51 protein-coding genes, 1 tRNA gene and 3 pseudogenes are annotated in these 55670 nt (G+C 70.7%); 26 read left to right on the forward strand and 29 right to left on the reverse strand.

What is annotated here, in order from left to right; genetic code table 11:
* Positions 1-379: 379 nt before the first annotated feature.
* The 6 genes from ACZ5WG_RS36810 to ACZ5WG_RS36835 all read left to right on the forward strand — a co-directional run bounded on the left by ACZ5WG_RS36810 (position 380) and on the right by ACZ5WG_RS36835 (position 3558).
* The gene (locus ACZ5WG_RS36810) at positions 380-592 is read left to right on the forward strand and encodes a DUF6233 domain-containing protein (protein ID WP_468729114.1); all 213 of its coding nucleotides are present in this window, start codon (positions 380-382) and stop codon (positions 590-592) included.
* 326 nt (positions 593-918) lie between these two features.
* On the forward strand, positions 919-1323 hold the full coding sequence (locus ACZ5WG_RS36815) for a hypothetical protein (RefSeq protein WP_468728959.1): 405 nt from the start codon (positions 919-921) through the stop codon (positions 1321-1323).
* Between the two features lie 132 nt (positions 1324-1455).
* Positions 1456-1529, forward strand: a tRNA-Met gene (locus tag ACZ5WG_RS36820).
* Between the two features lie 268 nt (positions 1530-1797).
* The gene (locus ACZ5WG_RS36825) at positions 1798-2553 is read left to right on the forward strand and encodes an RHS repeat-associated core domain-containing protein (protein ID WP_468729115.1); all 756 of its coding nucleotides are present in this window, start codon (positions 1798-1800) and stop codon (positions 2551-2553) included.
* Positions 2553-2960, forward strand: coding sequence for a DUF5958 family protein (locus tag ACZ5WG_RS36830; RefSeq protein ID WP_468728961.1), 408 nt, complete (start codon positions 2553-2555; stop codon positions 2958-2960). The genes ACZ5WG_RS36825 and ACZ5WG_RS36830 overlap by 1 nt, the downstream gene beginning before the upstream one ends.
* A gap of 142 nt (positions 2961-3102) precedes the next feature.
* Positions 3103-3558 carry a S1 RNA-binding domain-containing protein gene (locus tag ACZ5WG_RS36835; RefSeq protein WP_468728962.1) on the forward strand — a complete coding sequence of 152 codons (456 nt, stop codon included), beginning with the start codon at positions 3103-3105 and terminating at the stop codon, positions 3556-3558.
* 163 nt (positions 3559-3721) lie between these two features.
* On the opposite strand, the gene ACZ5WG_RS36840 is transcribed toward ACZ5WG_RS36835, so the two are convergent.
* The gene (locus tag ACZ5WG_RS36840; protein ID WP_468728963.1) at positions 3722-4177 is read right to left on the reverse strand and encodes a hypothetical protein; all 456 of its coding nucleotides are present in this window, start codon (positions 4175-4177) and stop codon (positions 3722-3724) included.
* Between the two features lie 131 nt (positions 4178-4308).
* Between ACZ5WG_RS36840 and ACZ5WG_RS36845 the strand changes: the two genes are divergently transcribed.
* From ACZ5WG_RS36845 to ACZ5WG_RS36855, 3 genes are all read left to right on the forward strand, one after another.
* Positions 4309-4749, forward strand: coding sequence for a hypothetical protein (locus ACZ5WG_RS36845; RefSeq protein WP_468729123.1), 441 nt, complete (start codon positions 4309-4311; stop codon positions 4747-4749).
* A gap of 101 nt (positions 4750-4850) precedes the next feature.
* Entirely contained in the window at positions 4851-5030 is a 180-nt protein-coding gene (locus ACZ5WG_RS36850; RefSeq protein WP_468729124.1) for a hypothetical protein, read from the forward strand.
* 1062 nt (positions 5031-6092) lie between these two features.
* A complete protein-coding gene (locus ACZ5WG_RS36855) occupies positions 6093-7265 on the forward strand; it encodes a ricin-type beta-trefoil lectin domain protein (protein ID WP_468728964.1) in 1173 nt (390 codons plus the stop codon).
* 287 nt (positions 7266-7552) lie between these two features.
* On the opposite strand, the gene ACZ5WG_RS36860 is transcribed toward ACZ5WG_RS36855, so the two are convergent.
* Positions 7553-8221 carry a hypothetical protein gene (locus tag ACZ5WG_RS36860; RefSeq protein WP_468728965.1) on the reverse strand — a complete coding sequence of 223 codons (669 nt, stop codon included), beginning with the start codon at positions 8219-8221 and terminating at the stop codon, positions 7553-7555.
* Between the two features lie 977 nt (positions 8222-9198).
* Here ACZ5WG_RS36860 and ACZ5WG_RS36865 point away from each other — a divergent pair.
* From ACZ5WG_RS36865 to ACZ5WG_RS36875, 3 genes are all read left to right on the forward strand, one after another.
* Entirely contained in the window at positions 9199-10503 is a 1305-nt protein-coding gene (locus tag ACZ5WG_RS36865) for an RICIN domain-containing protein (protein ID WP_468728967.1), read from the forward strand.
* A 247-nt stretch (positions 10504-10750) separates the two neighbouring features.
* Positions 10751-12253, forward strand: a complete 1503-nt coding sequence (locus ACZ5WG_RS36870) for a class I adenylate-forming enzyme family protein (RefSeq protein ID WP_468728968.1) — start codon at positions 10751-10753, stop codon at positions 12251-12253.
* Positions 12254-12371: 118 nt separating this feature from the next.
* Positions 12372-12644 carry a DUF6233 domain-containing protein gene (locus ACZ5WG_RS36875; RefSeq protein ID WP_468728970.1) on the forward strand — a complete coding sequence of 91 codons (273 nt, stop codon included), beginning with the start codon at positions 12372-12374 and terminating at the stop codon, positions 12642-12644.
* Positions 12645-12650: 6 nt separating this feature from the next.
* On the opposite strand, the gene ACZ5WG_RS36880 is transcribed toward ACZ5WG_RS36875, so the two are convergent.
* From ACZ5WG_RS36880 to ACZ5WG_RS36890, 3 genes and pseudogenes are all read right to left on the reverse strand, one after another.
* Positions 12651-12788: a hypothetical protein gene (locus ACZ5WG_RS36880; protein WP_468728971.1), complete on the reverse strand. Its 138-nt coding sequence runs from the start codon at positions 12786-12788 to the stop codon at positions 12651-12653.
* Between the two features lie 231 nt (positions 12789-13019).
* Positions 13020-13202, reverse strand: a complete 183-nt coding sequence (locus ACZ5WG_RS36885) for a hypothetical protein (RefSeq protein ID WP_468728973.1) — start codon at positions 13200-13202, stop codon at positions 13020-13022.
* A 67-nt stretch (positions 13203-13269) separates the two neighbouring features.
* Positions 13270-13551, reverse strand: a pseudogene (locus ACZ5WG_RS36890) (alanine racemase); the annotation flags it as partial.
* An 854-nt stretch (positions 13552-14405) separates the two neighbouring features.
* On the opposite strand from ACZ5WG_RS36890, the gene ACZ5WG_RS36895 reads away from it, so the two are divergent.
* The 3 genes from ACZ5WG_RS36895 (at position 14406) to ACZ5WG_RS36905 (ending at position 18850) form a co-directional block, all read left to right on the forward strand.
* On the forward strand, positions 14406-16238 hold the full coding sequence (locus ACZ5WG_RS36895) for a serine/threonine-protein kinase (RefSeq protein WP_468728974.1): 1833 nt from the start codon (positions 14406-14408) through the stop codon (positions 16236-16238).
* Positions 16239-16642: 404 nt separating this feature from the next.
* On the forward strand, positions 16643-18031 hold the full coding sequence (locus ACZ5WG_RS36900; RefSeq protein ID WP_468728976.1) for an autotransporter outer membrane beta-barrel domain-containing protein: 1389 nt from the start codon (positions 16643-16645) through the stop codon (positions 18029-18031).
* Positions 18032-18472: 441 nt separating this feature from the next.
* Positions 18473-18850 carry a hypothetical protein gene (locus ACZ5WG_RS36905; RefSeq protein ID WP_468728977.1) on the forward strand — a complete coding sequence of 126 codons (378 nt, stop codon included), beginning with the start codon at positions 18473-18475 and terminating at the stop codon, positions 18848-18850.
* Between the two features lie 437 nt (positions 18851-19287).
* Here ACZ5WG_RS36905 and ACZ5WG_RS36910 read toward each other — a convergent pair whose 3' ends face one another.
* Positions 19288-19776, reverse strand: coding sequence for a flavin reductase family protein (locus ACZ5WG_RS36910; protein ID WP_468728978.1), 489 nt, complete (start codon positions 19774-19776; stop codon positions 19288-19290).
* A pseudogene (locus tag ACZ5WG_RS36915) lies at positions 19773-20099 on the reverse strand (FAD-dependent oxidoreductase); the annotation flags it as partial. The gene ACZ5WG_RS36910 and the pseudogene ACZ5WG_RS36915, both read right to left, overlap by 4 nt.
* 56 nt (positions 20100-20155) lie before the next feature.
* Between ACZ5WG_RS36915 and ACZ5WG_RS36920 the strand changes: the two are divergent.
* On the forward strand, positions 20156-20326 hold the full coding sequence (locus tag ACZ5WG_RS36920; RefSeq protein WP_468728979.1) for a hypothetical protein: 171 nt from the start codon (positions 20156-20158) through the stop codon (positions 20324-20326).
* Positions 20327-20439: 113 nt separating this feature from the next.
* Here the strand turns inward: ACZ5WG_RS36920 and ACZ5WG_RS36925 are convergent, their stop codons facing one another.
* A complete protein-coding gene (locus tag ACZ5WG_RS36925) occupies positions 20440-21912 on the reverse strand; it encodes a sialidase family protein (protein WP_468728981.1) in 1473 nt (490 codons plus the stop codon).
* 423 nt (positions 21913-22335) lie between these two features.
* Positions 22336-23964, reverse strand: coding sequence for an FAD-binding oxidoreductase (locus tag ACZ5WG_RS36930; protein WP_468728983.1), 1629 nt, complete (start codon positions 23962-23964; stop codon positions 22336-22338).
* Positions 23965-24025: 61 nt separating this feature from the next.
* Here ACZ5WG_RS36930 and ACZ5WG_RS36935 point away from each other — a divergent pair, with 61 nt between their 5' ends.
* Both ACZ5WG_RS36935 and ACZ5WG_RS36940 read left to right on the forward strand, forming a co-directional pair.
* Positions 24026-24703 carry a TetR/AcrR family transcriptional regulator gene (locus ACZ5WG_RS36935; RefSeq protein WP_468728984.1) on the forward strand — a complete coding sequence of 226 codons (678 nt, stop codon included), beginning with the start codon at positions 24026-24028 and terminating at the stop codon, positions 24701-24703.
* A gap of 298 nt (positions 24704-25001) precedes the next feature.
* The gene (locus ACZ5WG_RS36940; RefSeq protein WP_468728985.1) at positions 25002-26195 is read left to right on the forward strand and encodes a hypothetical protein; all 1194 of its coding nucleotides are present in this window, start codon (positions 25002-25004) and stop codon (positions 26193-26195) included.
* Between the two features lie 56 nt (positions 26196-26251).
* Here the strand turns inward: ACZ5WG_RS36940 and ppk2 are convergent, their stop codons facing one another.
* Positions 26252-27046 (reverse strand): polyphosphate kinase 2, encoded by a 795-nt coding sequence (gene ppk2, locus ACZ5WG_RS36945; protein WP_468729116.1) that lies wholly within the window; start codon positions 27044-27046, stop codon positions 26252-26254.
* Positions 27047-27445: 399 nt separating this feature from the next.
* On the opposite strand from ppk2, the gene ACZ5WG_RS36950 reads away from it, so the two are divergent.
* From ACZ5WG_RS36950 to ACZ5WG_RS36960, 3 genes and pseudogenes are all read left to right on the forward strand, one after another.
* Positions 27446-28321, forward strand: coding sequence for a universal stress protein (locus ACZ5WG_RS36950; protein ID WP_468728986.1), 876 nt, complete (start codon positions 27446-27448; stop codon positions 28319-28321).
* Positions 28322-28533: 212 nt separating this feature from the next.
* A complete protein-coding gene (locus ACZ5WG_RS36955; protein WP_468728987.1) occupies positions 28534-28671 on the forward strand; it encodes a hypothetical protein in 138 nt (45 codons plus the stop codon).
* A gap of 24 nt (positions 28672-28695) precedes the next feature.
* Positions 28696-29690 (forward strand): annotated as a pseudogene (locus ACZ5WG_RS36960) (Acg family FMN-binding oxidoreductase).
* Positions 29691-29777: 87 nt separating this feature from the next.
* Here ACZ5WG_RS36960 and ACZ5WG_RS36965 read toward each other — a convergent pair.
* From ACZ5WG_RS36965 to ACZ5WG_RS36990, 6 genes are all read right to left on the reverse strand, one after another.
* Positions 29778-32177 carry a glycoside hydrolase family 65 protein gene (locus ACZ5WG_RS36965; RefSeq protein ID WP_468729118.1) on the reverse strand — a complete coding sequence of 800 codons (2400 nt, stop codon included), beginning with the start codon at positions 32175-32177 and terminating at the stop codon, positions 29778-29780.
* Positions 32174-32935, reverse strand: a complete 762-nt coding sequence (locus ACZ5WG_RS36970; RefSeq protein ID WP_468728988.1) for an HAD family hydrolase — start codon at positions 32933-32935, stop codon at positions 32174-32176. Before ACZ5WG_RS36970 ends, ACZ5WG_RS36965 begins: the two co-directional genes overlap by 4 nt.
* Positions 32932-33618 carry a helix-turn-helix domain-containing protein gene (locus ACZ5WG_RS36975; RefSeq protein ID WP_468728989.1) on the reverse strand — a complete coding sequence of 229 codons (687 nt, stop codon included), beginning with the start codon at positions 33616-33618 and terminating at the stop codon, positions 32932-32934. The genes ACZ5WG_RS36970 and ACZ5WG_RS36975 overlap by 4 nt, the downstream gene beginning before the upstream one ends.
* A gap of 5 nt (positions 33619-33623) precedes the next feature.
* Positions 33624-34700, reverse strand: coding sequence for a zinc-dependent alcohol dehydrogenase family protein (locus ACZ5WG_RS36980; RefSeq protein ID WP_468728990.1), 1077 nt, complete (start codon positions 34698-34700; stop codon positions 33624-33626).
* A gap of 610 nt (positions 34701-35310) precedes the next feature.
* On the reverse strand, positions 35311-36063 hold the full coding sequence (locus ACZ5WG_RS36985; protein WP_468728991.1) for a class I SAM-dependent methyltransferase: 753 nt from the start codon (positions 36061-36063) through the stop codon (positions 35311-35313).
* 226 nt (positions 36064-36289) lie between these two features.
* Entirely contained in the window at positions 36290-36760 is a 471-nt protein-coding gene (locus ACZ5WG_RS36990; RefSeq protein WP_468728992.1) for a hypothetical protein, read from the reverse strand.
* A gap of 143 nt (positions 36761-36903) precedes the next feature.
* Here ACZ5WG_RS36990 and ACZ5WG_RS36995 point away from each other — a divergent pair, with 143 nt between their 5' ends.
* Positions 36904-37350 (forward strand): DUF732 domain-containing protein, encoded by a 447-nt coding sequence (locus ACZ5WG_RS36995; protein ID WP_468728993.1) that lies wholly within the window; start codon positions 36904-36906, stop codon positions 37348-37350.
* 111 nt (positions 37351-37461) lie between these two features.
* Here ACZ5WG_RS36995 and ACZ5WG_RS37000 read toward each other — a convergent pair whose 3' ends face one another.
* On the reverse strand, positions 37462-39000 hold the full coding sequence (locus tag ACZ5WG_RS37000; protein WP_468728994.1) for a flavin-containing monooxygenase: 1539 nt from the start codon (positions 38998-39000) through the stop codon (positions 37462-37464).
* A gap of 341 nt (positions 39001-39341) precedes the next feature.
* On the opposite strand from ACZ5WG_RS37000, the gene ACZ5WG_RS37005 reads away from it, so the two are divergent.
* On the forward strand, positions 39342-39761 hold the full coding sequence (locus ACZ5WG_RS37005) for a DUF6841 family protein (RefSeq protein WP_468728996.1): 420 nt from the start codon (positions 39342-39344) through the stop codon (positions 39759-39761).
* Between the two features lie 60 nt (positions 39762-39821).
* Here ACZ5WG_RS37005 and ACZ5WG_RS37010 read toward each other — a convergent pair whose 3' ends face one another.
* Both ACZ5WG_RS37010 and ACZ5WG_RS37015 read right to left on the reverse strand, forming a co-directional pair.
* The gene (locus ACZ5WG_RS37010; protein ID WP_468728997.1) at positions 39822-40220 is read right to left on the reverse strand and encodes a nuclear transport factor 2 family protein; all 399 of its coding nucleotides are present in this window, start codon (positions 40218-40220) and stop codon (positions 39822-39824) included.
* Between the two features lie 40 nt (positions 40221-40260).
* Complete coding sequence (locus ACZ5WG_RS37015; RefSeq protein WP_468728999.1) at positions 40261-40773, reverse strand: PadR family transcriptional regulator; 513 nt, start codon at positions 40771-40773, stop codon at positions 40261-40263.
* Between the two features lie 90 nt (positions 40774-40863).
* Between ACZ5WG_RS37015 and ACZ5WG_RS37020 the strand changes: the two genes are divergently transcribed.
* Positions 40864-41418 carry a hypothetical protein gene (locus ACZ5WG_RS37020; protein ID WP_468729000.1) on the forward strand — a complete coding sequence of 185 codons (555 nt, stop codon included), beginning with the start codon at positions 40864-40866 and terminating at the stop codon, positions 41416-41418.
* 91 nt (positions 41419-41509) lie between these two features.
* On the opposite strand, the gene ACZ5WG_RS37025 is transcribed toward ACZ5WG_RS37020, so the two are convergent.
* Entirely contained in the window at positions 41510-43411 is a 1902-nt protein-coding gene (locus tag ACZ5WG_RS37025; RefSeq protein WP_468729001.1) for a glycoside hydrolase family 15 protein, read from the reverse strand.
* Positions 43412-43657: 246 nt separating this feature from the next.
* Here ACZ5WG_RS37025 and ACZ5WG_RS37030 point away from each other — a divergent pair, with 246 nt between their 5' ends.
* Positions 43658-44200, forward strand: a complete 543-nt coding sequence (locus ACZ5WG_RS37030) for an EF-hand domain-containing protein (RefSeq protein WP_468729002.1) — start codon at positions 43658-43660, stop codon at positions 44198-44200.
* Between the two features lie 103 nt (positions 44201-44303).
* Here ACZ5WG_RS37030 and ACZ5WG_RS37035 read toward each other — a convergent pair whose 3' ends face one another.
* The 9 genes from ACZ5WG_RS37035 to ACZ5WG_RS37075 all read right to left on the reverse strand — a co-directional run bounded on the left by ACZ5WG_RS37035 (position 44304) and on the right by ACZ5WG_RS37075 (position 54754).
* Positions 44304-44789: a peptidase inhibitor family I36 protein gene (locus ACZ5WG_RS37035; RefSeq protein WP_468729003.1), complete on the reverse strand. Its 486-nt coding sequence runs from the start codon at positions 44787-44789 to the stop codon at positions 44304-44306.
* 111 nt (positions 44790-44900) lie between these two features.
* A complete protein-coding gene (locus ACZ5WG_RS37040; protein WP_468729005.1) occupies positions 44901-46367 on the reverse strand; it encodes a multicopper oxidase family protein in 1467 nt (488 codons plus the stop codon).
* Between the two features lie 266 nt (positions 46368-46633).
* On the reverse strand, positions 46634-47362 hold the full coding sequence (locus ACZ5WG_RS37045) for a M4 family metallopeptidase (protein ID WP_468729006.1): 729 nt from the start codon (positions 47360-47362) through the stop codon (positions 46634-46636).
* A gap of 173 nt (positions 47363-47535) precedes the next feature.
* Positions 47536-48387 carry an ATP-binding cassette domain-containing protein gene (locus tag ACZ5WG_RS37050; RefSeq protein ID WP_468729007.1) on the reverse strand — a complete coding sequence of 284 codons (852 nt, stop codon included), beginning with the start codon at positions 48385-48387 and terminating at the stop codon, positions 47536-47538.
* Complete coding sequence (locus tag ACZ5WG_RS37055; RefSeq protein WP_468729008.1) at positions 48384-49445, reverse strand: ABC transporter ATP-binding protein; 1062 nt, start codon at positions 49443-49445, stop codon at positions 48384-48386. The genes ACZ5WG_RS37050 and ACZ5WG_RS37055 overlap by 4 nt, the downstream gene beginning before the upstream one ends.
* The gene (locus ACZ5WG_RS37060; RefSeq protein ID WP_468729010.1) at positions 49445-50353 is read right to left on the reverse strand and encodes an ABC transporter permease; all 909 of its coding nucleotides are present in this window, start codon (positions 50351-50353) and stop codon (positions 49445-49447) included. Before ACZ5WG_RS37060 ends, ACZ5WG_RS37055 begins: the two co-directional genes overlap by 1 nt.
* On the reverse strand, positions 50350-51324 hold the full coding sequence (locus ACZ5WG_RS37065) for an ABC transporter permease (RefSeq protein WP_468729011.1): 975 nt from the start codon (positions 51322-51324) through the stop codon (positions 50350-50352). Before ACZ5WG_RS37065 ends, ACZ5WG_RS37060 begins: the two co-directional genes overlap by 4 nt.
* Positions 51321-52985, reverse strand: a complete 1665-nt coding sequence (locus tag ACZ5WG_RS37070) for an ABC transporter substrate-binding protein (RefSeq protein WP_468729013.1) — start codon at positions 52983-52985, stop codon at positions 51321-51323. The genes ACZ5WG_RS37065 and ACZ5WG_RS37070 overlap by 4 nt, the downstream gene beginning before the upstream one ends.
* Before the next feature lie 50 nt (positions 52986-53035).
* The gene (locus ACZ5WG_RS37075; protein ID WP_468729014.1) at positions 53036-54754 is read right to left on the reverse strand and encodes an amidohydrolase; all 1719 of its coding nucleotides are present in this window, start codon (positions 54752-54754) and stop codon (positions 53036-53038) included.
* A 128-nt stretch (positions 54755-54882) separates the two neighbouring features.
* On the opposite strand from ACZ5WG_RS37075, the gene ACZ5WG_RS37080 reads away from it, so the two are divergent.
* Positions 54883-55578, forward strand: coding sequence for a TetR/AcrR family transcriptional regulator (locus tag ACZ5WG_RS37080; RefSeq protein WP_468729015.1), 696 nt, complete (start codon positions 54883-54885; stop codon positions 55576-55578).
* Positions 55579-55670 lie beyond the last annotated feature (92 nt).

Consider the following 55670-nt stretch of genomic DNA (forward strand, 5'->3'; position numbering starts at 1 on the left):
AGGTCAACAAGCAGACCATCAAGGACCAGCTCAAGGACGAACTCAAGGCCAAGCTCGGCAAGTGAGACCCAGAGCCCCACAGCCCCCGGGGAAACACCCCCGGGGAGCCGCCCAACACAGCAGACGCCGGAGAGGCCCACCACCTCTCCGGCGTCCGCACGCGCTGCCGCGGCGTCAGGCCTGATCTGGGCAGGGCCCCTGGAAGGGCCACGCAAGCCTCGACGGCACGCCCAACCTTCGCCGACACAGGACGCCAGACAGGCGACGACCCCACGCTGCGCGCTATTCGCGCTGGTCAGACCCCTGGCTATCGGCCAAAGATCGACAACTGCTGCCCGAAGATGCCCTGGCTCTGCCGCGTCCCGAGCCGCCCGCATGGCTGCTCAAGCGGAGCATCGGCGCGGGCCGGATGCCGGTCCGCGTCCACGCGGGAACGTGCCGGGACACACCAGAGCGCTGCTCGCCCCTGAGCCGCGAGGAGGCGCGCCGGGCCCTGGCCGAGGGAGAGCCCAGCGGGACGCCGCGTCCGCGCGCGTACCAAGACTCCGCCCTCCTCTGGCAGCACGTGTGCGCGCTTTGCCGGAAGCCGTGACCGCTCGACTACTGGCCGGGCAGCTCCTCCACAATGGTGATCTGGCTCGCGCCCTCGTTCTCCAGCGTCCTCTTGCGATTCTCAGTACTCGGCAGGCCGTGGCACGCGGCCGACCGTCGTGGCCGACCGTCCTGCACCCACTGCACTCTGTAGTTGATCGTCGGACATCCGCTTCGTACGCGACGGCCCCGGCCGCATACCAGCAGCCTCGGACCCGGTACCGGCATCTGGCACGCCCAGCCCCTGCCCGAGCCACCTCGCCGCGCGACGCCGGGCTCATCGACGTCCCGCCCGACGCGTGACGGAGACGGAGAATGAGGACTGTGATGACAGTCCTGGTGGTCGGCGTACCGGAAGGCGAGGAACTGGAGCGGCTGAGGTCGCGCATCCAGCGCAACCCCCACTTCCAGGTCATCTCCCACGCCCGCACCCCCGACGTCGCCCTCGCCCACGCCCGGGTCCTGCTCCCCGACATCACCGTGCTCACCCTGACCGGAGGCTTCCGCGACGACCCGGCCGCACTCGGCATCTTCCACGGGGTGCGCGCCCTGGACCCGCCCAGCGGGGTCGTCCTCCGTACCAGAGCCGACGCGGCCCCCGGCGACCTCGACGCCCTCACCGCCGACGGGGCCGTCCACATCGTCCGTGCCGGCGACGAGGAAGGGCTGATGCGCGCCCTGCGCACGATCGGCCTGCGCCGGGCAACCTGCGACCCGGACGAAATGCCCTGACCGCCAGCACGCACCATGCATATCCCGACGCCCCCGGATGACCGCCCAGCGTGTCAGGTGGTGGATGAACCGGTCCCTGCGCGAAAGCTGGTCGAACTCTGCCGGCCGGTGCCGTAGGGTGGGGTTCACCGACGCGGGGTGGAGCAGCTCGGTAGCTCGCTGGGCTCATAACCCAGAGGTCGCAGGTTCAAATCCTGTCCCCGCTACTACACCGGAAGGGCCCGGATCCTCAAAGGATCCGGGCCCTTCCGTCGTGCTGGGATGCTGTGGGCGCCGGCCGGGCAGGTGGCCTGGTGCGGGTCCAGGACCACCGGCGGGCCGGCGAGTCCGCGACCGGACGTCAACCTGATCGGGCAGGAACCGGACGCCGCATCACGCGCCACCGGGCGGCCCGAGGTTCGGCCCTCCCGCCCTCCGCGCCGGCAAACCACCCGATACCTCGTTGACGGCATGGCCGACGCCATCGACCGGCCGATGACCCGGGCGGCCGAGCAGACGATCACCGAGCACCTGGAGGTGGGGCGTCCGTGCGACAGCGCTGGACGGCTTCTCTCCGTGCCCCAAGCCTCGCAGCCCGGCGCGTGGCGCCGCCAATGGGAACCGGGACGCGAGCGTGTTCACTTCTCTGCACTGCCCCCGCCAGGTCCTCGACCCGAGACCCGACTCCACTACAACTTCAACCGGCACTACGACACGGCCAGCGGCCCGTACATCGGCCCGGACCCGCTCAGCCTCTCCCCCGCCCTCAATCACTACGCCTACGTACCCAACCCGTTCACCTCGTGGGGCGCATCGATGCGCAGCCTGGCCATCACAGCGGACCGGATGCGGGGGGGGGACAGCGTCTGGGGTATGAGCGCACCGTTGGACGCCGCCTGCACCGCCGAGCTTCCCGGCACACGAGCATGCAAGCGCGCCGCCACAGCGCGTTGCATCAAACCTCAACCGCAAGGGGCGATCCTCCCCCGGGGACGGCGCTCCCAGGACGACTGTCGTGAGTCGACTTGCTGGTGCGTCTCCACCCGAAACTGGCCCAGCCCGATCGCGAACCTGTCCGTCGTGCAAGTGTCACCGACCACGGAAGACACCGAAGCCTCCGGGCCGGCACGGCGCCGCGTCGTCATACTGCACCGAGCTGGCGGTATTCACGTGTATCGCGGGGGTACAAGGACGAGAAGAGTCCTGATCACCGCGGCGCAGCGCCGCCATACGAGGTGGAGCCCGTCTTGATGAGACGCGACGTGATACTCAACGAACTCGCCCAGGGACTGCGCACGATGTCGCAAGGCCTCGGGTGGTTCGACGGTCTCGGCCCGGAGGAACAGTCCGAGGTGCTGCTCTTCCTGCGCCATCACTGCATCCAGGCTCGCGCCGTCGCCGAAGACGGACCGGAGAGCATCCGCCGTGCCGGGCTACGCCCGACGCACACCCCTGCGGTACTGATCACTCGCGGCCGGATCGACCAGCAACTGGGGAAGATCGCTGGCCTCACCCCTGTCGATGAGCGCCGCAAGGCGTTCCGGCTGCTGATCGCGGTACTCGCGATCGCGGACGCACGGCGCCGCGAGCGCTTCTGCTCCGGCGGATGCGGTCACTGGTGGCACCAACTGCCCGCCGCTGATCCCGCTGCCCGTTGAATCACAGCGGACGGGACTGGGTGAACCCCTCCTGAGCAGGCTGCATCGAGAACACCCGGCGCAGACACACCGACAAGGCCGTCTTTGGGCGACCAAGATGTCGGCGGCTGACGCAGCATGTGCTCGCGGGAAGTCAGTTCACATGCACTGGTCGCTGCAGATCGCGGCGATCCGAACGGTTCGAGTCTTCGTGGCTCTGGACGACGGTCCCGAACATCCAGCGTTTCACGGAGCCGGGTTCATCACGATCCCCGAACTGTCCTGGTCGCACATCACCGCTCCCGACGATGTCGTCCAGGCCGGACAGCGTGTCTCTTGCGAGTTCCGCCAGTTCGACACCTACAACGCGTTGGCCAGGCTGTCCTTGCGCGCACTGCAGCCCGACCCCTTCGCTGCCTTCGTCGGCCCTGGGGACGGAGTTGTCGGGCTGGTCCCCTTCAGAGAGGTCCACGTCCGGCCTGCGGCTGATCGGCCAGAAGACTTCGAGGACGGTGAGGAGATCGCCGTCGCCACCACGGACATCGAGCTGCCGCAACGACGGGTGAACCTCTCCAGGGCGGAGGGCGCCCGGCATGCAAGTGTCGCGCCGCCTGTATGACGGGTCCGCCCCTGGACTGCCTAAGGGCTGTCCCCGCCCGGGCGAATGCCGGGGGAGGCACACCGAGCTCAGGGGGCGGGGCGCATTGCAGGGGCTGTGAGGCGCAGGCTGGGTGGCACGTGGGGCCGTCTGCTGGCTAGACCTGGTCTCCCCGGGGCCTCTGTTACGCCTGCGGCTTCGCCGTAGCGTCCGGGCCGTCTCCCCTGTACCAGGGCCGAAGCTGTAGGTACCTCTCCTTCATGGCCGGCCCGATATGCGCCTCGATCCCGTAGCCGGGTTCCCCCTTGTACGGGAGGTCGTAGAGGAACGACGTCACGATGACCTCGATTGCCCCGGGCGCGCGACGCTGCGTCTCCTCCTCCAGGAACGCAAGGACCCGGCGCCAGTCGGGACCCTCCGGGTCGCCCTGCCCCAGGTACGAGTGCACGGTGTCCTGCACGACGTCCCAGAAGAACACGTGCGAGAGCACCCCGTTCTCGTTGAAGACGTGGCTCTCGTAGGCGTCCTCGAACCCGGGCACCTGAGCAACAAGGTCCTCCACGAGGCGTACGCGGGCGGCATCCTTCTCGGCACTCCCGTCGTCCTTGGCCTTCTCTCGCTCTTCGTCGTCGGCCCTCATGTGCCGGGACGCTATCTCATCGCGCCAGCACCACCTGTGGCCTGTTCCTGCCTTCACTTGAGGCGATGCTTGACACGGCTCTGACCGGAATTCCGTGGTGGCCCCCTGCGCCTACATGGTCTACTCGCGGCGTGGCCACCTCGAACATGTACTACTGCGGCTCTGGGTTCTGGGTCCGCGACGAGCAAGCCGAAGTGTGGCTGTACCTCCTGGCGCAGGAAGCAAACGCGGTCGCTGACGCTCCGGAGTGGTTGGCCGGCGCTCGCGATGACTGGGAGATGCAGGCCACGACCGGCTTCGTGGGATTCGTCTCGTCATGTCTGGACGAACACCTTGGCACGGACCCCGAACGCGTCGCGCTCGCGCTTCACCTCTCGGAGCGCGCCCTGCAGCGAGTGCTCTCATGGGCCCCGGCCATCCCGAAGGATCTCGTGAACTCCTTCGGGACGGGCGGAGGTTACGACGGTTTCCACCCGGACCTGCCCATCGACCCCTTGCTGGCGTGTGGTCGCGCCTTCACCAGCCTTCTTCGTGGCGAGCTCCCGCCCGGACACGACAGCTGGGCGTGCTGATCTCGCTCGGCAGGGTCACACCTGGTTGAGGATGTGTGTCCGAGGAGCCGGAACGGCGCTCGGCCGTACATTGCTCTCTTGAGCGTTTTGACCCTGTTGACGTGGCCTTCGACGACGCCGGAGCTCCAGGTGAGGGTGAGTCCGGCGGTGACGGCCTCGAGGTCGTGGCGGAGAAGGCCAGCGATGCCGCCCATCGGTTTCGGGGCGTCTTGCTCGGCCCGGGTGATGTCCGGGCAGGCAAGCCGGACTTCGAGAAGCTGCTTCGTCCTCCTGGCCAGTGAGGGTCTCGTGGGGTCTCATAGTCCAGCCGGTGATTTTGCGGGGGCCGGGGATGTCCGTCCGCACAGGTTCGGCGTTGCCCGCGCGGAGGGCGGTACGGCTTGAACGGCTCCGGCACTCCGGCCGGGCGGCGCTCGGGGGCGGAGGCCAGAGGCTGGTCAAGGTCAGTGTCGCGGAAGCGGCGCACGGTCTTGCGGTCGAAGCCGCTCTCTTTGACCGCGCGAGTGCAGGCGGATGCCCGGTCGCGGCAGATGATCTTGGCGCCAGAGTGTTCGCGCAGCCAGGAGGTAAAGGTCTGTCTCCGGGTGCGGTCGGGCAGGACGTCGACAACCTGTGCGGCCTCCACGTCGGCGAGGAGGGTTCCGTAGGTGCGGCCCTTGCTGAAGGCGAACTCGCCGACGCCGAGGACTGCGGTGCCCGCTCCGGCGCCGGCGGCGACATCAGCGGTTCCGGCAGCCGGCTGCGGCCCCCAGCGAGGTGCATCTTCCGGCACAGCTGTTCGCCGGGACGGCCACCGAGTTCTTCCGCGACTGCGTGGAGCCACTTCTCCAAGCCGAGGCCGGGGGGCGACAGAGCGTTCAATCGGGCCTCTGACCTGCTGCTATTTACGTGTCAGGAGCACCACGAATGCGCGGCTTCATGCCGGCAGGGTGCCCCGCTGCCCACTCGCCGCTCCGATACTGCGGGACGGTCCGTGCTCGCCCTTGTCCACCGATCGGCCCGCCCGTGTCGCAAGCCCGACGGCCTCAGCCATAGCATCGTGCACAGCATGCAGGATGCGCGTGGCGCCGCTCGCGGCAGGGAAGCGACGAGTGAGTCCGCCGAAGGGGTCCGAGGTGAGGTCCGAGCCGCTGAACGGAAGCACGTATGCGGGTCCGGAGGGCACCCCGAACCCCGCGCGAGGTGGAGTGCGTTGGCGCCGGTCGCCGGTTCTTCCGGCGGCTCTGGGCCTGCTGCTCGGCACGATCGGCTCCTTCCTGCCGGCCGGGACCGGGCATGCGCACGGCGTGGGGGCCCGCCGGGGCGTGGAGCCAGACACGCAGTGCCGGCCCACGCTGGTGGGTGTGGCACACCAGGACGACGACCTGCTCTTCATCGGTTCCGAGGTCCAGCGACTCGTACGCGCCCGGTGTTTTGCCGGCACCGTCTACCTGACGGCCGGTGACGCCGGGCGCCCGTTCCCCGGCGACGACTCCTACATACTCCGGCGAGAACAGGGGCTGCGTGCGGCCTACGCGCGGATGGCGGGAGTCCCGAACCACTGGCGCCGGGCCGGGCTCACGGTGCGGGGCCGCGGCCTCGTGTCCTTCGTCCTGAACGGCCGCCCCGACGTACGGCTCGTCTTCCTTCGGCTGCCCGACGGATTCTCGAAGGGTGTCGGCAGTCCGCAGTACTCGCAGCAGAGCCTCCTGAAGCTGTTCCGCGGGCAGATCGCCACGATGAGGCCGGTGGACGGCACAAGGTCCTACACGGAGGCGGAGCTGACCTCGGTGCTGTCCGAGGTGCTCACGCTGCGCAGAGCGGAACGCGTTCTGACACAGGACTACGACAGTGCCACGTTCGGGGTCGGCCCGCCTCATCCGGCCGATCACAGCGATCACGAGATGACCGGGCGGATATTCAGGAGGGCTGCGTTCGGCTCCCCCGCCCGCCCTGCCGTGACCCCGTACGTCGGCTACGGTCTGCCGCTCCTGCCGCCAAACCTTACGGCGCGCCAGCAACGCGACAAGAAGGCCGCCTATTACGCCTATGCCGCATACGCGGGGTGTGTCACACTGCCCTGCTCCTCCCGGTTCGCCCTGAGCCGGAACTTCCGTCTGTGGATGGAGAGGGAGCACCGCAGGGTGCACCGGCAGCCCCGACCCGGGGAAATCATGTCGGCCATCGGCCGTACCACCGCGCGGACAGCCGTCGAGCGCTGCCTCACCCGCAGCGTCGGGCAGGCCACTGACGACACGGTGACGACGGAAGACTGCGACGGCGGCCGCGACCAACGCTGGACCTTCGATGGCGGCACCATCAAGGCCGCTGGAACCCATGCCTGCCTGACCGTCGCTCCAAAGTTCGGACTGGCGTCCTGCGACGGATCGGACAACCAGACCTGGTGGCGCGATGCCGACGGCAGGATCGGATCGGGTACACAGTGCCTGCACCAGGACGACCTGGCCGAGCTCGACCCCCATCTCTCCGTGCAGGCGTGCGGCACTTACCGCCCCGAGCTGCGCTGGCTGTGGTAGCCCACGGCTTGCCCGCCCCCGGACAGCCGGCGACTTCCTGAGCTGCCGCCTGGAGTCTCGGAATCGAGCGCCTCCATTACAGAAGGGGACCACAACCCATACCCCGCCCGACGCTGGAGCCCGGCCCATACCGGCCGATCAGCACCAGAGCGGTGGTCAGCCGTTTCCAGGACAGGCACATCGACCGAAGGCAGTGTTCTCAACTGTGGTGCCAGGGTGGCTGGTTGTTCTTCACGGACATCAGGGCGACCGTGTCTCTCTTAAGGGCCCGGGGAAGTTTCTGCCGCCTACGGTGATCCATTCGTCAGCAGGAGGAAGAAAATATCGTCCCGGTAGGCGAGCGTGGCAGTATCGGACTCGCCGCCATCGAAGTAGGCCAGGTCTGGGCAGGGCTTTCCGGTGTAGTACTCGGTTGAGGGCAAGAAGTCAGGGTTGACGCCGGCGAACGACCAACCATGCAGGAGCTGTTGTTCTGTGGTCTCTCGGCTGGAAGCCGGACGGCCGTCGCGCTCGAAGACCTCACGCAAGAAGGCCCCGATCGTGTCTTCAGCGCGTTCTTCGTCCAGATGGCCGTGATACGGGCTGAACGCCTCGCACAGCATCCACCGAAGACGGGCAAGGAAGCCCGTTTCGTCCATCGGTTCCAGGGTGAGGCGCAGATCGCGGGGTACCCGCCACAGGTCCGCACCCGTGGAGTTCACCAACGAGGGATCCGGCGTCTGCCACGGGACCTCGTGGAAAATCCACCAGCCGCGCTCCTGGTCCGCGTGAAGCATCATCTCGTGGAACAGCGGGTCGCGGAGAAAGGTACTCAGAACCTCATGGCGGTTGTCGCGGGTGACCGGGGTCTGGGTGCGCACCTTGAGCAGAAAGGTATTGCTGTTCATCACTTCATCCACGGCCGTCAAGAACGCATTGACCGCAGGACGGTTGAGATCTGCGAGGAAGGACCGCATTCTTCTCATCCCCAACCACGCAGGCGCACAGTGGCACCACACCCTGTGTTTGTCGACTGGAGTAACCGGTCGCCACGACGACCGTATCATCGCCAACCCTCCCAGGGCCCGGAGGGCCGGGGGCTCACTGGAGTGGGGAGGCCACACATCCCGGCGCCCACTACGACCGACGCTGGACCGATCCGCCTCGCGCGTTCAGCCACGAGAATTGAGCAATCGTCAAATTCTGTGTACCGGTGGACTGAAAGCGCGGAGGACTTGGCTCGGCGCGTGCTCTTTATCGTCGCTGCCGCTTTGGTGAGGATGGGGTGTGTTCAATCGCAGGGTGCCCGAACCTCCACCGGATCCACGGCTCGACCCGTTCCGCCATGCAGCAGCCCTGGTGTTCGACGGTATCGTCCTCGACGACACGCTGGAGGACGAGCTCCGAGACTGGGCTGCAGACGTCTTCACCGTCAGGGGCACAGCCCGTAGTACCGAGAAGGTGACAGCGTGCGCACCGCCCGCTCCGGGGAGGCTGCGCGGCACCTGCCGGGCAGGGGGTCGTTCTCGTGAGCCGGGCGACCAGAACGTGCGGGTGCTGTCGGGGATGTGGGGCCTCCGAATTCGGTGCGGAGCGGTGGGGCACACATGCAGCTGCACGGGGTGACCACTCCACCAAGGATGCGGCGGGACCCTCCAGTGGGGCACAACTCGCGGCCAGCTGATATCTGTTCGTGACCTCCCGAATTGAAAGAAAGTCAGGTAATGCTCAACTTCAGTCAAGCTCCTGTCACTTGACGCGCTTTACGTTTCGCCTGCACTCTTCATCTCCCCAGGAGGCCAAGGAAGAGTGCATCCGTCCCTGTCCGGACCACGGGTTACAGGTTGTTGAGGTTCCCCTATGGGAGCGGCTTCATCTGTACGCGCCGGGTCAGGCCGGCTCATGACTCCCCTCTTCGCACATCGCGGCCTCTTGCGTTTACACAAGGAGCACCTTGACCCAGACGGCCGCCGGCGAGGACCCTTTGGTCCTGCGAGCCTTCCGCACACTGTCCCCGGCATCGCAGCAGTCCCTGTGCCCTGAACTGGCCGAAGTCCCCGGACCCGCCGGGCTCCGCCAGGCGCAGCATCCTGACGGCGACATATCCGTCGCCCCATCGGCTCGCACACAGCTGCGCGAGGCATATCTGCGCACCTACGTCGCCCAGGCTCGAAGCCGGACCTGTCGGCATCTGGCCGCCGTGATGGACGACACGGTCCAGGGCGGTACCTCCAACACGTCTGATGCTCTCGACCAGCACACCAAGGCCTGCTCCAGCTGCTCAGGCATCCGGACCGAGCTCGCCGTCCTTCGCAGTGGAAGCCAGGCAGTCCTCACCGGCCTTCTCCTGGACGCGGCAAAGAACTCGGCCACCGCCCGCGCGGACGCCCCCGGCGCCGACTCGAGGGCACCGACGCAGGCGGGCGCATCCGACTTGGCCAACGCTGCCGGCCCAGGCTCCCCGTCCTCGGGGCCGCACCCGGGCAGCTGGTTCGCCGCGGTGCCACACTCCCGCGCCTCGCTCCTCGTGGCGGCCTCCATCGCCGTAGTGACCACGGCCATCGTCGCCGTCAGCGAGACGACCAGCCAGAGTGGCACCACTCCTGCACCCCTGGCTCGCGCCACCGTCGTGCCCCCCATATCCATGCCCGCCGCCACCACGGCCTCCCCCACCCCATCCCCCGAGACCCCTGCTCCGGCCTCCGATGTTCCGGCCTCTCCTTCTGCGTCCGACACGCCGTCAGACCCGGTGACGGAAGAAGTCACCACCAGCACACAGAGCGCCCCTCCCACCGGTTTCCAGCTCGTCAACAAAAAGACCGGGCTGTGCGTCGGCGCGCAGAGCCGCGCCGCAGGGGCCGGACTGCGTCTTGAGGAGTGCCGGGGCGGGGCGTTGCAGCGGTGGGAGACGCTCGAGGACGCGTCCGGCACGTACCGGCTCCGCAACACGGGCAGCGACAAGTGCCTTGACGGTACCGAGGGTGGCGGAAACATCGTTCGGGCCGTCCTGAACGACTGCGGTGACCGCTCCGCAGCCCATCCCGGCGTACAGCTGTGGACGATCCATCTGGAGAAGGGATCAGACGCGTTCCGGCTGCAGTTCGTACCCCGTGTCGCATCCAGCGACTACGCCTCACACCTGTTCGGTCCAGAGGACTGGTGGAACGAGAATCCTCCCCACGAGGGCTCCTACCTCGCGCACTTGCCCAACTACTACAACTCCGAGAGCTTCGTCTTCACCATGAACCATGGTGAGTGAGAGCCCCTTCAGCTCGGCTTCGGACGGGATGCCGAAGAGGCGAAGCTGTCTGTTTCGGCGGTAGCTGCGGCGCGTGGATCGGGACACGCCGCGTTCACCGTCGGCCGTTCCTGGCGGCTGTGACACCGCGGTGTTTGCCGACCGATGTCTGCCGGCCTGAGGTCCTCCACGGATCCCGGAGCGGTTCATTCGGCTGTGTGTGAGACTCGTGGACGGTCTCTCCCCCTGGACTCGGGAGGTGGTGCGGGTGCCCGCCCAGTACGTCACCAGCCTGTTTGAGGCGTTCGACCGGTACGCGGACCGGCCGGCGATCGCCTTCCAGGGGGCAGAGCTGTCCTTCGGCATGGTCCGGGACTCGGCCTACCGGCTCGCTCGGGCCATGCGTGACCTCGGCGTTCGGCGCGGGGCAGGCGTCGCGTGCGTGAGCGGCAATCGGCCGGAGGTGCTGCTGGTTCGCCTGGCCGCCCATGTCCTGGGGGCTCGGATGACAACGGTGGTGATTGCGCCCGACACCCACGGCGTGGCCCACATCCTGCGCGACTGCGATCCGGCGCTGGTCGTGCACGACTGCCCGGTCCCCGCTACCGGAACGTCCACCCTGCCGTTGGCGGAGCTGTTGGACCTGGCCGGCTGCCAGACGGCTGCCCCGATGCCTGTGACCGTGGAAGACGACGACATCGCTCGGGTCATGTACACCGGCGGTACCACCGGCCTGCCCAAGGGCGTGGCGTCGCGGTTCCGCGCCATTGGCGCGCGAACCGAGTGGACCCGCAAGGACAGTGGCTTCGCCGAGCTGGTGTTCGTCTCGGCGAACTCGTTGGCGAACCGCGCCGGCGGACGGTGCCTGGAGCACCTGTTGTCAGGGCGGCGTGTGGAGATCATGCCGGATTTCTCGCCCGAGGAGTTCGCTGCCGCGTGCCGCCGTGCCAAGGCCGCCGCGACCTACCTCGCGCCGACCCAGATCTACCGTCTGCTCGAGCACCCCGACACCAGGGACGGGATCCGTGAGCTGGTGTCGATCAGCTACGGCAATTCCCGGATCCACCCCGAGCGGCTCGCCGAAGCGCTCCGTCGGTTTCCCACCGCCGCGTTCCGCCAGGGCTATGGCTCGAACGAGACCGGCGTGATCGCCCGGCTGACCCCTGCCGACCATGCCGCCGCCCTGGACGGGAAACCGAGCCTGCTCGCCTCCGCCGGTCGCCCCGTGCCCGGTGTCGACGTCAAGATCTGCGACCACGAGCGGCAGCCGCTGTCGGCCGGCCAGGCCGGGGAGGTGTGGGTCCGGTCCCCGGCGATGATGGCCGGCTACTGGAACCGCCCCGACCTTGACGCCGAGGTCTTTGACGACGGCTGGCTGCGCACTGGCGACATCGGCCGCCTGGACGCCGACGGCTACCTACACATCGTCGACCGGGTCAAGGACATGATCATCGTGGAGGGTCGCAATATCTACAGCGGCCCGGTCGAAGCGGCCCTCACCCGCCATCCAGCCGTGGCCGAGGCCGCCGTCGTAGGCCGCAACAGCCCGACGACCGGCGAGGAGATCGTCGCGTTTCTCGTCCCCTCGCCGGGCCACTCGCCCAGTCCGGAGACGGCGGACGAGGCGTGCCGGATGGTGGTGGACGCCCTCGCCCCAGCCCACAGACCGGCGGTAGTGCGATGGCTGGCCACGATGCCGTTGACCCCCACCGGCAAGACAGACAAGAGGGCGCTTCGACGTAGCCTGGGGGCGAGCGCCGGGCCGAGATGATCCGCGCACACGGATGGGTTCACGCGCGCCGTGCGGATCACGCGGCCCTCGACCATGAGGACCGGGGGGTGACCGGCTCCCGCCTCGCCCAGCCCTGATACCGGGTCCGTGAGCGCCTATGGCGCCGGCTCGGAGACGCTCTCGACGTTTCTTCATTTCCGTCGCGTGCGCAGTCGGGGATTGCCGGGATGCACGAAAGCGCTGCTCACCTCTGAGCAACGAGGAGGCGTGCCGGGCCCTGACCGAGGGTGTACCCGGCTGCGCGCCTCGGACGCACCCTGGGCACCGGCGACGTACTCGACTCTTGGTGTCGAGCCACGTAATCGAGTGGCGTGACACACGATCTCCGAATGGAGAATTCCCATGTTCGAGCGTTTCCCGAGCACGATGAGGGAACTCAAGGTCCCGACAAAGTCGTTCTCGTACTCCTCGGCGGCCGCGTGCCGATGCCGTCGGCGGTGTCGTCCTGGAGGAGGTTGACGGCCTGCTGCGGGGCGGCGGGCGCGAACTCCGCGACCGCGCGCAATGCACGCAAGGAACCGCGCGTACGGCTGGCGCTGCCGGATGCCTTCGACGTGGTGCTGATGCAAGGGGATGCGAAGTGCCATCCCGCGCGGGAGGGTGATCCAGTACCGCCCGCACCTGATCGGCGGCTGCCTCACCGGCACAGGCCTTGTGCCGGAACCCTGACGCAACGGACCCACACCGCGGTCGGTCGCACGGGCCAGGTGCTCTAACACGCCTGTCCGACGGCGTTGCCTGCCCGTCAGGTATTGACCAGTTCATCGGTCAGGTTCACCGGCGTGCACACGTGATTGGGAGCGACCGCGACCACAGTTCCGAGCGATGGGGCCTTGATGCCCTCGGGCAGCACAACCGTGGCGTGGTGTTCTGACAGCGACGTGACGGAGGCGTCCGGAAAGTCGGGCAGGTATCCGTGGCCGGTCACCCACGGGGACACCGGGCCGCAGCTCGTTCACCACGCCCGGCTGCCACTGTCCCGCCGTCGGCGTCGAGCCCCCGCTGACGACCCGGGCAGCCAGGCCCACGGCGTTCAGGACTTCCGCGGCTTCACCGAGCGCGAGTTCCTCTTCGCGCGCCGCCTGTTCGCGGGCCTGGGGGTCGCGCCGGTAACCATGCCCGGGGAAGGTGAACACTCCGGCAACATCCAGGCCGGCATCGGCTGCCGCCTTGCCCACGATGGCGGCGTCGGCCGGGAGGACCCCGGTGCGGTGGTGACCGCTGTCGACCTCGATAACCACCTCGACCGGGTGCGCGGTCCCCCGAACGGCACGCACGAGACGCTGGAACGAACACCTCGGCCTCGCCAACCGTGGCCACCGTCAGGCCCACTGCACCCGCGCCGATCTGCCGGTCGGCGATCTCCAGACACTTGTGCGCCTTCGCGTGGGGACGCACCGCAAAGCCGCCAGCCCTGACCGCGGCCGCCAGCCGGCTGATGTTGCGCTCCATCACGTCGACGTCCACCACCAGCGCAGGCGTATCACGTGCAGGCGATCACGTGTGCTTCCCGTCGAGAACCAACCGACCAAGGAACCTGGCCGCAAGAGCGCACAAACGGGACAGACAGTCAGGTCGACATGGAGGAGGTGCGGCACCCCGACATCACGAGTTCAAGTTGAACAGCTCGCCTTCTGTGACTCCTCCGGCCTCACCGCCCTCCTCCAGGCCCGCCGAACCGGAGAAACACGGCCGACAGATCCGCCTGCGCGTGCCGTCCCGCAGGTCATCCGCCTGCTGGAACCGACTGCGCCGAACGGCCGTAAGGAACGTCGTGTCGCGGCAGCCGCTCGAGTTCACGTGGCGCTCCGTCGTCTGCCGGCTGCTGGCCGCCGAGGCGCTGGACTGGCTCCAGCTGCTCGTCCACCGGATCGTGCTGCGCAAGCGTCTGCGCCGCTTCGACGAGGGCGAGCCCGCGATCGCGATCGGACTGGTCTCCTGCGAGGCCTTCGGGCCGGGGGCGAAACCGCTTCCCCGCCCCGGCCGACCGGCCAGGCAGCACACACCACGAAGACGCGGAGTCGCATCTGCCGCGAACCGGAGGGTAGCCGGGGCGCGAGCGCCGGCCGCGCGGCCTGCCCGCCGATCATGCATCTACGCTTGTGTCTCGTCAGATCGTCGATCGAGACGAATGACCGGTAGTGGAACGGAGCATGTGGTGCCAGCGGGCCAAGAGGGGCAAGAGAACGACGGGGACCTGGTCGGCAAGGTACTCGGGGGGCGCTACCGGGTGACCTCCGTGGTCGGCCGCGGCGGCATGGGAGTGGTCGCGCGGGCCGTCGACGAACTGCTCGCCCGGGAGGTGGCCGTCAAGATCTTGCGGGCCTACACCGACGCGAGCGAGTCCGAACTGGTCGGCCTGCGCACCCGGATGGAACGCGAGGCGCAGGCCGCCGCCCGCATCCGGCACAGCGGGGTGGTCACCGTGCACGACGTGACCCAAGAGCAGGGCCTGCCGGTCATCGTGATGGAACTCGTCGACGGACCCTCGCTCGACGACGTGGTGGCGCAGCGCGGCGCGCTCGACCCGTACGAGGCCGCCACGATCGGCGCCCAGCTGATGGACGCGCTCGACGCCGCGCACCAGGCGGGCGTCCTGCACCGGGACGTGAAGCCGGGCAACGTGCTGCTGGAGCGGGGCGGCCGGGTCGTGCTCACCGACTTCGGGATCGCCACCATGGAGGCCTCCGGCGACGAGGCCGCGGCGAAACTGACCCGCAGCGGTCAGCTGGTCGGCTCGCTCGACTACCTGCCGCCGGAGCGCGCGCAGGGCAGGGAGCCCGGCCCAGCCTCGGACATCTGGTCCCTCGGGATGACCCTGTACGCGGCGGTGGAGGGCGTCTCGCCGTTCCGCCGCACCTCGGTGTGGTCCACGCTGGCCGCGATCGTCGCCGAACCGCTGCCCGAGCCCCGGCGGGCAGGGCCGCTCGCCCCGGTGCTGATGGCGCTGATGGCGAAGGAGCCGGCGAGCCGGCCCACCGCCGACCAGGCCCGCGCGATGCTGGAGCAGGTGGCGGCGGGCGGGGCCGGAGCTCAGCCCGCGCAGCCAGGCCCCACCACCGGAGCACACCCCGCGCAGCCAGGCCCCACCGCCGGAGCACACCCCGCGCAGCCAGGCCCCACCGCCGGAGCACACCCCGCGCAGCCAGGCCCCGCCGCCGGAGCACACCCCGCGCAGCCGGGCCCCGCCGCCGGGATGCCGACCCCGACGGCGCCGTCCGTCGTGGGGCCGCCTGTCGGCTTCGGGCCGCCGCCGGACGTCGGTGGTGGGGGCGATGACGGTGTGGGCGCCGTATCGTTTCAGCAACCCCATGTCCCGGCTCCCTACAGCGGATTCCCCCCGCCGGGCCAGCCGCCGACCGCCACACAGAACTCCGAGGTCGCGGACCGGGCGCGCCGCCGCAGCCGTGTCGCGATAGCCGCGGCGGCCGTCGCAGTACTCGCCGCCAGCGGTGTCACCTATGCCGTGACCACGGGCGGCGGCGACGACCGGGGGCGGGCGGTGGCGCCGACGCCCGTGTCCGGTGGCGACTCCCCGGCGGCCGGCGGCCAGCCGGGCGCAGACACCCCGGGGCCCTCTCCCTCCAGCTCCGGGCCCCAGGCCAAGCCGTCCGCCGCCGCCTCGAAGAAGCCGAGCACGGCACCACCCTCCTCGACGGCGGCCTCGCCCGCCCCGGCCCAGCCGAGCCCCGTACCGACGGGCTGTGCCGGCTGGACCCACAGCGACCCGAAGCCGGGCACCTACGGCTACATTTCCGGCGACCACCACCTGCTGGCCGCGCCGTACCAAAACTGCCCCGCCGGTGCCCTGGTCAAGAACGGCACGAAGCTCTGGTACCACTGCTACACCGTCAACTCGTACGGCAACCAATGGACGTACGTGCGCGTGGACGGCACGAACACCACCGGGTGGCTGTACAACCGCGACCTCACCGGTCAGAAGGGCTCGTCCCCCGCGTGTTAGCCTCCCGCGCCGGGCGCTGCCGACGACCGTACCGACCCGGGGCGTGTTGACGCGGGGGCGGGCGACGGCGGCCACCGGGCAGGAGAAGCCTTGGACGTGCGGATGCTCGGGCAGAACTGGTCCGCGCATCGGCGCGGTCACGGTCAAGGAGTTCAGCTTCCCGATCCGGCGACCGCCGGCTGAGGCGGAGCAGCAGGGAGGGTGCCGGTGGCATTGCCGAGGTCTCCACAGGCTGAGACCACATGTCCTGCGTCCGTTCGCGCGTCTTCATGCTCCGTCCGGGCTGTCCACCCGCCCGTACGGATCAGGCCGGGAAGCCGACGGCGGTTGCGCATGGTCGGCTGGGCACGGCTGGTTGCGGTGCCCTGACGGCCGGCCGTACACAGCAGAAGGAGGAGTCCCCGATGTCTCGTCGGCATGTCCCGGCCGTCCTCGGCCTCGTGGCGGGCGCGCTCGTGGCGGTCCCCGCCCCGGCCGCTCACGCCGCCACGGTGCAGGTTCGCTGCTCGGTCCCGGACCTCGTCGCGGCGATCAACGCGGCGAACAGCTCACCGGGGCCGGACGCGCTCCAGCTGGCGCGCAAGTGCACGTACAAGCTGACGGCGCCGGACCCCGTGAACCCCGGCAACGGGCTGCCGGTGATCACCAGTGAGATCACCGTCGACGGGCGCGGGGCCACCATCAGGCGAGACGAGCGCGGGAACAAGGTGCCGAAGTTCCGGATCCTCTTCGTCGGTCCGACGGGAAACCTCACGCTCACCCGCACGACGATCAGCGGCGGCTTCGCCACGGACTGCCCTGCCTTTCCCGACCCCCCGGGCCTGGCCTGCGGCGGCGGTATCTCCAACTCCGGAACCATGAGGGTGACCCGCAGCAAGTTCATCGGCAATACGGCCAAGTCCGACTTGTTCGCCCAGGGCGGCGCCATCGACAACCCCGGCACCGGAAGCGTGAGCGAGACCGAGGTGACCGGAAACCATGTGATCTACAGCGGGAGCGCCATCGGCGGTCTCGCCGCGGGCGGCGCCATCGCGAACGACGGTCCGCTGACGGTCACCGGCTCCCGGCTCACCGGGAACACTGCGACCGTCACGGACGACACTCAGAGCGTCGCCTTCGGGGCCGGCATCATCAGCTTCGCCGAGACGACCATCGAGAACACGGTCATCAGCAGGAACCGTTCCTTCGCCCCGGGTGGAATCGCGCGTGCCGCGGTCTCCAACGGCATTCCGGAGCCCGGCAGGCTGACCGTGACCGGCGGCGCCATCAGCGACAACACCTCGGATGCCCCGCACGGTACCGCTCAGGGCGGCGGCATCGCGAACAACGCCCTGATGACCGTGAGCGGCGTGAAGATCAGCGGCAACCGGGTAGTCGCCAAAAACGGCACCGCGCGCGGTGGTGGCATCCGCATGGGCCCCTTCGGCACACTCGGCCTGACCGACAGCCACATCACCGGTAACACCGCCAACGCACTGAACGGCACGGCCCAGGGCGGCGGCATCGACAACCCCGACGGCGGCACCCTGACAGCCAAGCGCAACGAGGTCCTGCGCAACACGGTCACCGCGAAGGACGGCACCGCTCAGGGCGGCGGCCTCTACCACGCCGGGGGAACCACGGGACTGGGCACCACCGCGCTGGAGGGGAACACCATCACCCACAACCGGGCGGGCGACGGCGGCGGCATCTTCAAGGCGTCCGGCATCCTCACCCTGAACGGCGACGTCATCCGCGACAACCAGCCGAACAACTGCAGCCCGGCCGGCGCGGTCCCGGGCTGCACCGGCTGACGCTCCCTGGAAGAAGCCGACCATCAAGACCGGCAAGAACGCGGGCAAGTCGCCGTCGGTCGCGTCGTAAGGGCAACGGGGAGGACGTCACGGGCCTGAGCGTGTCGACGGTCGTGTGGTCGGTGGCAGCCAGAGCACGGCCGACGGCGGGGGCCAGGCGGGGCCGGTGGCCGGAAGGGCGGTCCCCCTCCGGGTCAGGGCTCCGAGCCCCAAGCCGGCCGTCGTGATGAGGTGCCGCGCCGCGAATCCCGTAAAGCGGCCACCTACTGTCGGGCCAGGTGACGGAAGCCGAGTGAGGCACCGCGGCAGCGTGCGCTGCCGCACGGGCACGAGCGGACGGCGATCCTCTCCCATTCGGCGTCGCGGTGCAGGGCCGCGGCGCCGGGCTCCGCCGAGGGCCCGGACAGCGACCGGGGGGCGGCCGGGGTGAGACTTCTCCCCATGAGAGTCAGATGCCTTGAGATCATCCATCCCGACGGCGACTACCCGGTCGCGCAGTATGACGGGATCCGCGTGGGCGGCGTTTACCCGGTCCTGGAGATGGTCGCCTACGACATCGATTGCCAGATCCGCGTGCTCGGCCCCGACACACCCGACCCCGGACTGCTCTGGGACCCCGTCAACTTCGAGACGGTGGACACCCGGATACCGCCCGGCTGGACCCTGACCATCACCGACGGCCGTACCTGCCTCGCGGACGCCCGCTGGCAGCGTCCCGGCTTCTGGACCGACTACCACCGCGGCGACCCACAAGCCCTGGCCGACTACGACCACGTGAAGAGCGAGCTCCTCGCCCCCGCCCCGCCACCCGAGAACTGACCCCTGCGCCCGGGTGCACCTCCCGTGTCCGGACTGCCGGGCCGGCAATCGCCGCCGCACCCTGGCCCGGGGTGGCCAGGACCATGCGGTGGCCAGGATCATGCGGTGGGCGAACACCGAGGCTCTGGCGGCGTACCCGCGGCGGCCGCGTTCCCTGGGGCGATGGCCTCGTCGAGGTCGGGGGCGTTGGATCCGGGAGTGGCCTGCGCTGCGGCGCGTAGGCCACTCCACGTGTACGGCGCGTGCCCGTGGGCGCCTTACCGCTTCGGCCCCGGTGGAACGCGCCCGGGCCGCACGAGCGCGGCAGCGCCGCGGCTCGTGGTCGTACCGGCGGACCTCGCCGGCGGCGACCGCCGGCGTGTGCGGATCTCCGCGCTGCTCTGTGCACGCCCGCCGATGGATACCCTTCCTCCTGGTCCGGGGCCCCGCCCGTGGCCTCAGGCCGGGTGGCCGGGCTCCAGGTCCCGCAGCTCCCGGTACCGGAGCAGTAGGGGCGGCGAGCCCTCGACCGGCGGGCACACTGCTACGGGCGCCAGGAGGAAGCCCACGTGGTCGCCGCCCTCGATACGCCCTTCGATCCGGCCGGTGAACCACAGGGGCACCTGCTCCAGGACCGGACTGCCTGCTACTCCCGGACGCCAGCCGACCCGCGCGAACTTGTCCACCCGGTCGCCCGTCTCCCCTCCGAAGAGCTCCGCCAGCGCCCGCTCGTCCTGTTGGAGCAGGTGCACGGTGAGGTACTCGGCCGCACACGCGACGCGGTAGGTGTGGTTCGCGATCGACAGCCAGACGGTGAACCTCGGCGGGTCGATGGAGCACTGCGAGGCGAAACCCACCAGGCAGCCGGCCCGCTCGCCGCCGGACGCGGCCGTAGCCACGTACACCGGGCCGTCGAGCATGTCAGTGAAGGGGTCCAGCTCCGTCACGGCGCCTCCTCGTGTTCCGAATGGTCGAGTGGCCCCTCAGGCAGCTGCCTCGGGACGCCTTCGGCGTCGTGGGTGGCGATGCCGGCCGCCTCGAGGTCCGGCCGGTCGCTGTTCGGGACGCGGCCCACCGCGACGAGCAGCATGTCCGCCTCGATCGTCGATCCGTCGTCAAGGGCCAGCCGCAGCGCGCCCGGCCGGCCGCCGACCGCCGTGACCTCCCGGCCGAGCCTGAGGTCGTAACGGGATCGGACCAGTTCGGTGAACCGCTCGCGGACCGTTTCGTCCTGCGGGCCGAGCAGGTGTTCTTCCTTCTCCACGATGGTGGCGGAGCTCCCACCACTTCGGGACCTTCGGCGACGCCCTCCGGACCCCGATCCGGATGGGCGAGATCAGCCCGGCGATCCGGGAAGCGCTGCTGGCGGTGCGGCGGTCGGAGCGTCGCCTGTCCACGGACGGGGGATACCCGATGATCCTCCACGACGAGGAACTGCGCAGCCTGGTCGAGGAAGCCATCGCGTGCACGGGTGCCGGCTCGGGTGAGACGTCCTGAACCGTTTGTCGCCAAGACCGCGTGGATTCTGGCGGCGCACTCGTTGCCTCCGTTTTCCATGGCGGTCAGGGCTTCCTTCCAGAAGCCCTGCGCGTTCTTGCCCGGGAGGGTGGTCACCGGGTGCGGAAGCTGCCGCTGTACACGTCCGTACGGTTCTGTGGTGCGCCGGAGTGGGTCTCGGTCAGCACCGCCCGTACTCCCTTGCCGTCTGCCACCAGGCCTTGGTAGTCGCCGAGGAAGTAGCCCCCGGCGAACGGCGCCTGCAGCCAGTCGAAGATCCGCGAGATCCGTCGTTCGGTCCGGAGCTTCGGGTCTCCGTGCGGCAGCGTGGCCAGCTGGTAGGCGGTGGGCAGGGTGGTGGTGTCGCCCGGCTTGAGGAAGCGCAGGTCGTAGTAGGTGAGTGCGACCGTGCCCCGCTCGTCGACCGCGATCGACGGGGAGAAGGCCGGCACGTCCTCCGGGCTGATCAGCTCCGGGGTCCCCCAGGTGCGTCCGCCGTCGGTGGAGCGCACCAGCTGAACGGAGTCGAACTTGCCGCCGGAGAAGTCCGAGCCTTCGTAGGCCATGTAGAGCGTGCCCGTCTTCGGGTCGACGGCCGGGCTGGGCAGGGTGGACGCGGCGCGCAGCAGCTTGGTGGGGTCGTTCGGGTCGACCTCCGGTACGGAGGTGTCCTTGGCCACGGTGACCGGGGCGCTCCAGGTCTCTCCGGCGTCGGTCGAGGTGACCATCGCGTAGTGGGCTTCGACGACGGTGCTCAGGTCGTCGGAGTGGGTGATCTGGTCGAAGAAGTCGTACAAGGTGCCGGTGTGCCGGTCGACGACGATCAGATGACCGATGGTCTGAGTGTTGGGCACGGTGCTGGTGTCGACGAACGGCCGGGCCTCAGTCCACGTGCGGCCGCCGTCGCGGGTGAGGGAGATGTAGCCCGGACCGTCGAGGGAGCTGGGGCCGGGTGGGGCGTTGTCGAGGCGGTTCCAGACCTGGTAGGCGGTGCCCTTGCGGACCGGGTCGGCGGTGAGTGAGGGCTTGTCGTTGAAGAACGGCTGCTCGTCGACGTGCGTGGTGGTGAGGTTCCGCCAGGTGCGGCCGCCGTCGCGGGACGTGGCGGCCAGGAGGGCGGTGCGCGTGCTCTTGGTGAAGTCGACGCCCTCGCCGCTCGCGTAGACGGTGCCGTCCGGTCCGGTGCTCACCCAGGGGTCGGTGGCCCGTTCGAAGTCCGCGCCGCCCGGGGCGCAGAGGCTGAACGGCAGCGTGCTGCGGTGGAAGGAGCGGCCGTCCGTGGTCCAGGCGGCCACCAGGCCACGGGCGCCGCCGTCGCTCCAGCGGTCCTGCTGGAACACGGTGACCACGCGTTTCGGGTCGTGCGGATCGACGGACAGGTACGGCTCGACCTCGGTGCCCGGATAGACGACGCTGTCGGGAGAGCTCGCGCCGATCGTGCAGTCCGCGTACGGATCGCCGTGGGAAACCTGGATCAGCGGTGCGCCGTCGGGGCTCCGGTCTGCCGCGGCGGGAGTCGCGCAGGTGACCGTGGTGAGCAGGAGCGCGGCGGTGGCGACAGCGGTCAAGGGCGGGAAGGCGCGCATGCGGGATCTCCTCCGGGCCTCGGCGGCCGGGGTGCGGGACCGCCGTCATCAGGGCGGCATGGGGCGCGGAGGCATACCGGAACGCCGGATGGGACAACTCCGCTTGATCCTTTTCGGCGTCGTGGGCGGTGCCCTTGATGGGCCGAACGGCGGAGTCCTCCCCGGCGTCGTCGAGGAGCACGGCGGGGCCGACCGGCAGTCCACCGTGCCGGTCGGCCCCGGGGTCGTGCCGTTACGGGGGCATCTTGTGCGCCCCGGACAGCGCCTCGACGCGGTACCGGACCCGGGCCGAGCGGGCTTCGTCGACGACCGGGCGCCGGACGACGCCGAGCGCCCGGCACTGATGCCTGCGGCGCCGACCGCCCGTTCCGCAACTCTGGTTCGCCGAAACCGATCGAATCCCGCCGCGGGTGCGCCGTCCGCTCAGTTGCGCTCCGCGTCGAAGAGCACTCCGGGGTTGAGGATCCCTGCCGGATCGAGCGCGTGTTTGGCGGCCTGCAGCGCCCGGGCGAACGGCTCCGGGCGCTGCAGGTCGTATCCGGGCCGGTGGTCGCGGCCCACGGCGTGGTGGTGGGTGACGGTCGCCCCGTGCGCGCCGAGGACGTCCATCGCGGCGGACTTGATCTCGTCCCACATCGCGGTCTCCGAGCCGCGCCTCGCGGGGGCTATGACGGTGAAGTAGGGGGCGGGACCGTCGGGGTAGACGTGGGTGAAACGGCAGTTGATCAGCCCCTCTGCGCCGGTGACCTTGCGTACGACGGCGCCCAGGTCCCGGTGCACGGCCTCGTACAGGGCGTCGGCGCGGTCCCAGGTACAGGCCGTTTCGAAGGTCTCGCTGATCACGCTCATCCGCGCGAGTCCGTCGCGCAGGTAGGGCATGCGCAGGAACGCGGAGCGCCACGTGCCGGCCGCGGCGTCACCGGCGGGGTCTGCGGCCGCGGGCGGGGTCCCGGTCGGCGAACCGCCGTGATCCCGCGCCAGGTCGACCAGCTCGGCGAGCCGGCCGGCGACCGGGAAGTGCGCGGACTCCACCCCGAGGACGAGTACGCTGCGGCCGCCGCCGGCCACGCCCGCCAGCGCGGCCTCGCCCGGGTCGAGCAGCCGGCAGTTGGCCGGGTGCAGGCCCGACTGCGCGATCGCGCGGACCGCACCGGCCGCGGCCTTGAAGTCGCCGAACAGCAGGGAGGCGGAGGCCTTGTGGCGGGGCCGGTCCTGGAGCCGCATCCACGCCTCGGTGATCACTCCCAGCGTGCCCTCCGATCCCAGGAACAGCCGGTCGGGGGACGGGCCCGCGCCCGAACCGGGCACGCGCAGCGACTCGTTGACGCCGACCGGGGTGACCACGCGCAGGGACTCGGTCAGGTCGTCGATGTGGGTGAGGAGCGTGGCGTAGTGGCCGCCGGCCCTGGTCGCCAGCCAGCCGCCCAGGGTGGAGAACTCGAAGCTCTGCGGGAAGTGACGCAAGGTCAGCCCGTGCGGCCGCAGCTGGGCTTCGAGGTCGGGCCCGAGCACGCCCGCCTGGATCCGCGCCGCCCTGCTCGCGGTGTCGATGTCGAGCACGCGGTCCAGCGCGGCGAGGTCCAGTGACACCACGCCGCGCCGCCGGTCCCCTCGGTACTCCACTCCCCCGACCACCGAACTGCCCGCTCCGTAGGGCACGACGACCACGTCCGCGCTCCCGGCCCAGTCCAGGACGTCCACGACGTCCTGCTCGCAGCGGGGGAAGGCGACCTGGTCCGGAGCCTCCCCGAGTTCGCCGCGCAGCGCCCGTACGACGTCGCGGTAGGCCTTGCCGTAGGTGTGCGAGGCCCGGTCCGGCGGGGTGTCGGACATCAGGTGGGCGAGGGAGGACGGCGGGGCGACCCGGGCCTTCGGCAGGTCGACGCGGCGGACGTCCGGCACCGGCAGCGGGGTGTCGGCCGCCCCGGGGACCAGCGCGCCGAGGGCGACGCACTCACTGTCGGGCAAGGCCTTGTCATCGGTGCCCCAGCCCCACCAGGAGCGGCGGGGTCGGGGCGGGGCGAGAGGGGCGACGGGCACGGTCTCGGCCATGACGATATAACCCTTCGGTAATTTACCGCGTGGTAATTTACTCCACCGTATAGTTCGCCTCATGGACTCCACAAGCGCCGGCACGGCACCGGGCACCCCACCTACCACCTCGCCGCCGCGCAGGCGCCGGGGCAGACCGGCGGGGACGAAGGGCGTACCGCGCGCCGAGCGCGAGGAGCAGATCCTCGCCGCCGCGATGGAGGAGTTCGGCCGGCACGGCCATGCGTCCGCGTCGATGGCGGCGATCGCCGGGCGGGTCGGCGTGACGAAGCCCATGCTCTACGCCTACTTCGACTCGAAGGACGGGCTCTACCTCGCCTGCCTCGAACACATCGCCGCCCGCGTCATCGCGGCCATCGACACGGCTATGACCGGCGGACCGGCCACCACTGCCGGGGAGCAGCTCCCCCACGCCGTTCTCACCGGCCTCTTCACGGCCCTCGAGGAACGGCGCCACGCCTGGTTCGTCCTCTACGACAGGACCTTGCCGCCCGGATCCGAACTGCGCCTCGCCGCCCAGCGGCACCGCGAGGCCATCGACGCACTCGCCACAACCGGTACCGCGGCTTTGCTGAGCGGCCACGGCAATGAGGACCCCCTCGACGCCGACGCCCTCAAGCACGTGTGGACGGGCACCGTCAGCGCCCTGATGGGCTGGTGGATCGCCCACCCCGACCAGTCCGCTCAGGACATGAGCGCTCGCTGCGCCCGCCTGCTGACCGCCGTCCGCGGCGGCTGACACGGCACCTACGGCCGGGGCGCGGAGAAAGCTGACGGGCTGGGCGGAGCGCAAGCCTGCCGTGTGGGCGGGCCCAGCCCAGTCCGCCTGGTCCCCGCCTGGACGGCCCGGCCCGTGCAAGCGCGAGGTTAGTGGCCGTCCCGTGTCCTGGCGGTGGTCACGAACGTCGCATTTCTGGCCGACCGCCCACTGTTTGGCCGATCGGAACTGACGTACAAGTGAAGGCTGTACTTGGTTGGGGAGGGCCCAGCAGTCTGCCGAACCGTGCTCATTTCGATCGATCATTTCAGGGGGCAACATGCGCATGCGTTTACGTGCCTGGACTCTGTTGGGCGCGGGCCTGCTCGCCGTGGGCGCCGGTCCGGCGTACGCGTCCGGCACGTCGCCGGTCGAGGCGGCGGCGGGGTCTGAGCAGTACACCGTGCACGACCTCGGCACCCTCGGCGGTACCCGCAGCAAGGCGACCGCCATCGACGGCAAAACGGTCGTCGGAAGCTCACTCACGAGCGGCGACGCCGCCGAACACGCCTTCGCATACGACCTGCGCAGCCACACCATGACCGATCTCGGCACGCTGGGGGGCTCCAGCCAGGCGACCGGCGTGGAGGGGGATTACGTCGTCGGGAAGTCAGACCTCTCCGCCGACGGCCCGACGCATGGATTCGCCTACAACGTCCGGACCCGCCAGCTCGTCGACATCGGCACTCTCGGCGGCAGCAGCACCAACATCAGCGGCCTCAACGGTGACACCGTGGTGGGGACGTCGTCGCTGTCCGGCGACGCGGTCACCCACGCGTTCGCGTACAACCTGCTCACCCGGACCATGACCGATCTCGGCAGCCTCGCCGGCCCGTCGGGCAACAGCACCGCGGCAGCCGTCAGCGGTGCGATCGTCGTGGGCAGCTCCTCCCTGCCGAACACGCCGGCCGCCACGAAGCACGGGTTCGCGTACAACCTGCGCACCCGGACGATGGCCGATCTCGGCACCCTGGGCGGAAGCTCCAGCACAGCCAACGACGTCAGCGGTTCGACCGTGGTCGGTCAGTCTCGAACGGCCGGCAACGGCCTCGCCGGATACGCCTACGACCTCCGCACCGGCATCCGTACGGACCTGGGGTCCCGCTTCCTGAGGGCGCAGCTGATCAGCGGGAGCACCGTGGTCGGCGGCGACGGCCTGCTCGCCAGCTCGTTCGACCTCAGGACGCGCACGAGTGCCGTGATCGGCTCCGGGCGTGGTGTCACCGAGGTCAGGCAGATCTCCGGGAACGTCATGGTCGGTGACAACTTCGCCCCCAACTCCTTCGCCTTCGTCGCCCGCGTCGACAACGGCGACTTCACCTACCTGACCTCCCTCGGCGGCCTCAACTCCTCCGCGGCGCAGGTCAACTCCTACGGCGTCGTCGCAGGCAGCGCAGCACTTCCGTCCGCTGATCCGGCCACTGCGAACGGCCCTTTCCATGCCGCCGTCTGGGTGCCGCACAAGGTGGCGTAGGGAAGAGCCGGTGCCAGGGCCCAGGTTCGCAACTCCGCATCGGCATCCGCCACGCTTCAGCCCTTCCCGAGCGTGGACGCATGGTCGGGGACGGAGTTCTGGAGGTCCTTGGGAGGACGCTGGTATCCCGTGGACGGAGGACGGGGCGGCAGGGTGAGCGAAGGCAGGGCCACGTCCGCGTAGGGAAGCGAGGACAGCAGGTGGGCGATCATGTTGAGCCTCGCGCTGCGCTTGTCGTCGCTCTCGACCACGTACCAGGGGGCGTCCAAGGTGTCGGTGTGGACGAGCATTTCGTCCTTGGCCCGCGAGTACGCCTCCCAGCGGGTGAGGGACTCCAAGTCCATCGGGGAGAGCTTCCAGCGCCGCAGCGGGTCCTGCGCACGGGCGCGGAACCGCTCCTCCTGCACTGCATCGCTGACGGAGAACCAGTACTTGCGGAGCAGGATCCCGTCTTCCACCAGCATGTGCTCGAAGACCGGGCACTGGCGCAGGAAGCGCTGGTGTTCCGCGGGCGTGCAGAAGCCCATGACGTGCTCGACTCCGGCGCGGTTGTACCAGCTGCGGTCGAACAGGACGATCTCGCCGGCGGCGGGCAGGTGCTCGACGTAGCGCTGGAAGTACCACTGTGTGCGCTCCCGCTCCGTCGGCGTGGGCAGGGCCGTGATGCGTGCGACACGGGGGTTGAGGTGTTCCGCGACACGCTTGATCGTGCCGCCCTTGCCGGCGGCGTCGCGTCCCTCGAAGACGACGACGAGGCGGGCACCCTCCGCACGCACCCATTCCTGGAGTTTGATGAGCTCCGTCTGGAGCCGCAGCAGCTCGTTCTCGTAGACCGCCTTCTTGAGACCCATAGTCCTCTTCTCCCCGTCGTCGTGCGGCGTTTCGATCAAGTCAGTCACGGCGGACATCCGTGCGCAACGATGTCCTTCGGGCCTGGGCGTGTCGATACGCTGGCCGTGGATGGGGCCATCGGGCGGGTAGGCGGAGGGGAAACGCGTGGGTGTGGGGGATCCGTTGACGCAGGTACCGCGGATGCGGCTGGACGAGCTGTTGGACGAGGGACGGCCGCGTCGAGCGCCGGAGTCAGCTGCCCGTGCTCCTCAGCCTCGTCGAACAACTCGATGGAGTCGTCGCCGTGGCATCGCACGTCGGGGCTCGAACCGACGACACACTGGCCACTCACGCCGGCCACGCCCGCCACGCGCAGCCGTGGTGAAGAGGTGCCGACCCGGATGGGAGAGGTTGCAGTCATGAAGCACCACGTGACCGTGGGGGTCGACGGCTCCCCCGAGAGCCGGGCAGCCGCGCGCTGGGCCGCACAGGAAGCCGTTCTGAGGGAAGTACCCCTGCGTCTCGTCCACGCCGTCGACTGGCCCCTGGACCCGGTGTTTCCGGGCCTGGGCCGCCAGGACGTGGATCGCCGGGCCGACCGGGCACTGACGGAGGCGGCGGAGGAACTGCGCCGTCGCCATCCCCGGCTGGAGATCACGACTCGCCGCCTGGCGGCCATGCCGGCAGCGGCCCTCGCGGCCGAGGCCGCCGACGCCGGACTGCTGGTCCTGGGATCGCGGGGCCTGGGAGGGCTGGTCGGGTTCATTGTCGGCTCAGTGGCGATGTCCACCCTGGTGGCCACGGCCACCCCGGTCCTCATGGTCCGGGTCGCCGACGACCCGGACGACCCTCGGATCGGCTCCGGCTCCGGCTCCGAGGTGGTTGTGGGGGTCGACATTCACGGATCGTGCGACCGTGTGCTCGCCTTCGCCTTCGAAGAGGCAGCCCGGCGCAACTGTGCCCTGCGGGCCGTGCACGCTTGGAAGATGCCGGCCGCCTACACGTACGTCCCGTTCTTCGACCCGGACGACGAGCAGGACATCGGCAGGAGTATCACGCACATGGTGGATGACATGCTGCTGCCCTGGCGGCAGAAGTTCCCGGACGTGGGCGTCAGCCACAGCGTGATCATGGGATCCGCCGGCGACCACCTCGTCCGGGCTTCCCGGGGCGCCGGCCTCGTCGTCGTGGGCCGCCACCTGCGCCGCTCCCCCCTCGGCAGGCACCTGGGCTCCGTCGCCCACGCGGTCCTGCACCATGCTGCCGCTCCTGTGGCCGTCGTCGCCCACGAGTAGAGGAGATCGCGCGGCTGCTGAAGGAGTTCGACATCAGCGCCGTGCCCGTCATCGACGACGGCGGGTCGAAGGGCCGTTCGGTCCCCGGTAGGGCCGCTCGGGCCCTACCGGGGACTCGGCGAAAGGCGGAGCCTGGAAGGGCCGGGAAGGGCCGATCAGCCACAGGAGCAACGCCCTGCCGAGCCGGATCACGGTGGGTCCGGACGGATCGGGTGGACGCGGCCGCCGACGCAGCAGTCGTCGTCCGCAGGCGCATCCGCCGCTCGGCGCTCGGCCCGCGCATCGGTCTCATCACCCACGCGGTGATGCACCACCCCACCTCACCGGTCGCCCTCGTGGCACACGGCTGAGGCCGCACGGACAGGAACAGTCCCGTGACCGCAACAATCCTCGCCCCCGACACCGTCGCCGAGCTCGTCGGCGACGCAGTCACCGCCCCGTCCAATGCACAACGCGCAACCGTGGAGGTTCGTGTTCAGCCCTGATGGCAATCTCATCGAGCTGCAGGGCGATCCGGACCGTGCCATGACACGAACCGATCCGGATCACCGGGCTCTGCACCTCGGCTGTGCGGCTGCCCTGTTCAACCTGCGCGTGTCTGCGGTCCACCACGGACTCCGGGCTCGCGTGCAGTTGCTGCCCGACGACTCCCGGCCTTGGCTGTTGGCGACGGCAGCCATCGACGGACCCTCCGACGAGGACCACGAGCTCGCCGACCTGTACGCGGCTCTCCGGCGCCGGCACACCAGCCGCTTCCCGTTCAGTGACGAGCCGGTGCCGGACGCCCTCATGGACGCGTTGAAGAGCGCCGCCCGCCTGGAGGGTTGCCGGCTGACCGTCCCGGGGCGACTGGCACATCGAGACCGTGCTCGGGCTGGTGCGGGACGCAGAACACCGGGAGGACATCGATCCGCTCGTCCGGGCGGAGACTTCTGCCTGGGCTTCCGATACGCATGCCTCGACCGGAACACGCCGTGGCGGCATTCCCGCCGCCGCGTTCGGTCCGCGCAGTTCCGCAGGCCCCTCCCCCGTACGCGACTTCGGCCGGGACCGTCCTGCGGCGGATCGCGGCTGGGCCGTGTTCGAGAAGCGGCCGCAGCTGGCCCTGCTGGGCACCCTGACGGACACGCGAGTCGACTGGATGCGGGCCGGACAGGCCCTGGAACGTATCCTCCTCCAGGCCACCGCCGACGGCCTGGCCACCTCGATGACCTCTCAGCCCCTCGAATGGCAGGAACTGCGGTGGACGGTCCGCGACCCGGTCGAGATGGTGGGCCAGGTCCAGATGGTCCTGCGCCTGGGCTACGGGCCCCACGGGCCCGAAACACCCCGCCGCCCTGTCGCCGACGTCCTGGAGATCCGGGAGTAGACCACGATCCGGCGCCGGGCAGCCCGCCACGCGATGCGGCTGTAGCCGGGACCACGGTCCGGGCCGCGCATGCCGGCGTACCTCGTCTCACTGCTTGGACAGCAGGAACCACCTCTCCTGGCCTGCGGCAATGCTCTCCCGCCTGTCTCCGGGGAGGACGAGCGGCACGGGACCCAGGGGCGAGGGCGGAACCCTGATGCCGATTCGTCCGGTCCGCAAGCTGATGCGGACGTCCCGGTGTCCGAGGTAGCACACCGAGAACGAGGAGGTCGGTACCTCGGAGAGCGGCACCGGGTCGACGTGCAGGCCGTCCGCGCCGGGATCGAGGCCGACGATGCCGCGCTCGACGAGGTCGAGCGTGCCGCCCATGGCGCCGAGGTGGATCCCTTCACCGGTAGTGCCACCCTGGACGTCGGTGATGTCGCTGAGCAGGGCCTCCTGGCAGAAGCGCCACGCGCCCTCGCCCTGCTGCCGGGCGAGGATCCAGCCGTGGACGAGGCTGCTGAGCGTCGAGCCGTGGCAGGTGCGCCGCAGGTAGTAGGCCACCGTCCGCCGCCAGAGCTCGTCGTCCAACGGGTAGCCGAGGCGGGAGAACAGGCGGGAGAGCTCCGCGGGGCGGAACAGGTAGCCGAGCATGAGGGTGTCGGCCTGCTTGGAAGCCTGGTAGCGGTTGGGTGTGTCCCCTTCGGCCTCCAGGATCCGGTCGAGGCGACGAACGTCGTGGTAGCGGGCGCGGTAGGCGTCCCAGTCCAGCTCGGCGAGGTCGCCGTAGCCATGGAACTGGCTGATCACGTCACGGTGGAACGGCACGAACAGGCGGCGCGAAACGTCTTCCCAACCGTGGAGGTCGTCGGGGCTGATGGCCAGGTGCGTGCGGAGCTCGGCGCGCCTGGCCGCGGGCAGTGTTCCGTACAGGGCGAGGGCGCGGGCCAGCACCCACGCTGCCGTGACGTTGGTGTACGCGTTGTCGTCGATGCCGGGTCCAGGGGCATCCGGGTAGGCGTCGTGGTACTCGTCCGGGCCGACGACCCCGCGGATCCGGTAGCGAGCGAGGTCGGTGTCCCAGATCGCGGCACCGGCCCAGAAGCGGGCGATGTGCAGGAGTAGTTCGGCGCCGGGGCCGTGCATGAAAGCGCTGTCGCCGGTGGCCTCGCCGTACTGCCACACGTTCCAGGCGATGGCGGAGCCCACGTGGTGCTGGAGGTGGGAGTGGTCGGGTAGCCAGCGGCCGGAGTGCGGGTTGAGGTGCAGCCGCTGCGTCTCCTCCGCTCCGGAACTGCCGCTCTGCCACGGGAACATCGCGCCGTGCGCTCCGGCCCGGCGGGCGGCCTCCCGGGCTGCGGGGAGGCGCCGGTGCCGGTACATCAGCAAGGCGCGGGCGGTTTCGGGGAAGTGCAGCGTGAGGTAGGGCAGGACGAAGAGTTCGTCCCAGAAGACGTGCCCGCGGTACGCCTCGCCGTGCAGGCCCCGGGCCGGGACGCCGGCGTCGAGTTCCGCCGTGTGCGGCGAAAGGGTCTGCAGGACGTGGAAGGCGTGGAGACGCAGGACCCGCCCCGTCTCGCCCGGAACTTTCACCTCGCCCTCGCTCCACATCCGTTGCCACGACGCCCGGTGGGAGGCCAGCAGCGTCGGGAAGTCCGGGGCGCGCCCCGCGTGCTCGACGCTGCTCCTTACGGGATCGTGCCAGGGGCGGTCGAGCGACGTGAACAGGGCTGCGGTCTTCACGATCACGACCGGCTCGAAGCGCCTGATCGGCAGGATGCACGTCTGCTGCGCGCTGCTGCCGGTGCAGGCCCTCCCGCTGGCGGCCAGCGGTCGCGCAGAGGTGCGTACGGCGAGCCCGATCCGCAGGTGGGAGGTGGCGGTGGTGCAGGACAGCCAGGCGGTGCCTTCCGCCTCGACTCCGGCCCGGTGCCCGACGAGGTGCTGCCCGGCCAGGGCCCGGTAGCGGTCGACGCCCGCGTTGGCGATGTCGCCGTCGAGCACGGACTCGATCTCGACCCTGCCGCTCCAGCCGTACGCGCTGAGGACCGTGCGCTGCGCGGCCAGATGCGGGTCACCGAGGTGGACGAGGCGGGTGTGGGTGACCCCCAGGCGGCGGCCGTCGGTGTCGTGGAAGAGCATGCGGCGGGTGAGCGTTCCTGACTGCAGGTCCAGCGTGACACGACAGTGCCGGAGGGTCGGATGGTCCGGGGTGAGCCAGTCACCGGGCTGTGCGTCATCGGGCAGGCAGCGATAGCGCAGGGCGGTCCAGTCCGGCAGGCGGACCATGTCCTCGTTGGAGACTTTTCGTCCGGCGACGGTGGAGGTGAGCCGGTCGTAGCAGCCGGCGAGGTACGTGGCCGGGTAGTGGATGCCGTCGGCGACGCTCTCGGGGGCTGATCCCCGGGTGGCGAAGCGGCCGTTGCCGAGGGTGCACAGGGACTCGACCAGCCGCTCGGTCCTGGGATCGTAGCGGCGGTACTCCCAGCACCAGGGGGCGTTCACGGGCAACGGCCGTCTTCCAGGGCGGCCGGCAGTCCGGTCAGCCCGGGGAGCACGAGGTGGGCACCGTGCGCGAGCAGCGCCTCGTCTGCGTGCGCGTCGTCATCCCGGTTGAGTCCCACGACCAGGTGGAAACGGCCTCGATGCCCGGCTTCCACGCCGACGAGGGCGTCTTCCACCACGGCGGCCCGCGCCGGAGCCGTGCCGAGGCGGGCTACGGCTTCGAGGAAGAGGGCGGGGTCGGGCTTTCCCGGCAGGGCCAGCGCAGCCGCGTCCCGACCGTCCACCACGGCGTCGAAGAGGGCGTCGAGGCGTGTGGTCTCCAGGAGGAGGCGGGCGTGCCGCGAGGCTGAGACCGCCGCGCACCGGACGCTCATCTCGCGCAGCTGCCGGAGCGCGGGTCGGACGTCGTCGAACACGTCGACTCCGTGGGTCCGGAGCGCCTCGGAGAAGATCCGCTCCTTGCGGGCCGCGACCGCGTGGACGGTGGCGCACCCCGGCGGATCCTGCGGAGTCCCGGAAGGCAGGTCGATGTGGCGTGAGGCGAGGAACGCGCGTACGCCCTCGAGGCGGGACCTGCCGTCGACCAGGTCCCGGTACTCGCGGACGGCATCGAACGGGCGCGGTGGTCCGTCAGCGGGAGGCGGCTGCCATAGCGTGAGGCAGCCGTCGAAGGTCGTCTTCCAGGCGGCCGCGTGGCGGACCGCCGTGGCGAGGAGCACTCCGTCGGTGTCGAAGACGACCGCGTCCACTTCGCTCATGACCCGTGCGCCACGCTACGGCCGGTGAGCCGGACGGGAGTGAGTTTCATCCAGTGGGTACGCGGGCCACCCGCCCAGGGCTGGGACCGGGCCGTGGCCGTCAGGTGCCGGATCTCTTCCGGGGCCGTGACGGCTTTCAGTTCGCCCACGGCCAGGACGCTCCAACCGCCGGCGGTGACGTCGTCGATGTTGTCGATCTCGAAGGCGACCTGGGTCCGTGCCGCTCTGGCCGCGGGGGCTTCCACGGCGGTGCGGAAGACGATGTCGAGGCCGGCGATCAGGTAGTTGACCGGGAGGACGGCCGGGCCTTCGGGAGTGAAGACGGCGATGCGTCCCACTCCGTGCGTGCCCAGCAGCCGTCGGCACTCGTCCTCGTCCAGCGGCACCAGCTCGGTGTCGCGGCGGGCGGTGGAACGGCCGTGGACGCGGCCGGCGCTCGCGCCGGTCAGGTCGTCGACCGTGACGCCGAGTACGTCGGCTATGCGGACGAGGGTGCCGATGGCCGGGGAGGCCGCGTGCTCCTCCAGGTAGGTGATGTAGTTGCCGTCGGCTCCGCACTTCCGGCCCAGTTCTTCACGGCTGAGACCGAGGGCGGTGCGGCGGGCTGCGATCCGGCGGCCGAGGTCGGTGCGTCCGGCCGTCTCGCCGGCATGTTGCGGGTTGATACTCGGCGTGCTCTTCACGGCACTCACTGCTCCTGGGGCGGCACGGCGACCGTGTCGTGCTGCGGTCCGCCGAGCACGACCTTGAGGGCGCCGGTCTCACCGGCGCGCGAGAAGACGTCGTACGCCTCCTCCATCTGGTCCAGCTCGAAGCGGTGGGTGACCATCGCGGCCCCGGGGAGGCGGCCTGCGGCCATCATGCGCAGCAGCATGGGGGTGGAGTGGGTGTCGACGAGACCGGTGGTGATGGTGACGTCCTTGATCCAGAGGTCTTCGAGGTGCAGGGTGGCGGGCTTTCCGTGGACGCCGATGTTGGCGACGCGTCCGCCGGGGCGGACCATCCGGGTACACATCTCGAACGTCTCCGGCATACCCACGGCCTCGATCACCACGTCCGCGCCGAGACCCTCGGTCAGGTCCTCGACCAGCCGCTCGGGCTCCTCCCGCGCACTGGCCGTGGCGTCGGCGCCGAGGTCCCTCGCGGCCGACAGGCGGGAGGCCGCGAGGTCTACGGCGATGATCCGCCCGGGGCTGTAGAAGCTCGCAGTGGCGATGGCGGCCAGGCCGATGGGCCCGGCACCGACCACGACGACCGTGTCGCCGGGGCGTACGTTTCCGTTGAGCACGCCCACCTCGTAGGAGGTCGGGAAGATGTCGGCGAGCAGCACGGCATCGTGGCTGCTCACTGCGCCGGGGAGCGGGTGGACGGAGAGGTCGGCGAAGGGGACGCGTACGTACTCGGCCTGGGTGCCGTCGATGGTGTGGCCCAGGACCCAGCCTCCGCCCCCGCGGCACTGGCCGTAGCGGCCCTCACGACAGAAGCGGCAGCGGCCGCAGGCGGAGATGCAGGAGATGAGGACGCGGTCGCCGGGGCGCACGCTGCGGACGTCACCGCCGGTCTCGACCACGGTTCCGACGGCCTCGTGGCCCAGGATGCGGCCTGGGGTCACTTCGGGTAGATCGCCCTTGACGATGTGCAGGTCGGTGCCGCAGATGGTGACCGCGTCAACCCTGACGACGGCGTCGGCGGCGTCCTTGACCGCGGGGTCCGGGACGTCCTGCCAGGAGGTCTGCCCGGAACCTTGGAAGACGAGTGCCTTCATGACTGCGGCCTCTCTGTACTGCGCGGGTAGGGGTCACCGCCAGGCTGTGCCCGTGTGCCTCCGTCCCGCTTGGGCCGGTCGGCCCCTCCCGGGGGGCCAGTGGGGTCCGTCTGCCGCGTCGTGGTGAGTGCGACGGTGGAATCCGGCGCCCGTCCCCGGAAGGGGGTCGCGGCCATGTCCCGGCCGGCCCCGTCTTTCGCTCCCCGTCCGGCGCTGCTGAGGTTTCTCGGCGGTGTCCGGACGGTCACCGGCGGCACATTCCCGGCCGAGAGCGAGCACGCCCGGATCCTCGTCGACTGCGGGCTCTTCCAGGGTGTCGCAGACCTGCGCCGTCGCAACCGGGACAAGCTGCCGCGCGACGCCTCCGACATCCACGCCGTGGCTGTCACTGCGCCGCCCCGACGCCGCACTCCCCCAGGCCGAGATCCGCCGCAGCGTCGTCGAGTGCCTCTTCCCCCTCCTGATCCCGATGGCCGAACACCTCGCCCGGTCGGTCGAGGGAATCACCGACGTCCACTGCCGACTCCAAGCGCTTGCCCCTGCGTAGGGACCGACGCCGCCGGGCATACCGTCTGGCTGCGGAAGCATCCGGCTCGGCTGAGCTCGGTTCTCAACTTCGTGCTTGCGCTTCGATCAGGAACCGGTGGTCGTGCACCGTGAACCCGCCCGTGACTCCGATGTGCTGATCGAGCCGGCGTAGCGCGGGTTCGTGCTCGGACGGCTCGAATCCCGGGAACTGCCAGGGAATGGCACGCACCTGGAAGATCACCGCTCCGATGTCGTGGAAGGTGTAGGGGCTCATCTCCTCTCGGGCTGTGGTCACATGAAGGCCCGCGCGTTCCAGTGCCTGTACGGCGACGCCCAGGGTCCAGCCATCGGGGACGGCTGGTGAGGGGATGCCGAGCGCTTCATTGAGTCCCAGCTGGTTGCGGCTGCCCACCTGCTGGGTGAGGAGCCGGCCGCCCGGCGCGAGTGCGGTGCGAATGCTTGCCGCATCCAGCGCTCCGTGCCGGTTGAGGATCAGGTCGAAGGGGCCGGGGGGCAGGTTCGAGCCCGATGCCTGGTGGACCTCAACTCCCAGTGGGGAGAGGCGTTGCCGGGCGACGCGGAGGTTGGGCACCCAGTTCTCGGTGGCCACGCTCCGCGGTGGCAGCGGGGTGAGCGAGGCGAGGAGTTCACCGCCGCCGGTGTCGATGTCCAGGAGGCTCCGTGCGTACGGGAGCAGGGCGCGGGCGTGCTGTTCGTAGTCCCAGGATGGGCCCTTGCCGTGCGCCCGGCCCTTCAGCCAACTGAAGTCCCAGCCCGACATGGTGGCCTGTTGGGCTTCCGCGACGTGCTTCTCGTAGTCGTTGGCGGTCGTCATGCGGGAACGCTAGCGCCACGCCTGCCGAAGCGGCGTACGGTTTTCCTTCGACGGCACGCCTTCAATCAGGCCTGTGCCGCCGGCCCACGGCTACGGCCGGCAGAGCGTGCTGTTCGAGCCCCGGGTAGCCGGACCTGGCAGGAGTGCAACGCGCTCGCGCAGCACCGCGTTGCCTCGAACTGCTGCCGCAGCCGTTCGGGGAAACCGATCGCGCCCGATACGCGCCCTATCCGTACGGGTTGAGTGCCCGGAAGCGGACGGTGTCGCCGCGACGGTCGAACCACAGGTTGGTGGAGTAGCCGCTGCCGTCGCGGTCGAGCTCGTCCGACCGGACCCACTGCGGGTCTTCCGGCCCCTCGCCCTTGAGCGGCTTCTCGAACCACGAGGTGAAGTCATCGGTCGGCCCCGCTGAGACGAAGGCGTGGGCCGCCGTCAGCTCGGCGAGTTTCCCCGGTGTCAGCCGGGCGAAGCCCGAGATCACCAGCTCCGGCGACGGTATGTCCCGGTCGTTGTCCCGGCTGCTCACCCACTTGGCGTCGGTGAGCGGGCCCAGCAGCGGGAACGCCTGCTCCAACGGTGCGGTGTCGGTGTGCCAGTCCCCCTTGGCCCCGTTCGCCACCTGACGCAGGGCCCACCAGGCGGGCAGGACCGCCAGCCCCGCCCCGATCCCGATTCCGATCGCCTTACGTCGCTCCAACGCGACCCCCCTCATGCCTGACTTCGAGGGCACCATACCTGGCTTGTGCACCCGGAAACCCATACGCATCTGCCCGGTCGTACAACCATTGCCCACCGTGAGCGATCAACCCCTGTGCACACAGCCACCGCCAGGGGAGAGCCGTGAATCACCGCACCGCCACCGCCGTACTCACTGTCGTCATCACCGCCGCCGGATTGACGGCCTGCGGCAGCGACACCGACAGCGGCCAGTCCACGGCGAAGACACCGCCCGCCGCCGCGCCCGAAGCGAGCAGCAAGCCGTCGGCCGCCACCGAGACGCCCAAGAGCAAGGGGATTCCGCCCACGCCGGATGCGGCGACGCAGGTGAAGTACATCGCCGCTCTGACCGCCATCGACCCCGACATCGTGAACACCAAGCCTGACAAGGCAGTCGACCGGGGCCGCAACACGTGCACGGTGATCGCCGACTTCCCCCAGGACGATCCGAAGCAGGTCGACCTCACCGCCCAGAGGTTCACCTCGCCGAATCACCCGGGCGGATTCGGCACGGCCAAGGCCGCCAAGATCCGCGACGCGGCCCACACGCACCTCTGCCCCACGTACTGAGCAGTCCCCCAACGGCCCGGCAGCATCGAGCGTGTCTCATCCCTGCGCGCCGCCTTCCCCGAGGTCTCCTCAAGGCGCGCTGGTCCATGGCGCGGAGCCGACCTGCGCGTACTACGGCCCGCCCAACGGGGCCACCGGCAGGCCGTCCTGCGCGGTGCGAGGTGCCGGCAGCACGCCCGGCAGGGTCCAGGTGTAGACGTCCGGGGAGAAGGCGTGCAGACGCTTGACGAGCCTGGCGGTCGACCAGGGCCAGCAGAAGGTATTGACGCCCGGGAGGCCGAAGTAGTACCCGGATCCGTTCGCGGGGCTGTAGACGGTGGTGCGCAGCGCCTTGCGCAGGGCCTTCTGATGGGCTTCCTCCGCTTCGGGAATGACGTCGAGGGCGGCGTACCCACTGGTGCGCAAGTGAGTGAGGGCCGTCGCGATGTAGCGGAGCTGGGCTTCGAGGACGGTGGGTACTGCGGTGGTGCCGGTGAGCAGGTTCGGGCCGACGAGGAGGAAGAGGTTGGGGTAGCCGCTGACGCTGGTGCCCAGATAGGCACGGCGGTTGTCGGACCAGGTCCGGGCGAGCGTGGTGCCGCCGGTGCCGTACAGCCGGCCGGCCAGGGGGACGTCGCCCACGTGGTAGCCGGTGGCCAGGACGATGACGTCGGCGCGGATACGGGTGCCGTCGGCGCCGATGACGTGGGAGCCCTCCACGGCGGCTGCCCTGGTGGGATGAAGCCGGACGTTGGGCCGGACGAGGGCGGGGTAGTAGGTGTCGGACGTGATCAGGCGGCGGGCCCCGAGGCGGTAGTCGGGGGTGAGTGCCTGGCGCAGGGCCCGGTCCGGTACGGAAGTGCGCAGATGGAGGCGGGCCAAGGCTTCCAGGGGCCGCAGCAGGCGGGGGTGGCGCAGGGGTAGGCCGACGGCTTCCTGGGTCCAGTGGTGCAGGCCGCGCAGTGCGCGGCGGACCGTCGGGTGGAGTCCGAGGAAGCGGTGCAGGCGGGCGGGGAGCGGGTAGTCGGGTTTCGGGAGCACCCAGTGGGGAGTGCTCTGGAAGACGTCGACGTGCGCGGCCTGCGGCTGGATCTCGGGCAGGAACTGCACGGCGGACGCTCCGGTGCCCACCACCGCGATGCGGCGACCGGCGAGGTCGGCGTCGTGGTTCCAGCGGGCGGAGTGGAAGGCCGGGCCGGGGAAGGTGTCGAGGCCGGGGATGTCGGGATGGCGGGGCCGGTGCCATGGGCCGGTGGCGACGATGACGGCGCGGGCCGTGTAGGCGCCCGCCGTGGTCTCCAGGTTCCAGCGGCCGACGTCCGGCTGCCAGCGCGCGTCCAGCACCTCCGTGCCGTAGCGGATCGCCTCGTCCACCCGGTGGGTTGACGCAGTGGTCCGGAGGTAGTCGAGGATTTCGGACCGGCCGGCGAAGCACCGGCTCCAGGGGTGGGGGGCGAAGGAGTACTCGTACAGCATCGCGGGCACGTCGCACCCGCATCCGGGGTAGGTGTTGTCGCGCCAGGTCCCGCCGAGACGGTCGGACTTCTCCAGCACCACGACGTCGTCGATCCCGGCCCGACGCAGTGCGATCACGGCGGCCACACCCGAGAGGCCGGCCCCGATGACGACGACCTCCGCCTGACGGCGGCTGCCGGAACTTTCACGGGTCACGCTCGCTCCCTCCCTGCGTCGGGAGCGCCCCGGCCAGTGCCGGACCGCTCTCGACAGTCACCCAGAGCGACTGATCCTAGGCGTTTGCGTTATCGCGCGGGGATGTGCGGCGTGCGCATGGCCCATATGGGTGATCTTGCGATAGCGGGGCGCAGGCCGGGACGGCGTCCGCCGTCCGGGTTGTCCGTCGAGCAGCCGTCGGCATCACCCTGCGGGGGCGGCTGTACGCGGACGGCGTGCGCGTTGGGCGGGCAGGCTGACTGCCGGGTGGCAGTCTGGGTCACGGGGCCCACGGCAACAGGGCCGACCGGCCCGCCCCGGGCGCAAGAGCGAGGAAGCCCATGCCGCACACGGATCTCTCCGCAGTCGAGGAAAACGTAAGGGCCTGGTTCGACCAGTACGTGAGCACCTTCATCGGCCTCGCGTCCGCCGGCCGTACCGACCCCGCCCCGCTGCTCGACTACTTCGCCGTACCGATCACCATGACCACCAGCGCCGCGCATGCGGCACTCACCTCCGGCGAAACACTCAGCGCCGGACTCGCCAACGAACTGCAGACCCTCCGCGACGCCGATTACGGGGGCAGTACCGCCCTCGATCGCGAGGTCCGCGCCCTGAACCAGCGGTCCGCGCTCATCGAGGTGACCTGGGTGCGCAACGACAGCGTCGGTGCCGAGTTCCAACGCGTGCGCGTGCTGTACCTCGTGGCCAAGACGGATGCCGGATGGCGCACCACCGCCTCCGTGATCCTCTCCCCCTGACATGCCGGGTCCCGGCCGCGGTCCCGGAGTCCCTGCCTACGCTCCCGGCATCGGATTTCTTCACCCGGTCACCGTGTCACCGTGCCGATGGGCCACCCGCCACTCGCCGTCCTCGCGGCGGTACACCTGGGTGGCCCGCAGGGTGTACGTGCGCGGTTGTCCGTCGACGGAGGCGGAGGTGTGCTCGAGGCCGGCCGTATAGGCCATGTCACCCACGACGTCGTACGCCTGCAGTTCGAACACGTACGACGTGCAGTCGGAGAAGCTGTTCCCGAGGGCGGTGAACAGCTCGTCGAGCTCCTGCTGACCGCCGGCGTTGCGCCACGCCCCAAGTACGCTCACCGGCTCGTTGCGTGACCACAGCGCCCGGCGGGGAGCGGCGTCGCCGTTGTGCAGCGCCCGCTCCGCCTCGTACAGGGCGGTCCTGACCCACACCAGGAAATCGTCGCGGTCACTCACACGTTCATCATGCACCTGCCGGACGTGGCGGGGACCCGCGCTAGCGGATCTGGCCGGCCGCCCACTCGGCCCATTCGCGGCGCATCGCGTTGAAGCGGATGCCGTACTCGAGGGCGATCCGGCCGTAGACGGACAGCGTGTCGTCGCCCCAGTCGACGGAGGCTTCGACGGCGCGCAGTTCCGCGGTGCCCTGCTCCGACATTTCCGTCAGCTCGGTGAGGTAGCCCCGCGCCTGCTCGGGCGTCAGCACGCCGAGGAAGAAGACCCTCAGCAGGATGTCGCTGCGGGTGTTGCGCTGCGGCTTGGTCTCGGTGAGCCAGTGCCGCAGCTCCGCCAGCCCCTCATCGGTGAGGGAGTACTCCTTGCGGCCGCGCGGGCCCTCGGCCGCGACGCTGATCAGCCCGGCGTCGGCGAGGCGGGACAGCTCTGTGTAGATCTGGCTCTGCGTTGCGGGCCAGACGGTGGCCAGCGCCGTGTCGAAGCTCTTGAGCATGTCGTACCCGCTGGCCGGACGCTCGGACAGGAGTCCGAGGAGGGCATGTCGAAGACTCATGCCCGCACTCTACCTTCCACTCTTGACATGTCGAGACTCGATCTTCTACTTTCGACATGTCAGAACAGGAATATCGAGGGGGATCTCCCGATGTCGTACGCACGCACCTTCCTCCCCTGGATCGTCTTCGCGGTGCTCCCGTCCGCCCAGTGGCAGTGGGCCGCGCTGGCCGGCCTGGTGGCAGCGGTCGCGGTGACCGTCCAACAGCGCCGGGCAGGGGCCGGGTTCGACGCGTTGATCATCGAGACGGGCTCGGCGGTCTTCTTCGCGGCGCTGACGGTGCTCGCCTTCGCCGCCCCGGACACCCCGCTGCACGACTACTCGGCGGCCCTGTCCTCGGTCACTCTGGCGCTCGTCGCCGGTGTCTCCCTGCTCATCGGCAAGCCGTTCACCCTCGGGATCGCCAAGCGCACCACACCCCGCGAGGTCTGGGGGCTGAAGCCCTTCGTGCGGACCAACGTCGTCATCACCGCCGTGTGGACCGCGGCCTTCGCCGTGACGGCCGGTGTGCTCGCCCTGCTCGCGCACGCGGGCGACGGCCATTCGACCACCGCCACACTCGTCCAGCTCGCGGGGTTCGCCCTCCCGATGGTGTTCACCGTCCGCTACGTCGCCTCCGTACAGGCGAGGGCCGCCGCCCGGTGAGCGCAGCGCCCTGGGCTCCGCCCGCGCGGGGTGTCGGCGGGTGTCGGCGCTGCTGCCCGGGGCGGTGCTTGCCCGGGGGCGGTGCGACGGCTCAGGTCCCGTTGGACTGCGCGGCGCTCGTCCGCGTCGGCGGGGTGGGCTGGGGGGAGCCCTCGAGGGCCAGCGCGGTGAGGACGACGAGCGAATCCGTCCAGCCCAGGGGCGCGACCGAGGACGCCAGCCCGGCCCCGTTCACCGTTTCGGGCAGCTCCCCCAGCCCGTTCCGCTTGGACAGCACCCAGTCCAGCGTCTTGCCGGCCCTGGTCTGCTCGCCGGTTCCCGACCAGGCGAGCGCGAAGAAGGAGGTGCTGGCCGTCCAGGCGTACGATCCCCAGCTGAAGCCGGGGTCGTTGCCGGGCGAGACGCCACCGTTGGGCAGCAGCAGCGCCCGGTAGGTGGAGTCCAGCGCTGCGCTCAGACCGGGCGGGGCAGTGTTGAACGGGGGCGCCATGAACGCCACGGCGCTGTCCCGCCCGTGCTTGCCGTCAGCGGTCCGCGGGTACCCCAGCGGGGCGAAGGCGGCGATGCCGGCGGAGAGGCGCCGGGCCGCGTCCCCCCAGCGCTCTGCGTCTTCGCCCATGCCCAGCCGGGCGGCCAGGTCGGCCGAAGCGTTGAGTCCGGCGAGGAGGGGGGCAGCCGTTCCGATGTTGGTGGTCGCCGTGTCCAGCTCCCAGTAGTCCGGGGACGCCGGCGGCAGCCCGTCCGGCCCCAGGGACCGCGCTGCGTAGTCGGCCGCCTTGCGCACCATCGGATAGAGCGTGCGCAGCCGTTCGTCCCGGTCGCCGGCCGGCGCCGCTTCGTACCACTGCCAGGTGGCCCAGGGGACCCAGCCGTTGCCGTCCAGCTGCCACTTCCGGGCGTCCGGCGGTCCACTGCCGTCCAGCTTCGTACGCGCTTCCCAGGTCCCGTCGGCCCGCTGGGTCCGCGCGTCGTAGCCCAGGATCCGGTACGCCTCCTCGTCGTGCCCGGTGGCGGCGAACGCGACCGCGGCGAACGCGCCGTCCCGGGGCCAGGAGTACTCCCACGCCGGCGACCACCCCGCGGCGAACGCGCCGTTGGGCTTGAGCAGGGCCCGCATCGACAGCAGGGCGCGCTGCACCGCCGCCCGCTGTGCGGCGGTGGACCCCGGAACCCGGCCCGCGGCCAGCCAGGCGCGGCTCTCGTCGATCTGCGCCAGGGCGTCCGGGTCGTCGGCCGCGACCACGCTGGATGCGGAGGCACCGGTCGGCAGGTACCGCCACCGGCCGGAGGGCAGGCGCAGCACGTTGCTGCCGTCCACGTAGGCGGCGCCGACGGCGAAGGAGGGCAGGACGGCCTCGGTGTCCACGCCGTTCGTCAGCAGCCCCGCCGTACGGGCTGCGAGGGCCGAGGCGGGCACGTAGCAGGGCTCCGTCTCCCCGCACCGCTCGCTGCCGGTGGGATTGACGTGGAAGGCGAGCCGGGAGTCGTAGGCGTGCCAGCCTCCCCAGTACGCCCGGTCGTAGTTCCAGCTGGTCAGCGAGCCGGGCACGGACCGGAGCGTGCCGTACCAGGCGATCGGCTTGCTCTCCGCCGTGGTCGCCTGGACGAACAGGTAGTACGTGGCACCCGCGGTGACGGCGGCGCTGACGGGGAATTCGACCCAGCCGGCGCCGGCGCCGCCCAGGGCGGCGAGGTTCAGGGTCTTCGAGGCGACCACCGACCCCGCGTCGTCGCGAACCCGGCGGACCTGGGCGGTCACGGTCCCGGTCGCGGCCCCGCTGCTCAGGTACACGCTGAGTCGCGTCAGCCGGGAGCCGTCCACGGTGAACGCCTGGGCCGCCGCATTGCCGGTGGCCTTCACGCTGAACAGGGCCGTCTCGTGACGGGCCTGCCCGTCGTAGGGCACGGCGGCCGCGGTGTCCGGGGACGCGGCGGGAACGCCCGTGAGCGCCAAGGAGAGCAGACCGGGCAGCAGAGTCCTCGCGAACGCCATGGGTACGGGCCCTTCCGTTACTTGGCAGGCGCGCGGGGCGGGGTGTGCCACGGCGCCGAAAGCTGGACCCACCATGCAGACCGCGGGCCCACGGGAGGGGGAAGTCGGGACGTGTCCCACCGGATCGAGGCGTTCCGACATCCGATCGTGTGACAGAACCGGCGGCGTCGGGGCCTGAAGCCCGGGACACGCCCCCGGGGGCCGCAATCGGCGGGGGCCTTGGAGGAGCGGCGTACGCTCACGGCCATGGGTGCCGAGCAGGTGGCAGTGGCCGACGACGTCTTCGATCGGCTGGACACGAACGGTGACGGGGTACTGACCGCGGACGACTACCGGGCCAGTGCGGAGCGGCTGCTCCAGTCGTACGGCGCGGGGCCGAACTCACCGAAGGGACGCGCGCTGATCGAGGCGAACCAGGCCCTGTGGGAACGCCAGGCCGAGTTGGTCGACCGCGATCGGGACGGGCGGATCGGGCGGGAGGAGTACCGGGAGTGGTTCGCGTCCCTGCCGGCCTCGGAAGCCGGTTCAGGCGCCCAGTCGGGTTCGCCGGAGGTGATGGCGGTGCTCCACGCACAGTTCAATGTGGCCGACCGGGACGGCGACGGGGTGATGGACCTCCACGAGTTCACGGTGTGGCGGGCCCTCAAGGGGATGCCGTCACAGGACGCGGCGGCCGCGTTCGAGCTGATCGATGCGGACGGGGACGGATCGATCAGCTGGCAGGACTTCACTGGTGCGGACCGTACGCACGGGCTGGCGGCCCTGCTGCACGGGCCCGGACCGGGATAGCGGCGACGCGGCCCGCGGCAACGCCGTCGAGACGCTCGGCGACCCGGACCTGCTCACCCACTGGCTCAGCCACTCGGCGTTCCGGGCCCGTCCCCGCACCGGCTCAGGACAACCGGCATGTGTGGAACCGGTTGGAGCGGATGTTGCCGAACGCCGCCGGGAGCTGTGGAATGCCCTGGTCGGGGCGGACGGTCAGGCGACGCCCCGCATAGCCGACGCTGTTGTACACGGTGACGCACCGGCCCCAGAGACGGCCGCCGGTGCGCCACGTCCGGGCGCTGTTCCACACCGACGAACCACCGTTGAACCCGACGTAGGCGGTCGTTTCCGGGTAGCGCGGCATGTCCTGCGCGACGAGGCTCACCACTCCCGTGTATCGGGGATCGGTCCACCCGCACACCCAGCCGCGGGCGCAGTCCCCGGTCGGGGCGGAAAGGCCGGCGGCCCCGGCCTGGGCCGCGGGGGCGAGGGCGACGACGAGAAGGAGCCACACGGCGCCGAGCACACCGGCCGCCGCGGCCCGCCTCCTGGCGCCCCGGCAGTGGTGGCCCCGGGCCACGGCGTCGGCGTGCACGGTCACGGGTTCCACCGCCACTCTCCGGCTGTCCGCCGGTCTCATGACGGACAGCAGCAGGGTTCCATCGCACCGCGCGCCGCCGTTGATCGCACCCCGGGGGACCTGCCCGCCCCGGTGGCCGGGTCAGCGCACGCGGAAGTTGGCCATCATGCCCATCGCCGAGTGGTCCAGCAGGTGGCAGTGGTAGACGTACGTGCCCCGGTACGCGTCGAAGGTGGCGTGCAGCTTCACCGTCTCGCCGGGGAGGAGCTGGACCGTGTCCTTCAGGCCCGCCTCGGCCGGTCCGACGGGGGCGCCGCCCCGCTCCAGCACCCGGAACTGGACCAGGTGCATGTGGAAGTTGTGCGGGATGAGCTTGTTGGCGTTGGTCACCGTCCAGATCTCCGAGGTCCCGAAGGTGACCGTCTGGTCGATCCGGTCCGGGTCCCACTGGAGCCCGTCGATCAGCCCGCGCGGGTCGGTGCGGCCGTCCTCGTCCATGCTGAAGACGATGTGCCGCTCGACGGCGGGCTCGGGCAGTGCGTCCACCGGCGGCAGGGTGCGCAGCACGTCCGGGACCCGGCTCGGGTCGGGGGCGGTGCGGACCACGTCGAACCGGAGCACGTTGCCGACCTGACCGGGTGCGCCCCCGCCCATCGTGGTCTCCAGGACGATCTTCGTGCCGACCGGGTAGCGGGAGAAGTCGATGACCACGTCGGCGCGTTCCGCCGGGGACAGCGAGACGGTGTCGGTGGTGAAGGGGCGCTCCAGCAGGCCGCCGTCGGAGCCGATCTGGACGAGTTGCCCGCCGTCGGCGAGACGCAGCTTGAAGAAGCGCAGGTTGGAGGTGTTGAGCAGGCGGAAGCGGTACTTGCGGGCCGCGACCTCCAGGTACGGACTCGGGCGGCCGTTGGCGAGCAGCGTGGTGCGGCCCCGGAAGTCGTCCATGGCGTAGACCAGTTGCCCGTTCTCGTCGAAACGGGCGTCGCGCAGCGCGATGGGTATCTCGTACTTGCCGGAGGGCAGCGGCAGGGCCCGCTCCGTGTCGTCGGTGAGGATGTACGTCGCCGACAGGCCCCGGTAGACGTGCTCGGCCTCCATGTGGTGGGCGTGGTCGTGGAACCACAGCGTGGCGTTGGGCTGCTGGTTCGGGTAGGTGTACGTGCGTGCCGCGCCCGGGGCGACGGTGTCCATCGGGGCGCCGTCGTTCTCCGGGGAAACGCTTGCGCCGTGCAGGTGCACGGCCATCGGCATGTCCAGGGTGTTCCGGTGCCGGATGGACACCGGCCGGCCGCTGCGCGCCCGCAGCACGGGCCCCGGGAAGTGGCCGTCGTAGGTCAGCACCTTGGTCTGCACCCCGGGCAGGATCTCCCGCGAGACCTCCTTGACGGTGACGCGGTACGCGTCCTGCCCGCCCTGGGTGGAGTACGGGGTGAGCACGGGCAGCTGTGGCAGCTTCACCGTGAACGGTGCGGGCGCGACCGCCGGGCCCGCGTCGTCTGCGGCCTGCGCGGTGGGGGTGCGCAGTACGGGCAGCAGGCCGGCACCGGTGATCAGGCCCGCGCCCGTCGTGGCCAGCGTGCCGACGAGCACGCGTCGTCTGGTGACCATGCGAATGTCCTCCTGGGAACGATGGGAGTGCGCACTGGCGTTCGCATGCCGAACGCCCTCCCTCATGATCCGGACCGCGCGCCGGGTGGCCTCTGCCCAAAGCGGGAGAATGTCAGGTATCGCGCCGCGGATCGGGCGGGATCTCGTCAGGAGACCGAGCGGCGCAGCACGGCGGCGCGCACGCTGTTCGCCCGCGCGGCCGAGGACACGACGCGGGCCCCGGCCGTCGCAACCGGCGGCTGGGGCCCTTGGCTCGTGGAGCGCGGTCAGCGGTCCACGCCGACCGCACTCCACGCCTTGGTCACCACGTCCGTCGGCCAGTCCAGGTCGCGGGCGGCGCCGATGGTCGCGTAGCGGAACGCGGAGAAGTTCGTGGTCCTGGCGGCGTACTCCATCAGCGCCTTGTACCAGATGCGCCCGGCCCGGTCCCAGGCGTGGCCGCCGAGTTCCGTCGCGACGAGGTAGAACGCGTGGTTCGGGATCCCTGCGTTGGCGTGGACGCCCCCGTCGACGTGGGAGGTCTCGTCGTACTCGGTCATGTGGGCCGCCTGGTGGAACCGGGCGGGGTCCTTGAGGGAGCCGCGGGCTCCGTCGGAGGACGGGCCGCCCTGGCCGAACAGCCAGTCCGCTTCCAGTGCCGTGTGCTTCAGGCCGTACTGCTTGGCCAGGAGACCGAAGACGTTGCCGAGTGAGACGGCGAGCGCGCCGGGCTCACCGTACGGCTCCAGCTCGGCGGTGTGGTGGACGATGCCGGCCGTGAACTGCGCGGCGAGCGCGTCCGGAGCCGGGACGCCGCCGTTGCCGAGGATGATGCGCGAGCCTTGCCAGGCCGGTCCCGCCTCCCCGCTCCGGACGACCGCCTCCACGGGGCCGCCCCTGCCGTCGATCGAGTTGCGGCCGTACACCGTGCGGAAGAAGTCCCAGGTGACGCCGAGGGCGTCATAGGCATCGTCCACCAATGCGTCGCCGCTCGGGGCTCCCCCTTCCTCGCGCACCGGCACCGGGCTGTCGGGATCGTTCCGGCCGTCCCATATTCTGCGGACCGGACGTACAGATGCACTCTCAGTCATGATCGCCATGCTGACAGGGGACCCGGCCGTAGCGGCACCCTCACCTGGTCGATCAGTCAGGTCGACGTCGTCAACTCATCGGCTCCGGCGCGAAGTGGTCACGAAGTCGCGGTCACGAGGTCGAGCCCGCGTCGGCGGCGGCTGATGGAGTCGGGATCCCAGCCGGGGTGCGGGACGGACGCCAGCAGCAGCCGGGTGTAGGGGTGGCGGGGCGTGGTGAGGAGTTCCGCCACGGGCCGGTGCTCCATCGTCCGGCCCCGGTACATGACCAGCGCCTCGTCACAGACGTACCGGACGACCGCCAGGTCGTGGCTGACGAAGACCAGGCCGATGCCGGTCTCGCGGCGGATGTCCGCGAGCAGGTTGAGCACCTGTGCCTGGACCGAGACGTCGAGGGCGGACACGGCCTCGTCGAGCACCAGCACGGTCGGTTCGACGGCCAGTGCCCGGGCGATGGCCGCACGTTGGCGCTGCCCTCCCGACAGGCTGCGGGGCAGGGCCGCCGCCTCGCGGTCCCCGAGGCCGACCTGTGCCAGCAGTTCCCTGACCCGGGCGGCCCGCGCCGTACGGTCGTGGGATCCGTGCAGCCGCAGGACGCCGTCCAGGGTCGCGCCGATGCCGATGCGGGCGTCGAGCGACAGGTAGGGGTCCTGGAAGACGATCTGGACGGCCTTGGCCCGGGCCAGCCGGGCCGCCTTCCCCCGTGCGGCCTTCGCCAACGGCTCCCCCTGCACGAGGATCTCCCCCGCGTCGGGGGCCTCCAGGCCGACCAGCATCCGGGCGGTGGTGGTCTTGCCGGAACCCGACTCCCCGACGATGCCGAGCGCCCCGCCCGGCGGTACGGAGAACGACAGGCCGTCGACCGCGACGACCTCGGTCCCCCCGGTCCGGTACGTCTTGCGCAGGCCGCTCGCCCGGAGCAGCGCCGGGATCGGCTCGGTGGTGGTCAACGGTCCTCCTCGTCCGGGGCGCCGGTGCGGGCCGGAGCCGGGATCGTCGCGGTCGCCGCCGCCGTGTCGGGGTGTGTGCCGGAGAGCTGGCCGGTGAGTTCGTCCGCGCGGTGGCAGGCGACTTCGCCCGGGCCGTGCGGCCGCAGGGGCGGCGGCGACTGGTCGCAGCGGCCGGGCTCGGCGAAGCGGCAGCGCGGTGCGAAGGCGCAGCCGGGTGCGGACTCCATGAGGCCCATCGGGGCTCCGGGGATGGGGACGAGGCGACCGTCCGGTCCCGCCGGGCCGCTCAGGGGCGGGGACGAGCCGAGCAGGCCGGCGGTGTAGGGGTGCGCCGGGGTGGCGAACAGGTCGGCCACGGGGGCCGTTTCGACGATCCGCCCCGCGTACATCACGTAGATCCGGTCGCTGGAGGCGGCGGCGAGTTCGACGTCGTGGGTGATGAGGAGCATGCCGAGGCCCCGCTCGCGCTGGAGCCGCCCGAGGATGGCCATGGTCTCGGCCTGGGTGCTGACGTCGAGTGCGGTGGTGGGTTCGTCGCACAGCAGCAGCCGGGGCTCGGTGGTGAGGGCCGCGGCGATCACGACGCGCTGGAGCATGCCGCCGGAGAGCTCGTGCGGGTACTGGTCCAGGTGCCGGGCGGGATCGGGGAGGCCGACGGCGGTGAGCAGTTCGACGGCCCGGGCGTTCGCCCGGTCCTTCGGCCAACGCCGGCCGATCCGCAGCGATTCGGTCAGGAAGTCACCGACGCGGCGTACCGGGTTGATGGCCGCCCTGGGGTCCTGGAAGATCATCGCGGCCTTGGCGGTCCGTACCTCGTGCAGGCCGGCCGCGTCGGCGCCGACGAGGTCGATGCCGTCGACCCGGACCCGGCCGCGGGTCTCGCACCCCGGGGGGAACAGCCCGAGGGCGGCGCGGGCCGTGACCGACTTCCCGGAGCCGGATTCGCCGACCAGGGCGACGACCTCCCCGGCTTCGACGGTCAGGGTGATGCCGTCCAGGACCGGGCGGGCCGTCGTGGGCAGCGCGACGTGCAGGTCCTCGTACTCGAGTAGTGCCATCAGGAGTCCCTCCCGGCGAGCCGGTCGCCGAGGGTCTCCCCGACGACGTTGAAGGCGACGACCACCAGGACCACCGCGACGGCCGGCACGATCGCGGACAGCGGCTGTCCCTGGAGGACGGCGGTCTGCCCCTGATTGATCATGGCTCCCCAGTCGGGTGTCGGCGGCTGGACGCCCAGCCCCAGGAACGACAGGGCGGCGAGGTCGAGGAGGGCGTAGCCGAAGTTCACGGTCGACTGGGCGAGCAGGGTGGGGGCGATGTTGGGCAGCAGGGCGCGGACCGCGACGAACACCGCGGAATGCCCCTGCACCCGGTAGGCCGCGATGTAGGGCCGGGCCTTCTCCTGTACCGCCAGACCCCGTACGACGCGTGCGGTGTACGGCATGTACGCGATCGCCATCGCGATGACCGGCGCCGTCATGCCCTTGCCGAAGAGGGCCACCGCGAGGATCGCCAGCAGCAGCGCGGGGAAGGCGAAGAGGATGTCGAGGACGCGCCCGGCCAGGGTGTCGATCCACCCGCCGCGCCAGGCGGTGAACAGGCCGACGGCGATGCCCGCCGCGGTGGAGAAGAGCACCACGGCGAGGGGTCCGGCGAGGCTGGACCGGGTGCCGACGATCAGCGCCGAGAAGGTGTCGTGGCCGCCCTGGTCGGTCCCCAGCCAGTGCAGGGCGCTCGGCCCGAGGAGGGTGTCGCCGAGCGAGCCGAAGGTCGGGTCGTACGGCGCCAGCCAGGGGCCGAACAGGGAGAGCAGCAGGAACAGGGCAAGGAGCAGCATGCAGCTCGCGTGCAGCGGGCCGCCGCCGAGTCTGCGGATGCGGGTGAACGTCGCGCGGAGCATCCCGCCGGGGGGCGCGGCCGCGGCGCCGGCCGGGATGTCAGCGGAGGGTGAGGTCCGTAGGCTCATCGTGCACTCCCCCCGGCCGCGACCCGCGGATCGATCAGCGGATGCACCAGGTCCACCAGGGCGTTGACCACGACGAACGCGCCGACGACGAGCAGCACGATGGCCTGGACGACCTGGAAGTCCATCTGGTCCACCGACTGCACCAGCAGCGAACCGACCCCGGCCATGCCGAAGGCGGTCTCCACGATCGCCGTGCTCACCAGCATCCCCGAGACCAGGAGTGCGGAGACCGTCACGATCGGGCCCAGCGCGTTGCGCAGTACGTGCCGCCTGATCACCGTCCCCCGGGGCGTTCCCCGGCTGAGTGCGACCTCGACGTGCTCACGGCGCAGTTCGTCCAGCATCGCCGACCGGGTCACCCGGGTCACCAGCGCCATGAAGGTCACCGACAGGGCCGCTGCCGGGAGCACGACGTGGTGGAGCCGGTCGAGCAGGCCGGTGCCGTTGCCGATGGTCGGGAACCAGCCGAGCTGCACGCCCAGCACCGACCGCAACAGGAGGGCGGCGACGAAGGCGGGGGCGGCGGCGCCCACCGTCACGAGCAGCATCAGGGTCCGGTCGGTGCGCGTGCCCCGGCGCAGCGCTCCGACGATGCCGGCCCCGACCCCCACGACGACGATCATCAGGGCCGATACGCCGACCAGCAGCAGGGAGGCGGGCAGGCGCGACCAGATGACGGAGCCGACGTCCTGGTGGAAGAGGTAGGAGCGGCCGAAGTCGCCGTGCAGGACGCCGTCGAGCCACTTCCCGTACCGGACGAGGAACGGCTCGTCGAAGCCGTACTGGTGCCGGATCGCGGCGAGTTCCTGCGGGCTCGGGCTGCGTCCCTTGACCAGGAAGGCGGCCGGGTCCCCGGGGACGAGGAAGAGCGAGGAGAACACCAGGAAGGAGGTGACGAGCAAGGTCGCCGCCATGGCGGCCAGCCGGCGCAGCACCCGGCCGAGCCGGGCCAGTGCCGGTGCGGGCGTCATCGCTTCGCTCCGATCTCGGCGGCCCAGGGGTAGTAGAGGTAGGCGATCGAGGGCTGGACGCCGGTGATCCGCTTGCCCATGAAGACGCTTACGGGCTGCGTGTACAAGGGCAGCCACGGCAGCTCGCGCAGGGCCGTCCGCTGGGCCTCGGCGTTGGCCGCGGCGTGTTCGGCGGGATCGTGGGCCGCGACGGCCTTGTCGACGGCGGTGTCGAAGGCCGGGTCGGACCAGTTGCCGTAGTTGCTGAAGGAGCCCGTCTGGAGCGAGCCGTACACGTCCAGCGGGTCGGTGATCGAGGTGTACCAGAAGGTGAGGAACAGGTCGATGCCCTCGCGTGCGGCCGGATCGGTGAAGAGGGTCGTGTACTTCTCGGCGGAGAGGGAATCGATCTGCGGCTTGAGGCCGATGGCCGTGGCGGCCTGGGCGACGGCCTGGGTGATGATCGTCGTCTGGGAGTCCAGCGGGCTGGTCGCGATCACGATCTTCTGGCCGTTCACCCCGGCCTCGGCGGCGAGTGCCTTGGCCTTCGCCGGGTCGTACGGGTACGCCGGTACGTCCTTGAGGATGCCCTCGCGTGCGGCGGCGGGTGCGTCGTTCCACAGGTTGTCGGTGGTCAGCGAGTTGGCGACCTCTCCGACTCCGCCCGCTCCGGCCTTGACGATGCCCTTGCGGTCGATGGCCATCAGCAGCGCCTGGCGGACCCGGGCGTCACCGAGGGGGCCCTTGAGGTTGCTCACCACCTCGTCGACGACCGTGGTGCTCCGGCCGAAGTAGAGCGTTCCGGCCTCGGTGGCACCCAGCTGCTTGTAGGCGTTCGGCGGGACCATCCAGCCGCCGTCGACCTCGCCGCTGCGGAAGGCGTTGACGCGGGTGGTGGGGTCGGCCAGGAAGACGAACTTCGCCCGGCCGGACTTGGCCTTGAGGTCGGCGTTCCAGTAGCCGTCGAACCGCTTGAGGCTGAGGGACTGGCCGGAGGTCCAGGACTCGAAGGAGAACGGGCCGGTGCAGTTCACGCCGGTCTGCGGGTTGCCGTAGTCCTTGCCGGCCTTGGCCAGGGTGGCGGCGGACTCCACGGTGCCGGGGCCCGCGGCGAGGTACTTGTTGAAGGTGGAGTCCGGCTTCGCCAGGGTGACGGTGACCTCCAGCGGGCCGGTGCGCTCGACCGCCTGAACGTTGCGGAAGGGGTAGGCCCATACGCTGGCGGTCGCGGGGTCGAGGTTGCGGCGCAGGGAGGCGACGACGTCGTCCGCGGTGAGCTCCGTGCCGTCGTGGAAGCGCACGCCCGGGCGGATCTGGTACACCCAGGTGGTGGGCGTGGGATTGCTGTACGAGGCCGCGAGGTTCGGCGAGGTGGTCAGGTCGGGGTTCCAGCGCAGCAGGCTCTCGCAGACGTTGGCGAGGATCTGGTTGGGCGGGAAGTCGAAGGAGTGCGCGTAGTCGATGGTGGCCGGCTCGGCGTAGACGGACCAGGTGAAGGAGTCCAGGTCGCCCGAGGCGGCGGGCGTCCTGTCCGTGAGCCGGTATCCGCCGTTGGTGTCGTCGGGCCGCTGCGCGGGGCCGCCGCACGCGCTCGTGACGAGCACGGCGGCAGTGGCGAGGGCGGCCGCCGCGGTGTGGCGAAGCCGTCGGGGCCGGTGCGAGCTCGGTCGGGCTGAGGGCATCTGCTGCCTCCGAGAGGGGTGGGCGGGGGGGGAGGGGGAGGTCCGTCGGTTCAGAGCGAGGCGGCGTAGACGAGTTCGCCGTCGAGGTAGGTCCGCAGCACCCGGGTCTCGGCGATCTCCTCGCTGGGGTGCGCGAAGGGATCCCGGTCGAGGACGACGAGGTCGGCGTACTTGCCCACCTCGACGGTGCCGGTGACCTCGTCCAGGTGGTTCGCCCAGGCGCTGCCGGCGGTGTAGGCGGTCAGGGCCTGGGACAGGGTCAGGGCCTGCTCGGGGAAGAAGGGAGGGCAGGGCTCGCGGGTCCCGGTCGCGTTCGGCGCCTCGTCGGGCACGGCGCGGTTGACGGCGACGTGAATGCCCCAGAGCGGGTTGGGGCTGCTGACCGACCAGTCGCTGCCCGCGACGAGCCGGGCGCCGGCGCGCTGGAGATCCCCGAACGGGTATTGGAGGGCCGCTCGTTCCGGCCCCAGGAAGGGGATGGTCAGCTCGTCCATCTGCGGTTCGTGCGCGGCCCACAGCGCCTGGATGTTCGCGGCCGCTCCGAGTCGCGCGAAACGCCCGATGTCATCGGGGTGGACGACCTGGAGGTGGGCGAGGTGGTGCCGGTTGTCGTTGGCGCCGTTGACGGAGCGCGCTGCGTCCAGCGCGTCGAGGACCTCCCGTACGGCGCGGTCTCCGAGCGCGTGGAAGTGGAGCTGGAAGCCCGAGCGGTCGAGGCGGGCGACCGCTTCGGTGAGCAGCTCCGGTTCGATGAAACTGAGCCCGGAGTTCCCGGTGGCGCAGCCGCAGCCGTCGAGGTAGGGCTCCAGCATTCCGGCGGTGAAGTTCTCGGCGATGCCGTCCTGCATGATCTTCACGGAGGTGGCGTTGAAGCGGCCCACCCGGCCGGTGCGACGCCGCTCCTCCAGCTCGGGAATCTGCTCCAGTCCGCGCTCGCGGTCCCACCACAGCGCGCCGACGACCCGGGCCCGCAGGGAACCTTCGCTCGCGGCACGCAGGTAGACGCCGAAATTGTCGGGGTTGCCGGGGAAGGCGCCGATCATGGCGTCCTGCCAGCTGGTCACACCGAGGCTGAACAGGTGCTCCTGCGCGGCCAGCAGGCCGGCGAGCGCCTCGTCCGGCGTCGCGATGGGCACGTGCCGGGCGACCAGATCCACGGCCCCCTCCTGGAGCGTGCCCGCCGGGGTGCCGTCCGGCTCCCGCTCGATCCGGCCGTCGGCCGGATCCGGGGTGCCACGGTCCACGCCCGCGAGCCGGAGCGCGTGGGTGTTGACCCAGGCTCCGTGACCGTCCCGGTTGGTGAGCATGACCGGCCGGTCCGGGACCACCGCGTCGAGCATGCCGCGGGTGGGCGTGCCGCCGGGGAAGAGGTCCATCGACCATCCGCCGCCGCGGATCCACGCCGCATCCGGATGCTCCTTGGCGTACGCGGCCACGACGGCCAGATAGCCCTCGATGGTGCGCTCCTCGGACAGGTCGCAGCCGAGCATCAGGACGCCGGCCACCGCGGGGTGGACGTGGGCGTCCTGGAAGCCGGGGACGAGCAGTCCGCCCGCCAGGTCCACGACCTCGGTGGACTCGTCGGCGAGCGAGCGGACGGCGGCCTCGTCGGCGACGGCGATGATCCGGCCGCCTGCGACGGCGACGGCGGCGTCGACGGGTCCGGCGGCGGCCCCGGTCCGCGTGCCGGTGCCGGTGCCGGTGAAGACCCGTCCTCCCACGAAAACGGTGTCGGCCCGCTGCACGATCGGCTCCTTGCTGACGGCCATCGACGCACCCCTCCCCATCGGCGGGCGGACCCGCTCGGCTTGTTGTTGAGGAGGAGTGAACGGGAGCGCAACATTGTTGTCAACGGTGTTGCGCTCGCTCCGTTCCACATCGTTACACTGGCCGCACCATGCCGAAGCCATCCGACACATCCGCCCGGACCAAGCGCGCGGGCAGCCAGCTCACGCCCGACGCCATCATCGAGGCGAGCCTGCGCATCGCGGCTCGCGGCAGCGCGGACGCCTTCACCGTCCGACGCCTCGGCGAGGAGCTCGGCGCCGACCCCACAGCGATCTACCGGCACTTCCGCGACAAGGACGAGCTGCTGCTCTCCGTCGCCGACCGCACGCTCGGCGAGGTGGTCGACAGCATCCCCGAGGGCCTCGACTGGAAGGGGCGGCTGCGGGCGCTCGCCGACGCCTCCCTGGAGGTCGCGCTGCGCTATCCGGTGGTCGGCTCGACCATGGCCAGCCGCACCACCCGCCGGCCCAACGAGTTCCGCGTCGTCGAGCTCATCATCGGAGCCGTCAGGGAGGCCGGGCTCGACGGCGCCGAGGCGGCCGTCCACTACCGCATGGTGGGTGACTCGCTGCTCGCCTACGTGGGCCAGCGCGCCGCCTACCTGCTGTTCGACCCGGACATCCGGGAGGCCGACGAGTCTTCGTGGAGCCGGGAGTACCGGCTGGTCGACGCCGAGGGGTTCCCGAACATCACCCGACTGAGCACGGAGCTGGCCGAGGTGACGGACGAACAGATCTTCGCGGCCAGGGTCGAGGCGCTGATCACCGCCATCGAGAAACGGGCCGAAACGCTCCGCGGCGCGTAGGCGCATGCCAGCAGGCCCCTCGGGCCCTTCGTCCGGTCTTCCTCGAAGACGCTGTGGGCCACCGGATGCGGGGTTACGGTCAAGGGCGACGA

This window comes from Streptomyces sp. NPDC032745, assembly GCF_055579465.1.

What these genes read in the sequence shown, in the direction of transcription:
- ACZ5WG_RS36815 (WP_468728959.1), top strand. Translation starts at nt 919, where the DNA reads ATGACAGTCCTGGTGGTCGGCGTACCGGAAGGCGAGGAACTGGAGCGG.
- ACZ5WG_RS36825 (WP_468729115.1), top strand. Translation starts at nt 1,798, where the DNA reads ATGACCCGGGCGGCCGAGCAGACGATCACCGAGCACCTGGAGGTGGGG.
- ACZ5WG_RS36830 (WP_468728961.1), top strand. Translation starts at nt 2,553, where the DNA reads ATGAGACGCGACGTGATACTCAACGAACTCGCCCAGGGACTGCGCACG.
- ACZ5WG_RS36835 (WP_468728962.1), top strand. Translation starts at nt 3,103, where the DNA reads ATGCACTGGTCGCTGCAGATCGCGGCGATCCGAACGGTTCGAGTCTTC.
- ACZ5WG_RS36840 (WP_468728963.1), bottom strand. Translation starts at nt 4,177, where the DNA reads ATGAGGGCCGACGACGAAGAGCGAGAGAAGGCCAAGGACGACGGGAGT.
- ACZ5WG_RS36860 (WP_468728965.1), bottom strand. Translation starts at nt 8,221, where the DNA reads ATGCGGTCCTTCCTCGCAGATCTCAACCGTCCTGCGGTCAATGCGTTC.
- ACZ5WG_RS36875 (WP_468728970.1), top strand. Translation starts at nt 12,372, where the DNA reads ATGGCGCCGGCTCGGAGACGCTCTCGACGTTTCTTCATTTCCGTCGCG.
- ACZ5WG_RS36895 (WP_468728974.1), top strand. Translation starts at nt 14,406, where the DNA reads ATGACCGGTAGTGGAACGGAGCATGTGGTGCCAGCGGGCCAAGAGGGG.
- ACZ5WG_RS36900 (WP_468728976.1), top strand. Translation starts at nt 16,643, where the DNA reads ATGTCTCGTCGGCATGTCCCGGCCGTCCTCGGCCTCGTGGCGGGCGCG.
- ACZ5WG_RS36905 (WP_468728977.1), top strand. Translation starts at nt 18,473, where the DNA reads ATGAGAGTCAGATGCCTTGAGATCATCCATCCCGACGGCGACTACCCG.
- ACZ5WG_RS36920 (WP_468728979.1), top strand. Translation starts at nt 20,156, where the DNA reads ATGGGCGAGATCAGCCCGGCGATCCGGGAAGCGCTGCTGGCGGTGCGG.
- ACZ5WG_RS36925 (WP_468728981.1), bottom strand. Translation starts at nt 21,912, where the DNA reads ATGCGCGCCTTCCCGCCCTTGACCGCTGTCGCCACCGCCGCGCTCCTG.
- ACZ5WG_RS36930 (WP_468728983.1), bottom strand. Translation starts at nt 23,964, where the DNA reads ATGGCCGAGACCGTGCCCGTCGCCCCTCTCGCCCCGCCCCGACCCCGC.
- ACZ5WG_RS36935 (WP_468728984.1), top strand. Translation starts at nt 24,026, where the DNA reads ATGGACTCCACAAGCGCCGGCACGGCACCGGGCACCCCACCTACCACC.
- ACZ5WG_RS36940 (WP_468728985.1), top strand. Translation starts at nt 25,002, where the DNA reads ATGCGCATGCGTTTACGTGCCTGGACTCTGTTGGGCGCGGGCCTGCTC.
- ppk2 (WP_468729116.1), bottom strand. Translation starts at nt 27,046, where the DNA reads ATGGGTCTCAAGAAGGCGGTCTACGAGAACGAGCTGCTGCGGCTCCAG.
- ACZ5WG_RS36950 (WP_468728986.1), top strand. Translation starts at nt 27,446, where the DNA reads ATGAAGCACCACGTGACCGTGGGGGTCGACGGCTCCCCCGAGAGCCGG.
- ACZ5WG_RS36970 (WP_468728988.1), bottom strand. Translation starts at nt 32,935, where the DNA reads ATGAGCGAAGTGGACGCGGTCGTCTTCGACACCGACGGAGTGCTCCTC.
- ACZ5WG_RS36980 (WP_468728990.1), bottom strand. Translation starts at nt 34,700, where the DNA reads ATGAAGGCACTCGTCTTCCAAGGTTCCGGGCAGACCTCCTGGCAGGAC.
- ACZ5WG_RS36985 (WP_468728991.1), bottom strand. Translation starts at nt 36,063, where the DNA reads ATGACGACCGCCAACGACTACGAGAAGCACGTCGCGGAAGCCCAACAG.
- ACZ5WG_RS37005 (WP_468728996.1), top strand. Translation starts at nt 39,342, where the DNA reads ATGCCGCACACGGATCTCTCCGCAGTCGAGGAAAACGTAAGGGCCTGG.
- ACZ5WG_RS37015 (WP_468728999.1), bottom strand. Translation starts at nt 40,773, where the DNA reads ATGAGTCTTCGACATGCCCTCCTCGGACTCCTGTCCGAGCGTCCGGCC.
- ACZ5WG_RS37020 (WP_468729000.1), top strand. Translation starts at nt 40,864, where the DNA reads ATGTCGTACGCACGCACCTTCCTCCCCTGGATCGTCTTCGCGGTGCTC.
- ACZ5WG_RS37025 (WP_468729001.1), bottom strand. Translation starts at nt 43,411, where the DNA reads ATGGCGTTCGCGAGGACTCTGCTGCCCGGTCTGCTCTCCTTGGCGCTC.
- ACZ5WG_RS37030 (WP_468729002.1), top strand. Translation starts at nt 43,658, where the DNA reads ATGGGTGCCGAGCAGGTGGCAGTGGCCGACGACGTCTTCGATCGGCTG.
- ACZ5WG_RS37040 (WP_468729005.1), bottom strand. Translation starts at nt 46,367, where the DNA reads ATGGTCACCAGACGACGCGTGCTCGTCGGCACGCTGGCCACGACGGGC.
- ACZ5WG_RS37055 (WP_468729008.1), bottom strand. Translation starts at nt 49,445, where the DNA reads ATGGCACTACTCGAGTACGAGGACCTGCACGTCGCGCTGCCCACGACG.
- ACZ5WG_RS37060 (WP_468729010.1), bottom strand. Translation starts at nt 50,353, where the DNA reads ATGAGCCTACGGACCTCACCCTCCGCTGACATCCCGGCCGGCGCCGCG.
- ACZ5WG_RS37065 (WP_468729011.1), bottom strand. Translation starts at nt 51,324, where the DNA reads ATGACGCCCGCACCGGCACTGGCCCGGCTCGGCCGGGTGCTGCGCCGG.
- ACZ5WG_RS37070 (WP_468729013.1), bottom strand. Translation starts at nt 52,985, where the DNA reads ATGCCCTCAGCCCGACCGAGCTCGCACCGGCCCCGACGGCTTCGCCAC.
- ACZ5WG_RS37075 (WP_468729014.1), bottom strand. Translation starts at nt 54,754, where the DNA reads ATGGCCGTCAGCAAGGAGCCGATCGTGCAGCGGGCCGACACCGTTTTC.
- ACZ5WG_RS37080 (WP_468729015.1), top strand. Translation starts at nt 54,883, where the DNA reads ATGCCGAAGCCATCCGACACATCCGCCCGGACCAAGCGCGCGGGCAGC.